Genomic DNA, 57,671 nt, shown 5'->3' with positions numbered 1-57,671 from the left:
GCAGGCGCGCCTCGTGCGTCGCCCGAAGCGCGCCGAGGTTCCCGTCACGTGTGACGTGCAGCTCGTCGTCGAGTACTACGCGGCGCGCTGAGCGCGTTTCGTCTCGCTGCGCTCGCTCAACGACCGAAACCGCGCTCGCTCAACGACCGAAACCGCGCTCGCTCAACGGGCGAGACGGCATACGCAGAGGCGTCGGGGTTCATCCCCGGCGCCTCTCGCCGTTTGCACCTAACATGGAATCCATGAAGAGCGTGTTGTGGTTCGTGCTGGGGATCGCCGGCGGATTCGTCCTGGCCCACCTGGTCGACAAGGATCCACGCGGTCACGAGCTGCTCGCCGAGGTCGACGCCCGCATCTCCGAGTTCACCGACCGCATCGGCGACGCCTACCGCGAGCAGGAGGCGAAGATCGACGGCATCGCCGCCGATGTCGCCGGCGTCACCGCGGATGCCGCCCCGCTCGCCGACTGACCCGTTTCCGGAACGCCCCGCCCGGGGGCGCCCGGCTCCCGCACGCCCGAGGAACCCCACGAATGAAGACCGCCGAGATCGCTCAGCGCTACCTGGACTACTTCGCCCGCAACGGGCACACGATCGTGCCGTCGGCGTCGCTGGTGACCGACGACCCGGCGCTGCTGTTCACGGTCGCGGGCATGGTCCCCTTCATCCCGTACCTGTCGGGGGATGTCCCGGCGCCCTACCCGCGTGCGGCCGACAACCAGAAGTGCATCCGCACGAACGACATCGAAGAGGTCGGCAAGACCCCGCGGCACGGCACGTTCTTCCAGATGCTCGGCAACTGGTCGTTCGGCGACTACTTCAAGGAAGGCGCGATCCGCTTCGCGTGGGAGCTGCTGACCTCTCCCGAGGCGGACGGCGGGCTCGGCTTCGACCCGAAGGATCTGTGGGTCACCGTCTACGAGGAGGACGACGAGGCCTACGACCTCTGGCTGCGCCTGACCGACCTGCCGGAAGAGCGCGTCCAGCGCCTGGGCAAGGACACGAACTACTGGTCGACCGGCCTTCCCGGCCCGGCCGGCCCCTGTTCGGAGATCTTCTTCGACCGCGGCCCCGCGTACGGCCCCGACGGCGGACCGGCCACCGACCACGATCGCTACGTCGAGATCTGGAACCTCGTGTTCATGCAGTACGAGATCACCAACGTGCGCTCGAAGTACGACTTCGACGTCGTCGGCGAACTCCCGAACAAGAACATCGACACCGGCATGGGCCTGGAGCGCATCGCGTTCATCAAGCAGGGCGTCGACAACATGTACGAGACCGACCAGGTGCGGCCGGTGCTGGATGCGGCCGTCGTGCTGTCGGGCAAGACGTACGGCGCGAACCACGACGACGACGTCCGCTTCCGCGTCGTCGCCGACCACGTGCGGTCCTCGCTCATGCTGCTGTCCGACGGCGTGACGCCGTCGAACGAGGGGCGTGGCTACATCCTGCGCCGTCTCATGCGCCGCGCGATCCGCGCCATGCGGCTGCTCGGCGTCGAGCAGCCGACGTTCGCGCGGCTGTTCGCGGCATCCCGCGACGCGATGAAGGATGCCTATCCCGTCGTCGCCGACGACTACGAGCGTCTGTCGGCCTACGCCCTCGCCGAGGAGGCGACGTTCCTGCGCACGCTCGCGGCCGGCTCCGAGAACCTGGACGCGTCGATCGCGCGGGCCAAGGCCACGGGGGCGACGCAGCTGGGCGGCGCCGAGGCGTTCCTGCTGCACGACACCTACGGCTTCCCGATCGACCTGACGCTGGAGATCGTCGAGGAGGCGGGTCTTTCCGTCGACCGCGCCGCGTTCGACACGCTCATGCAGGAGCAGCGGGCCCGCGCCAAGGCCGACGCGCGTTCGCGCAAGCGGCAGCTCGCCGACACGAGCGTGTACCGCGACTTCCGGGCGCACGGCGAGACGGTGTTCACCGGCTACAGCGACCTGGAGACCGCGTCGACGGTGCTGGGCCTGCTCGTGGACGGCCTGCCCGCGCAGCGCGCGACGCAGGGCCAGATCGCCGAGATCATCCTCGTCGAGACCGCCCTCTACGCCGAGAGCGGTGGCCAGGTCGCCGACAAGGGCGTCATCGTCGGCCCGGGGTTCGAGCTCGAGGTGCTCGACGTGCAGAAGCCGGTGCCGGGCCTGGTGAGCCACACGGTCGAGGTCACCAGCGGCGAGGTCGGCGTGGGTCAGCCCGCGACGAGCGTCGTGGATGCCGTCAACCGTCGCGCCGCGCAGCAGGCGCACTCGGCCACCCACCTCGTGCACGCCGCCCTGCGCGACACGCTCGGCAAGACGGCGACGCAGGCCGGCTCGCTCAACCGCGCCGGGTACATGCGGTTCGACTTCTCGTGGGGCCAGACCCTGTCCGACGCGACGAAGACCGAGATCGAGGAGATCGCCAACGGCGCCGTCCGCGACAACCTGCAGGTCACCACGCGCGTGCTGCCGCTGGCCGAGGCCAAACAGCTCGGCGCGATGGCGCTGTTCGGCGAGAAGTACGGCGACACCGTGCGGATGGTCGACATCGGCGGACCGTGGTCGCGTGAGCTGTGCGCGGGCACGCACGTGTCGTCGAGCGCCGAGATCGGGCTCATCAACCTCGTCGGAGAGTCGTCGGTGGGTGCGTCGACGCGCCGGGTCGAAGCCCTCGTCGGTGCCGACGCGTTCCGCGAGCTGGCCGCCGAGCGCGCCATCGTCTCGCAGCTGACGTCGTCGTTGAAGACCCCGAAAGACCAGCTGCCCGCCCGCATCGCGGAGCTCGCGGCGAGCCTGAAGGCGGCCGAGAAGCGCATCGCGCAGTTCGAGGCGAAGGCGCTCGAGTCCCGCCTGCCCGAACTGGCCGGTTCGGCGCAGGCCGCGGGGGCGTTCCGTGTGGTGGCGCAGGCGCTCGGCACCGCGGCCTCGGCCGACGATGTCCGCGCGCTCGCGCTCCAAGTGCGCGAGCGCGTCGGCGCGGGCGCCGTCGTGGCGCTGGGTGCTCTGATCACGCTGGGCGCCGAGGTGAACGGTCGCCCGGTCGTCATCGTCGCGACCGACGACGCGGCGCGCGCCGCCGGCGCGAAGGCGGGTGCGCTGGCGAAGGCCGCGGCATCCGTCCTCGGCGGGGGCGGAGGCGGACGCGACGACGTCGCCCAGGGCGGAGGGACGGATGCCGCGGCGCTGCCCGCGGCCCTGGCCGCCGTCGCCGGCGAGCTGGAGCGTGCGACCGCGTGAGCGGCTTTCGGCCCGGCGTGCGCCTGGGGATCGACGTGGGCACGGCCCGCGTCGGCGTCGCGCGCTGCGATCGGGACGGGCTGCTGGCGGTGCCGGTCGAGACCGTGCCGCGCACGGATGCCGCCGCCGCGCGCGTCGCCGAGCTCGCCGCCGAGTACGACGCGTTCGAGGTTCTCGTGGGCCTGCCGGTGAGCCTGTCGGGCGGGGAGACGGCTTCGACCGCCGACGCACGGGCGTTCGCCGGCCAGGTGGCCGCGGCATCCGCAGTGCCGATCCGGCTCGTCGACGAGCGCCTGTCGACCGTGTCGGCCCACGCCGTGCTGCGCGACGCGGGCCGCTCTCAGAAATCGTCTCGTAGGATTGTCGATCAGGTCGCCGCCGTCGTCCTGCTGCAGCAGGCGATCGACGTCGAGAAGAGCACCGGTTACCCGGCCGGCGCTGCCCTGTCAGACCCTCAGGAGCCCGCCTGATGCCCGAAACACCGCCGGAAGACGATCAGTTCGCGGACCTGTTCAGCAAGCTGCCCGCCCCGCGCGCCGCCGCGCCCGGTGCCGCCGAGGCGCCGCCGAACCCGACTCCGGCCGACACGTCCGCCGACGCCCCCGTGCCGGGCAGCCGCCGGGCGGCGCGCGCCGCGGCCGCCGCGACGGGCGACGTCCCGGTCGCCGCCCCGGCCGACACGTCCGCCGCGGCCGGCGCCCCGGCTGCCGCTCCCGTCGGCGCCGCCCCCGCCGCGCACCAGCTGGACACCCTGTTCGGCGGCGGCCACGACGACACCGCCGAGCGGGCCCGCGACGCCCGCCACGCGCGCGACCGTCGCAAGAGCCGCATCGCGGCGTGGGTGGTCTTCGGTGTCATCCTCGCCGTCGTCGGCGGCCTCGTCGGCGGCGGGTTCTACGTCTGGAACACCTACGAGGACAAGATCCGCGCGTTCATGGGCTGGGAAGAGCCCAACGACTACGAGGAGGGCCTGGCCACGGGCGAGGTCTACGTGACGATCGTGGAGGGTGACACCGGCTCGTCGATCTCGCAGACCCTGTACGAGATGGGGGTCACCAAGACGCGCGAAGCGTTCTACGACTACCTCATCGCCGAGGCGCTGAACCCGACCTTCTACCCGGGCGTCTTCCAGCTGCAGGAGAAGATGTCGGCCGCCGCCGCCCTGGCAGCGCTCGAAGACGAGAACAACCGCGTCGAAAACAGCATCACGATCCCCGAGGGCTACACCTACAAGCAGGCGCTGTCTGCGGTGGCCACGGCGACCGGGCTGAGCGAGGACGAACTGCTGGCCGCCGCGGACGACTACACCCAGTTCGGGGTTCCGGCCGAAGCGCCCAGCATCGAGGGGTATCTCTTCCCCGCGACCTACACGTTCGATCCGGGCGCGACGGCGACGGAGGTCATCCAGCGGATGGTCGACGAGACCTTCTCACGACTGGACGCGCTGGGCGTCGCGGAAGAGGACCGCTTCAGGGTGCTGACCCTCGCGGGACTGGTCCAGAAGGAGTCCGGCCCCGACTACGAGGACATGCGCAAAATCGCCCGCGTGTTCCTGAACCGGATCGCGGACGGCATGCTGCTGCAGTCCGACGCGACGGTCGCCTACGGCGCCGGGATCACCGGCACCGTCTGGACCACCGAAGAGGAGCGCGCCGACGAATCCAACCTCTACAACACGTACGTGCACGAGGGCCTGCCGATCGGACCGATCTCCCTGCCCGGCGAGGACGCCATCAAAGCCGCCATCGATCCGGCCGAAGGCGACTGGCTGTACTTCGTCGCGGTCGATCTGCGCACCGGGGAGACGGTCTTCTCCCACACGTACGAGGAGCATCTCGCCGCCGTCGAGCAGCTCGATGCGTGGTGCCGGGAGTCCGGCAACGAGTCGTACTGTGAGTGAGTGCCTCCTGGAGGTCTGGGGCGACCCGGTCGCACACAGCCTCTCCCCGCGGATGCACGCCGCAGCCTACGCCCACCTGGGCTGGGACTGGTCGTACGGCAGGCGCCGGGTGGATGCCGCCGGGTTCGCCGCCGAGCTGGCGAGCCTCGGCGCCCGATACCGGGGTCTGTCACTCACGCACCCGCTGAAGGCCGAGGCGTTCCGGGCATCGGCCGACCACGACCGCAACGCCGAGCTGACCGGCGCCGTCAATACCCTCGTGATCGCAGACGGCCGTCTCGGCGGGTTCAACACGGATGTGGGCGGCATCGTCGCCGATCTGCGGGCGCTGGAGGCGTCTCCGCTCGATCGTGCCCGCATCATCGGCGCCGGGGCGACGGCGATGTCGGCACTGGTCGCCCTGGGCGAGCTCGGCACGCGCGAGGTGGAGATCCTGGCCCGTCGACCCGAGGCTGCCGCCGTGCTCGTTGCGCTGGGGGCGCGCATCGGGGTCACGGTGACGGTGGCCGATGCGACCGCCGTGCCGGCATCCGTGTCCTCCTCGGCGCCGCTGACGATCTCGACCCTGCCCGGAGGTGCGGCGCTGCCCGAACCCGTCACCGACATGCTCGCGGCCGGCGGCGGACTGCTCTACGACGTCGTGTACGGCCACTGGCCGACGCCGCTGGCGACGGCGTGGCAGGATGCCGGTGCGCGGGCCGTGAACGGGCTCGGGATGCTGCTGCACCAGGCCGTGCTGCAGATCCGCGCGTTCGCCACGGGCGGGGTGACCGAACCCCTCCCCGACGAAGACGCCGTCGTGGACGTCATGCGCGCGGCTCTCGTGGAAGACTAGACGAATGCTCCGCGTGCTCACGGCCGGCGAATCGCACGGCCCCGAACTCGTCGCCTTCATGGAGGGACTGCCGTCCGGCGTCCCCGTCTCGCGCGCCGCGATCCAGGCCGACCTCGCGCGCCGCAAGCTCGGCTACGGCCGCGGCTCGCGCATGAAGTTCGAAGAGGACGAACTGACCATCTCGGCCGGCGTCCGCCACGGCTACACGATCGGCAGCCCCATCGCGCTGCGCGTCGGCAACACCGAGTGGCCGAAGTGGACCGAGGTCATGAGCGCCGAGCCGGTCGAGCTGACCGAGAAGTCCCGCGGTCGCGGTGCGGCCCTGACCCGGCCGCGCCCCGGTCACGCCGACCTCGTCGGCATGCAGAAGTACGGCTTCGACGAGGCGCGCCCGATCCTCGAGCGGGCGAGCGCCCGCGAGACGGCGGCGCGCGTCGCCCTCGGGGCGATCGCGCGGGCGTTCCTGGGCGAGCTCGGCATCCGCCTGGTCAGCCACACGCTGTCGATCGGCCCGGTGCGCGCGCCCGAGGGCGCGGCGCTGCCGACGCCCGACGACGTCGATTTCCTGGATGCCGATCCGCTGCGCTGCTTCGACCCGGCGACATCGGCCGCGATGGTCGCCGAGGTCGATGCCGCGAAGAAGGACGGCGACACGCTGGGCGGCATCGTCGAGGTGCTCGCCTACGGGCTGCCGCCGGGGCTCGGTTCGCACGTGCAGTGGGATCGGCGCCTGGACGGCCGGCTCGCGCAGGCGCTGATGAGCATCCAGGCGATCAAGGGCGTCGAGGTCGGCGACGGGTTCGAGACCACGCGCCGGCGGGGTTCGGCCGCGCACGACGAGCTGTTCGCGGCATCCGGCGGGATCACGCGCGCCTCCGACAAGGCGGGCGGCACCGAGGGCGGCATGTCCACCGGCACCGTGCTGCGCGTGCGCGCCGGGATGAAGCCCATCGCCACCGTGCCGCATTCGCTGCGCACGATCGACGTGGCAACCGGCGAGGCCGCGACCGCGCACCATCAGCGCTCCGACGTCTGCGCCGTGCCCGCGGCGGGTGTCGTCGCCGAGGCGATGGTCGCGATCGTGCTCGCCGAGGCCGTGCTGGAGAAGTTCGGCGGCGACGCGGTCGCCGAGACGCGCCGCAACCTCGAGGGCTACCTCGCCGCGATCCCGGAGGGGCTGCACACGGCCGCCGGCAGCGACGACACGCTCGGATGACCGGGCGGGCGATCGTCCTGATCGGACCGATGGGGGCCGGCAAGACGAGCATCGGGAAGCGGGCCGCCTCGCGGCTCGGCGTGCCGTTCACCGACACGGATGCCCTCGTCGTGCGCGACCACGGCCCGATCGATGCGATCTTCGCCTCCCACGGGGAGACGCACTTCCGCTCGTTGGAGCGGGCGGCGGTCGCGTCGGCGCTGTCGGACGGCGGCGTCGTGGCGCTGGGGGGCGGAGCGGTGCTGGATGCCGACACGCAGCGCGACCTCGCGGGCCACCGCGTCGTGCTGCTGACCGTCGGGCCGCAGACCATCGCCTCCCGCATCCGCGGCGCCCGGCGGCCGCTGCTGGCCTCTGCCGACGGCTCCGACGCCGTGGCACGGTGGCAGGAGATCTACGCGGCGCGCCGCCCCGTCTACGAGCGGCTCGCGGACGTCACGTTCGACACATCGAGCGGGCCCCTGTCGCAGATCGTCGACGCGGTGGTCGAGTGGGTTCAGGGCGCGGAGCAGGCCGGCGACGCGGACGAGAGCACGGGAGCATCCTCATGAGCGACACCGACGAGACCACCGTCATCGGCGTGACCGGCGATCAGCCCTACGACGTCGTGATCGGGCGCGGCATCCTGCCCCTCGTCGGCGAAGCGCTGCCCGCGGAGGCGCGCAAGGTGCTCGTGGTGCACCCGCCGACGCTCGCCGCGCAGGCGGCCGAGCTGCGCGAGCTGCTGATGTCGGGCGCGTCGGGGCAGCGCCAGGTTCTGCTGGCCGAGGTGCCGGATGCCGAGCAGGGCAAGCGCGTCGAGGTCGCCGCCTTCTGCTGGCAGGTCATGGGGCAGGCCGACTTCACCCGCACGGATGCCGTCGTCGGCTTCGGCGGGGGAGCGGTGACCGACTTGGCCGGCTTCGTCGCGGCGACGTGGCTGCGCGGTGTCGCCGTCGTGCAGGTGCCCACGACGGTGCTCGGCATGGTGGATGCCGCCGTCGGTGGAAAGACCGGCATCAACACGGCCGAGGGCAAGAACCTCGTGGGCGCGTTCTGGCCGCCGCGTGCCGTGATCTGCGACCTGGCGATGCTCGACTCGCTGAGCCGCAACGAGCGCGTCGCCGGGTTCGCCGAGGTCGTCAAGGCGGGGTTCATCCGGTATCCGGAGATCCTCGACCTCATCGAGGCCGACCCCGAGGGCGTCGTCGACCCGCATTCGCCGGCGTTCCGGCGGTGCATCGAGCTGGCGATCCGGATGAAGGCCGACGTCGTCGGCGAGGACCTGCGCGAGGCGGGGCTGCGCGAGATCCTGAACTACGGCCACACCCTCGGGCACGCGATCGAGCACGCCGAGCGCTACCAGTGGCGGCACGGCGCGGCGATCTCGGTGGGCATGCTGTTCGCGGCCGAGCTCTCGCGCCTGGCCGGACGGCTCTCGGATGCCGGTGCCGCGCGGCACCGGTCGATCCTGGAGACGCTCGGGCTGCCGACGTCGTACCGGGCGGGCGCCTTCAGCCAGCTGCTCGCAACGATGCAGCGCGACAAGAAGACCCGCGGCGCGATGCTGCGCTTCATCGTGCTCGATGACATCGGCAAGCCCACGGTGCTGCAGGCTCCCGACGAGTCGCTGCTGTTCGCGGCGTATCAGGAGATCGCCGCGTGAGCACACTCGTGCGGCGCGTGCGCCCCGACGAGTGGCGCGAGGTGCGGGGCCTGCGCATCGAAGCGCTGCGCGACCCGGTCGCCGCCATCGCCTTCCTCGGCACCGCGGCGGGTGCCGAGCGCCAGCCGGACGAGTTCTGGCAGACGCGCACCCGCGATGCCGCATCCGGCGACGCCGCCGCGCAGTTCGTCGCCCGGTCGGCCGACGGACGCTGGCTCGGCACCGCCACCGTGCTGCGCCGAGCCGCGGGTGAGGTGGATCCCCTGGGTCGGACGCTGGATGCCGCCCGTTCGGACGTGGTCGGCGTCTACGTGCAGCCCGACGCCCGCGGCACGGGGGTGATCGCCGACCTCTTCGAGGCGTGTGCAGACTGGGCACGGGGCCTCGGCGACTCGGCCCTGACGCTCGACGTGCACGTCGACAACGCCCGCGCGCGTCGCGCCTACGAACGCTGCGGCTTCGTCGAGACCGGCGTCACGATGACGGGTTCGATCGGCCCCGAACTGGAGATGCGCCGCTCGCTCTGAGGCGGCCGCCGTGCGGCGGCGTCGCTCCATCCGTCGCACGGCGTCATCCCCCGCACGGCGTCATCCCCCCGCACGGCGTCATCCGTCGCATATCGCGGCTATCGCGGGGTTTAGCCATGATTTGCGCCGGATGAACACCGGGGCATGCCACTCATCCGTCATATATCGCGGCCATCGCGGGGTTTAACCATGATTTGCGCCGGATGAATACCGGGGCGGGGCGCTCATCCGTCACGAATCGCGGCTGTCCGGCGGTTTGGCCATGGTTTGCGCCGGACGAAGGCGGGGCGCACGAGATGAACACCGAGGCGCACGAGTCACCGGGACGCACCACTCATCCGTCACGAATCGCGGCCATCGCGGGCTTTGGCCGCAGTTTGCGCCGGATGAATACCGGGGCGGGGCGCTCATCCGTCGCGAATCGCGGCTGTTCGGCGGTTTGGCCATGGTTTGCGTCGGACGAAGGCGGGGGCGTACGAGATGAATGCCAGGGCGCACGGGTCACCGGGGCGCACGAGTCACCGGGGCGCACGACTCATCCGTCGCGAATCGCGGCTATCGCGGGGTTTAGCCATGATTTGCGCCGGATGAACACCGGGGCATGCCACTCATCCGTCACGAATCGCGGCCAACCGGCGGTTTGGCCATGATTTACGACGGACGAAGGCGGGGTACGAGATGACTGCCGGGGCGCACGGGTCACCGCGGCGCGCGACTCATCCGTCACGAATCGCGGCTATCGCGGGGTTTGGCCGTGATTTGCGCCGGATGAACACCGGGGCGGGGCGCTCATCCGTCACGAATCGCGGCCAACCGGCGGTTTGGCCGTGATTTGCGCCGGACGAAGGCGGAGGTACGAGATGAATGCTGGGGCGCGGCGCTTGTCCGTCGCGAATCGCGGCTATCCGGCGGTTTGGCCGCGTTTTGCGCCGGATGCCGGGACGGGCGCAGGCCGGGCCGGGCGGGGCGCGGGACGGGCGGGCGGGGCGCGGGACGGGCGGGGCGGATGGCGCGGCGGGAGCGGGTCGCCATCGGGCCGCCACCGGGCCGCCAGCGGGCCGCCAGCGGGCGGGAGCGGTAGGGTGCGAGGGTGACCACCCGCCGCCTGCTGCTCGTGAACGGGCCGAACCTCAACCTGCTCGGCACCCGCGAGCCCGAGATCTACGGGCACGAGACGCTCACCGATGTCGAGCGGATCGTGACGGATGCCGCTGCCGCCCGCGGATTCGAGGTCAGCGCCGTGCAGAGCAACCACGAGGGCGTGCTGATCGACGCGATCCACGCCGCGCGCGCCGACTGCGCCGGCATCGTCATCAACCCGGGCGGGCTCACGCACACCTCGGTGGTGCTGCGCGACGCGCTGTCGGGGGTGGCGCTGCCGGTCGCCGAGGTGCACATCTCCGACGTGTACGCACGGGAGGAGTTCCGCCACCATTCCTACGTGCGCGATGTCGCCGTCGTGCACGTCATCGGCGAGGGCGTCTGCGGCTATGCGCGCGCGACGAGCCTGCTGATCGACGTCATCGTGGGTGCGGCCGAGGGCCGAGGTCGCGGCATCCCGTAGAATCGACTGTCGGCGTCTGGACAGGCTCGACGACCGGCACTGACACCTCACGAACGGAACTCCGCACTCATGGCATCCACTGCAGACATCAAGAACGGCGTCGTCCTCAACATCGACGGGCAGCTGTGGAGCGTCGTGGAGTTCCAGCATGTCAAGCCCGGCAAGGGCGGCGCGTTCGTCCGCACGAAGCTGAAGAACGTCATGAGCGGCAAGGTCGTCGACAAGACGTTCAACGCGGGCGCGAAGATCGAGACCGAGAACGTCGACCGCCGCGACTTCACGTATCTCTACAACGACGGCGAGGGCTTCGTCTTCATGGACGTCGCCGACTACGACCAGATCACGGTCGGAGCCGCGACGGTGGGCGACGCCGCCAACTTCCTGCTGGAGAACCAGCAGGTCCAGATCGCGCTCAACAACGGCAACCCGCTCTACATCGAGCTGCCCGCATCCGTCGTCCTCGAGATCACGTACACCGAGCCGGGCCTGCAGGGCGACCGCTCCTCGGCGGGCACGAAGGCCGCGACGGTCGAGACCGGTTACGAGATCCAGGTGCCGCTGTTCCTGGAGACCGGCACGAAGGTCAAGGTCGACACCCGCACGGGCGACTACCTCGGCCGCGTGAACTGACCCGCGCCGTTTCATGAGCGCACGCTCCAAGGCGCGCAAGCGCGCCCTCGACATCCTGTACCAGTCCGACGTACGCGGCGACGATCTCGCCGTGACCCTCGCCGCCGAGGCGAAGCGCGCCGCGAGCGAGCCCGCCCGCGAAGCCTCGTGGCTGTATGCCCGCGAGATCGTCGACGGTGTCATCGACAATCGCGACGAGATCGACGAGCAGATCGTCACGCACGCGCGCGATTGGAAGCTCGAGCGGATGCCGGCCGTCGATCGTGCGGTGCTGCGCATCGGCGTGTGGGAGCTCCTCTTCAACGACCAGGTGCCGGCCGCCGTCGCGATCGACGAGGCCGTGGAGCTCGCGAAGGAGTTCTCCACCGACGACTCCGGGGCGTTCGTGCACGGAGTGCTCGCCCGCATCGCCCGCGCCGGCTGAGCATCGTTCAGGGTGGGACACCAGTGGTACACTGAGGCATGCCCACCACCCTTCAGCGGATCCAGGTGACACGAACCCCCGAGGTCAACCACGCCCTCGAGGTCGCCGAGCGTCTGTGGCCGGAGTTGCGCATGAGCGAGCGCCTGGCGCGCCTGGCGGCGCTGGGAGCGGAGGCGGCATCGGGGGCCGAGTCGGCCGCTCGGGCTCGTGCGGATCGGCTCCGGGTCTTGGAGAAGCATCGGGGTGCATTCGCCGACGCTTACCCGCAGGGATATCTCGAGAGCCTGCGCGCGGACTGGCCCCAGTGACCGTCCTCGACGCGAGCGTATTGATTGCCTACCTCGGCTCGGACGATCATTCCCCGGCGGCGACGGCGATTCTCCGTGACCAAGAGCGTCCCAGCATCCACGCGGTCACGCTGGCAGAGGTGCTCGTCGGTCCTGCCGGTCGCGGCACAGAAGAGGCCGCACTGGCAGCGGTCGACGAACTGGGAATCCGGACGTTGGCGCACGATCCCGACGAGCCGCTGCTCGTGGCCCGGCTGAGAGCGTCGACACGGTTGCTGCTGCCCGACTGCTTTCCGCTCGCCGCCGCGCTGCGGGGCGGCGTGACGCTCGCGACGTTCGACAAGCGACTCGCCGCCGCCGCGCGTGCCCTCGAAGTGACGGTCGTCGGCGCGTAGCGCCGGCTGAACCGCGCCGGGTGTCGGCGGCCCCTGCGAGGATGGATGCCGTGACCTGGCGCTCGGTGCTCTTCCCGCAGCGTGGCGTGGGCACCGTGCCGCTCGCGCTCGGGGTCGAGTTGCGGCAGCGCGAGGCGGCTTCGGCGGCGCACTGGTCGTCGCGCCGCATGCACGCGGTCTCGGCCCGCGACCTGGAGCGCGACCCGCGCGATGTGAGCGTGGGCCTGCGTCCGCTGGTGCGCAGCGACGCGACGGGAGCGTGGATCCAGGGCGACGTGCACTGGGATGCGCTCCGGCGCGGCGGCGGCCGTTTCGTGGCGGCGCACCTGCAGTGGTTCACCGAGCTGTTCGGCATCGCGCGCGACGTGCGGGTGCTCGGCGGCTACCGCGACGACTCCGACTGGGTGACCCTCGACACGGTCGACTCCGCGCTGCTGTGGCCGCACCTGGCGCGGGCCGGGGCCATCGGCATCCCGCTCGTGCCGACGAAGAAGCACCTCGACGTCGCCCTGGCCCCCGCTGCGGCCGTGGAGGTGGAGGTGTCGCGCACGGGCGACGGTGACCTGCGGCTGTCGCCACGCGTGGAGATCGGCGGGAGCCGGGTCGCCGCGGCGTCGGTGCGTCCCGTCGCGCACACCGGCGTGTATGCGTTCGAGACCCGAGGCCGGCGCATCGCCCTGACCCTCGCCCCGGCGGCGCTCACCGACACGGCGCGCACCCTCCTGGGCCGCGCGGAACCGCTCCTCGTGCCGGCGACGGATGCCGACGAGTTCCTGCACGACGCCTATCCGCGCCTCGCCCGCGGCGGCGGTTTCGTCGCGGCGCCGGGGATCACGCTGCCCGCTCTCGAAGCGCAAGGCGCCGCCGACCGGCACCGCGAGCTCACCGGCGATCCGCGCATCACGGTCACGACGGTCGAAAGCCCCGACCCCGACTGGTTCGAGCTCGGCATCCTCGTCGAGATCGACGGGCGCACGATCCCGTTCGCCCCGCTGTTCGCGGCGCTGTCGCAGCGCAAGAAGAAGCTCCTGCTCGCCGACGGCCGGTACTTCTCCCTGTCGCATCCCGCGCTCGATCGGCTGCGCGAGCTCATCGAAGAGGCCGGGACGCTGAGCGAATGGGAGGCCGGCCCTCGCATCAGCCGTCACCAGCTCGCCCTGTGGGCCGACTTCGAGGACCTCGCCGACGAGGCCGTGCCCGCCGTCGCGTGGCGTGAGCTCGTCCGGGGGCTGCGCGACGCCGACGGCGTGCCGCCCACCGTGGTGCCCGGCGCGGTGCAGGCCGAACTGCGGCCATACCAGCGCGACGGCCTGTCGTGGCTGGCGTTTCTGTGGCGGCATCGGCTGGGCCGCATCCTCGCCGACGACATGGGCCTCGGCAAGACCCTCCAGCTGCTCGCCCTCGTCGCCCACGCCCGCGCGGCGGGGGAGCGGCGGCCCGTCCTCGTCGTGGCCCCGACCTCGGTGCTTGGGACGTGGGCCGCCGAGGCCGCGCGATTCGTCCCGGGTCTGCGGGTGCGGGTCGTGGATGCCACCGCCGGAAAGCGCGGCCAGAGCGTCGCCGCCACCGCAGCCGGCGCCGACCTCGTGATCACGTCGTACACCCTGCTGCGGCTCGACGACACGGAGTTCGCCGGCATCCACTGGGCCTTCGCCATCCTCGACGAGGCACAGTTCGTGAAGAACCCCGCGACGCGGCTGCACCGCGCGGTGCGCGATCTCACCGCGGATGCCGTCTACGCCGCAACCGGGACGCCGCTGGAGAACAGCCTCAACGACCTGTGGGCGCTGCTGTCCCTGACCGCACCGGGGCTGTTCCCCTCGTCGCGGCGGTTCCGCGAGCAGTACGTCAAACCGATCGAGCGCGGCAAGGTGCCGGAGAACGAGGAGGGCGGTGCGTACCGTGCCGCCCGGCTGACCCGGCTGCGCCACCGCATCCGGCCCCTCATGCTGCGGCGCACGAAGGAGGCGGTCGCGCCCGAGCTGCCCGAGAGGGCCGAACAGGAGCTGCGCGTCGCCCTCGGCCCGGCGCACCGCGCGCTGTACGACACGGTGCTGCAGCGCGAGCGGCAGAAGGTGCTGGGCCTGCTCGACGACCTCGACCGCAACCGGTTCATCGTGTTCCGGTCCCTGACGCTGCTGCGGATGCTGAGCCTCGCGCCCGTGCTCGTCGACCCCGAGCACGCGCACCTCGGTTCGAGCAAGCTCGACGCCCTCGTCGAGCGCATCGTCGAAGCCGCCGCCGAGGGGCACCGGGTGCTCGTGTTCAGCCAGTTCACGTCGTTCCTGCGGCTGGCGGGGGAGCGACTGGATGCCGCGGGCATCGCCTACGGCTACCTCGACGGATCGACCCGCCGCCGGGCGGACGTGATCGAGCGATGGCGGACGGGCGCCGAACCCGCGTTCCTCATCAGCCTCAAGGCGGGCGGGTTCGGGCTGACGCTCACCGAGGCCGACTACGTCTTCGTGCTCGACCCGTGGTGGAACCCGGCCGCCGAAGCCCAGGCGGTCGACCGCACGCACCGCATCGGCCAGACGCGCAGCGTGCTCGTCTACCGCCTCATCGCGGAGGGCACGATCGAAGAGAAGGTGCTCGCGCTGCAGCGGCGCAAGGCGCGGCTCTTCCAGGCCGTCGTCGACGATGACGAGCTGTTCTCCCGCGCGCTGACCGCCGACGACATCCGGGGGCTCCTGTACTGACCGGCATCCGTGTCGTGATTTGTCCGGCCGTGCTCCGGCATCCATCGAGGCAGCCCGCGTAGACTCGGAAGCCGTTCGACCAGGAGGATCCCATGCGCATCACCGGCCTCGGCCACGCGGGCATGTTCATCGAGACGACCGGCGGCAGCATCCTCTGCGACCCGGTGATCGGGCCGAGCTTCTTCGGCTCGTGGTTCCCCTTCCCCGACAACCGTGGCCTCGACTGGGAGCGCTTCGGCAAGGCCGACTTCCTCTACATCTCGCACCGCCATCGCGACCACTTCGACCCGGCGCTGCTGGAGCGCTACGTGCCCAAGGACATCACGGTGCTCCTGCCCGCCTACCCGACCGACGACCTCGAGGTCGACCTGCGCGCGCTCGGCTACGAGAACCTCGTCTACACCCAGCCCGGTGTGCCGATCGCCTACGACAACGGCCTGCGCATCATGGTGACGCCGCTGCGCGCGCCGAGCGACGGACCGATCGGCGACTCGTCGCTGAGCGTCGACGACGGCACCGCCAGCATCCTGAACCAGAACGACTCGCATCCGCTCGATCTGGAGAGGCTCTTCGACTTCGGCAAGCCCGACGCGTACTTCACCCAGGTCTCCGGGGCGATCTGGTGGCCGATGGTCTACGACCTGCCGCAGGACGCGAAGCAGAACTTCGCGCAGCTCAAGCGCGACGCGCAGAACAAGCGCGCGATGTACTACATCGAGAAGGTCGATGCCGAGCACGTCTTCCCGATGGCCGGCCCGCCGATGTTCCTGCGGGAGGAGCTGTTCCGCTACAACGGCTATGGCCTGGACAACGACGCGATCTTCACCGACCAGCGGCAGTTCCTCGCGCACATGCGCGCGCAGCGCCCCGAGCAGAAGGGCTACGAGTTCCTGCCCGGCACGCAGGTCGACCTGGTCTGCGGCGAGATCGAGGTGACGCAGACCCTGTACACGCAGGCCGAGATCGACCGCGTCTTCGATGACAAGTGGGACTACCTCGCCGAGCAGCGCGACAGCCGTCAGGCCGAGGTCGACGCCGAGGTCGCGCGGCGCGCCCCCGTCCTGCCGCCGGATGAGATGCTCGCCGCGATCAAGGAGTGGTGGGAGCCGCTGCTGCGCCGTGCGCGCACGATCCGGCTCGGCGTGGGCGGCAACGTGCGCTTCCGCATCGGGGACCTCGACATGGTCGTCGACTTCCCCAAGGCCAAGGTGCGCGCGTACGCGGGGGAGGAGTGCATCTACTGGTACACGATCCCCGCCGACCTCGTCTCGACGAACATCGCCGACCACGAGATCGACTGGTCGAACTCGATCTTCCTGTCGATGCAGTTCGAGGTGGGCCGCAGCGGCAAGTTCAACGAGTTCCTCACGACGTTCCTGAAGTGCCTCTCGCGCGACCGCATCGAGTACGTCGAGAACTGGTATTCGGAGCAGTCCGATCAGACCGAGGATGCCGAGATCGGCGGTTGGGTCGTGCAGCGCCGCTGCCCGCATCTGCGCGCCGACCTGACCAAGACCGGCCGGATCGAAGACGGCGTGCTCACGTGCGCCCTGCACGACTGGAAGTGGGACCTCGCCAGCGGCGCGTGCCTCACGACGCCCGGTCACCCGATCCGCGCCGGGCGCATCGTCGAGACGGCATCCGCTTCGGCCTGAGCGGCGGCGGTTTCAGTTCGCGGCGTAGCGGCGGGCGCGACCGCGGATGCCGGCGAACCGGAACGGCCCGCGCGAGTCCACCGGCGTGTCGACGTCGAATCGCGAGTCCAGCGCCGCGCCGGCGTGCAGCTCGCGGTAGCGGGCCACGTCGACCGGCGTGCGGGCGGCCAGCAGCGCCTCGGTCTCGGCGCCGCGCAGCGCCGACCGGTACCCGGGCTGCACGACGAGCGAGAAGAACTCGCTGACCGCCCCCGAGCCGTAGCTGAACATCCCCACGCGCGCGCCGTCCAGGTCGTCGGCGCCGTCCAGCAGCGCCGCCAGCGCGAGGTACAGCGACGCGGTGTACGAATTGCCGATGCGGCGGTTGTAGCCGGTCGTGACGTCGATGAGCCCCTCGTCGAGGGCGACGCCGACGTGCTCGGCGAGGCGCCGGTGGGCCTTCACTGCCATGCGCGTGAACGGCTGGTGGTGGCAGAACCGGTCGATCTGGTCGATGGGGCTGCCGCCGTGGGCGCGATAGTCGTCCCAGGCGCGGACGATGCCGTCGAGATACGCCTCGACCGACAGCTTCCCGTCGACCACCGCCGTCGGGCTGTCGTTGGGACGCCAGAAGTCGTCGACGTCGGCGGTGTGGATGCCGGTGGCGTGCTCGAGGACGGCGATGGCGGGGTCGGCGGTCACGAGCATCGCGACGGCGCCGGCGCCCTGAGTCGCCTCGGCGGCCGAATCGAGCTCGTAGCGGGCGACGTCGGCGGCGATGACGAGCACGCGCTCCGACCGGTCGCGCGCGATGAGCCCCGCCGCCGCCTGCAGCGCGGCCGTGGCCGAGTAGCACGCCTGTTTGAACTCGACGACGCGGCATGTCGACGGCAGCCCCAGCAGCGCGTGCACCGGAACCCCGGCGGCCTTGGACTGATCGACCCCCGACTCGGTGGCCAGCAGCAGGGTGCGGATGCCGTCGGCGCCGTGCCGGTCGAGGACGGCGCGCGCCGCGGCGGCGCCCATCGTGACGATGTCCTCGTCGGGGCCGGGGACGCTCATCTGGTCCTGGCCGAGGCCGACACGATACTTGCCCGGGTCGGTGCCGTTGTACGCGGCCAGCGCATCGAGGGCGAGCGTGTGCCCCGCGGTGGCGACCGCCAGGTCGTGGATGCCGACGGTGACGCTCATCGCGTGGCCTCGCCTTCGCCCGTCGCGCCTGTGCCTGTCGCGCCGGTGCGCTCCAGCAGCAGATGCGACCGCATGAGCTCGCCCGGGTTGGTCTGCGCCGCCAGCAGCGACAGCTCGCCGCACAGCACTGTCGCCGCGATCAGCGCGGCGAGGCGCCGCGCGTTCTCGCCCGGCTCACGCTCGTCGCGGCATCCCAGGCGCTGCAGGGCCGCCTCGACGACCGGCTGGTCCTTGCCGTTGCCGACCGTGCCGACGATGAGGTGGGGGAGCGTGCACGAGAAGTACAGATCGCCCGCGCCGCGCCGCTCGGCGTAGCTGATGCCCTGCGAGCCCTCGACGATGTTGGCCGCATCCTGGCCGGTGGCGAGGTAGAACGCGAGCAGCATGTTGGCGTAGTGCGCGTTCGCCGATCGCAGCGCGCCGGCGACGACGGAGCCGACGAGGTTCTTGCGCGTGTTCAGTTCGACGATGCGGTCGGCGCTGGAGCGCAGCTGCTCGGCGACGAGAGCCTCGGGCACGAGGATCTCGGCGACGGCACGGCGCCCCCGCCCGAGGATGCCGTTGACGGCGGTGGCCTTCTTGTCCGAGCAGTAGTTGCCCGAGATCGACCCGTAGCGCAGCTCGGGATGCCAGGCGAGCACCCGCTCCATGAGGCTCTCGGCCGCGAGGGTGACCATGTTGTGACCCGACGCGTCGCCGGTGGTCAGCGCGAACCGCACGAACAGCAGGTTGCCGACGACCTCGGTGTCGATGTCGATGAGCCGCGCGTGGCGGCTCCCCGCCGCGACGATCTCGGCGAGCTGGTCGGTGCGCGCAGTGATCGCGCGGGCCGCGGCGACGGCGGTGGCGGCATCGTCGGCGACGAACAGCGTGGAGCGCGTCATGCGCTCGTCGACGATCGTGACCCGGATGCCGTCGTCCACGAGCCGCGACAGCCGCGCGCCGCGGCCCACCGAGGGCCACAGCGGCGACTCGAACGTCGCCAGGGGCACCTCTTGCAGCGTCTCGACCGTTCCGGTGATGCGGAGCGGACCGACCCAGCGGGTCGGGACGGGGGTGTGGTCGCCGGTCACTGCGGATTCCTTTCGGCGCGGGTCAAAACACGGGTCGAATCACGGGTCGAATCGTCGTGCACAGGCCGCAGCGCCTCCGAGCGGCGCGCGAGGGCGGGCAGGTCGATGCCCCGCGCGTGCGCGAACGCGGCGGTGGCGCCGTCGACGATCAGGTCGGTGCGGACGAGGTCGGCGGGGGTGGCGGCGCCGAGGAGCGCCAGCAGCGCCGTCAGGTGTCCGCGCCAGCGGCCGAGGCGCTCGATGAGCGCTTCGGCGCCGCCGTCGAGCACCGTTGAGAGGAATCCGCCCGAGACGCCCGCGGCGGCCGCACCGAGGGCGAGGGTCTTGACGACGTCGAGCGGAGTGCGCACGCCGCCCGAGGCCAGCAGCACGGGCCGCTCGGCGGGGGCGTCGAGCAGGCACGCAACGGCGGACTGGCCCCAGCCGACGAGGTAGTCGTAGTCACCGTCGGGGCGCCGGCTGTTCTCGATGCGCACGAAGTCGGTGCCGCCGGTGCCGGACACATCGGCGTAGGCGACGCCGAGGTCGCGCAGCCGCGTCAGGGTGCGCGCACTGAGGCCGAAGCCGACCTCCTTGACGATGACGGGCACGTCGCTGGCCGCGACGATCGCCTCGAGCGAGGCGGGCCAGCGCGAGAAGGCGCGGCTGCCCTCGGGCATGACGGTCTCCTGCACGCTGTTGACATGCACTTGGAGCGCGTCGGCGCGCAGCGCCTCGACGGCCCGACGGGCGTCGTCGGGCGAGCGCTCGATCCCGACGTTGGCGAGCACGAACCCGTCGGGGTTCTCGTCGCGGATGACGCGGAACGACCCCAGCAGGCTCGGATTGTCGAGGGCGACGCTCATCGAGCCCGACGCGATCGCCACCCCGGTCTCGCGCGCGGCGATGGCGAGCTGCCGGTTGATGCGGCCGGTCGACGCGGAGCCGCCGGTCATGGCGTTGATGTAGATCGGCAGCGGCCACGCGGCGCCGGCGATGTGGACGCCGAGCTCGACGGCGTCGGCGTCGATGCCGTCGAGCGCGTGGTGCAGGAACGTCACGTCGTCGAACCCGTTGCCGAGGGTGCCGGCATCCGCGGCGCCCTGCTGCTGCGCGGCCAGCCGGACGTGGTCGTCTTTGCGCGTGCTCGCGACCTCAGCCGACATGGACGCCCCCTTCCGGCGGATGCACCGCGACCGTGAGATGGCGGATGTCGTGCGCTTCCCAATCCCGCAGCATCGCGGCGACGTCGGCGTCCGGCGGGGCCAGCACGATGCCGCAGTCGCCCCCGCCGGCACCGGAGGGCTTGCCGGCGGCACCGATCGCCTCGGCCGAGTCGCACAGCGCGGCGAGGGCGTCGGTCTCGATCCGGATGCCGGCCTCGTCGCCCAGACGCTGCAGCAGTCGGCGTGCGCGGCGCAGCAGGTCGAGCACCCGATCGTCGTCGCCGTCCGTCAGCGCCCGCCACAGCTCGTCGACGCAGACCCGCGAGTCGAGCACGAACTCGGTGTGGTCGACGGTGCCCGCGCGCCGCCGGACGTCGCCGACGAGCCGCGCCGTCGATGCCGGGGCTCCCGTCCAGCCGACCAGCAGCCGCAGCGCCGCCGGCGGTGCCAGGCGCTCGATGCGCAAGTCCTGCCAGGCGTCGCCGCCGGCCCGCACGAGACCCAGGATGCCGTCTGCCGCGCGCGCCGCGAGCACCGCGCGGTCGGGGGCGCTGTAGCCGATCCAGCCGCCGAACACGCTGGCCGCGACATCGCCGCCCGACGCGGCCGGCGACACCTCGATCGTCGCCAGCAGCGCGAGCCGGAACAGTTCGCTGCGGTCGAGGCCGAAGCCGTAGAACTCGTCGATGGCGCGCGCCGTCGCGACCGTGACGGCCGCCGACGACCCCAGTCCGAACTTTCGTCCGCTGACGTCGTCGAGACCGCTGTCCAGGCGCAGGTCGAACAGGCGCGGCGCCAGGCCCAGCTCGGCACGCAGCCGCTCGGCGACCCGGATCGTGGCGAGCACGTAGTCGTAGGGGTGGTGCTCGCGGTCGATGGCCAGGCCGTTCTCCGAGCGCGTCCACCGCAGCGGGACGTGGCCGTACTCGGGCGAGTGGATGCTGCCGGCATCCGCGCTCTCGGTCAGGTGCGCCGTCAGGTAGCGATCGACGGCGATCAGCACGGCCGGCTCGCCCGGGGTGACGACCGCGTACTCGCCGGCGACGAACAGCTTGCCGGGAGCGCGGGCGGTGACCTGCGCGGCGCTCACGCGGGCTCCGCCCCGTCGAGGCGCTCCGTGTCGATGCGCTCCGTGTCGATACGCTCCGTGTCGTCCAGCAGCCGCACGCCCGGGCCGACTCCGGCGACGACCACCTCGGTGACGTCGGCGAGCACCGCGGCCACGGCCGCCGCGTCGTGCGGCCGGCATACGGCGACCACGTTCGGCCCGGCATCCGCGGTGCCGTACGCCTCGACGCCGTCGGCGCGCAGGCGCGCGATGCGGTCGAACAGCTCGACGCTCGCGGGCGTCAGGTAGCGGATGGGCGGATCGCACGCCTGGATCGCGGCGTGCATGCGCAGGGCGTTGGTCTCGGCGATGCGGCCGAGACGGGTGACGTCGCCGTCGCGGCAGGCCTCGCAGGCCGCCTCGAGCGTCTCGGCCGTCGAGGTCACCCAGGCCGGATAGTACGGCGAGGTGAGCGCCGTGCGGTTCATGGCCTCGCGGCTGGAGACCGGCTTCTCGGCGCGGTCGACGATGCCGATGACCATCGCCAGTTCCGGTGCCGCGATGCGCTCGGCGACGGAGTGCTCGTCGTCGCCCGCGTGCCACAGCGCGAACCCGCCCGGCACCGATCGCGCCGCCGACCCCGAGCCGCGCCGCGCGAGCCGGCTGAGGCCCCGTTCGTCGAGGTCGAGGCCGTACGCGGCGGCCGCAGCGGCCGCGAGCGCGGCGAAGCCCGACGCCGACGAGGCCAGGCCCGCCGCCGAGGGCACCGTGTTGTGCGAGGTCACGACCGCGGCGGCCGTGCTGCCCGCGGCCGCGCGGACGACGTCGAGCAGCCGGGTGACGCGCGTCGCCGGGATGCCGGTGCGCACCACCCCGTCGAGCGTGAAGACGTCGGCGTCGCGCTCGGGCGCGAGGGTCACCGTCGTCGTGGTCGGGAAGACGTCGAGCGTCATCGAGAGGCTGCCCGTGGCCGGCAGGTTGAAGCCGGTGTCGCTCTTTCCCCAGTACTTCACCAGCGCGATGTTGGGGTGGGCGCGCGCGGTCGCCGTCATCGGGCCGGCGCCTCTCCGCGCGGGTCGGTGGCGGCCACCATCGTGGTCCAGACCGCCGCGGCCCCCGCCTCGTGCAGCGCGCCGCTGAGCGTCGCGGCGTGGTCGGCGTCGGCCGCGAGGATCAGTGCGCACCCGCCCCGGCCGCCGCCGGTGAGCTTGGCGCCCAGCGCCTCGTGCGCTGCGGCCACCGACACCAGGTGATCGAGCGCAGGGTCCCCGACGCCGAGTGCGTTCAGCAGCGCATGCGCCTCGGTCATGGCGGCGCCCACCGTGGCGGTGTCGCCCTCGGCGAGCGCGTCGACGGCGAGGTCGCACAGCTCTCCGAGCGCGCCGACGATGCGGTCGATGCCGTCGCGATCGGCCTCACGGCGCTCGCGCACACCCTGCACGGCCTCGCGCGTGCGCCCGCGCACGCCGCTGTCGGCGATCACGAGGTGCAGGGGAGCCGCGACCAGCAGGGGGACCGCCGCGCCGTCCTGAAAGCGGATGGGGCCCGCGGCGCGCACGGCGCGGGCATCGAGCCCGCTCGGCGTGCCGTGGGCGGCGCGCTCGGCGGTCTGCACGGCGTCGTGCCGCTCCCCGCCTGTGAGCGTGACGCCGGTGAGCGCGGCCACGGCATCCACGATCGCCGCCGCCACCGCGGCGCTCGAGCCGAGCCCGCGCTCGGCGGGGATCCTGCTGCGCACGCGGACCTGCAGGGGCCGCTGCGCCGCACCCGTCGTCGTACCCGCTGTCGCACCCACGGCCGCGCGCGCCGCCGTGATCGCGGTGACGGTGGGGAGGGTGCGCTCGGGCGCCCGGTCGAGGCGGCCGTTGTAGAGGGCGCTGTAGAGGCGATCGACGCCGTCGGCGGCGAACGAGGCCTCGGCCTCGGCCGGCAGCGCGGCCACCGGCACCGCGAGCGCCGGGGCGCCGTAGACCACCGAGTGCTCGCCGAACAGGATGGCCTTGGCCTGCGCCCGCCCGGTGCCGACGGCGAGGCCCGCGGCGGGATCGTCCGCGGCGGGAGTGCCGGCGGAGGGGACGGGCCGTTCGAGAGCGGAGGTGATCGTGTTCATAGCGGGGCTGAGGGGAGCCTAACATCGCCGGTGCGTTCGTGAGCCGGCTCGCAGCTCACGAGGGCGCCGATCCGGTGAGGTGCAACCCCACGCGCACGCCGCAGCCGACGCAGGATCCCCGCGGGCGGCATCGACGGCAAGACCGTCGTGCTCGTAGACGACGTGCTCCTCTCGGGTCGACCCCGACACGGCCGGCGACGCGCTCAGCCCCCCTACACCCTCGATCGTGAAGAGCCGGTTCCCGCTGGGCAGCGGAAGGCGGCCCGACCCTACCCACCCGTAGCGAAGCCGAGACTCTTGGAGAAGTCCACCACCCACATGATTGAGAGCGCGGCACTGACACCCAGCGCGACGTAAAGGTTGGTCCCGCGCACGTGGCGACGATGGAGCACGGCGATCCACACGCACACGAGCGCCGTTCCCACGACGGAGGTCGAGGCGCAGACGCCGTACTTCCAGAGCTGTTCGGCTACTTCTTCCGGCGTGGCACGCTCACCGAAGAGACCCAACAGGTTGACCGAAGCCGAAAGCCAGGCGAAGACGGGAACGAACAGATTGAAGACCGGGAGGATGGCCGTCCAGGTCGTGACGGTCGCGACGACACGGAGTCGTTCGGTGCGCCGACTCACATTCACCACCATGCGGGCGCTCCGTCGTATGCGGCTGATTCCACGACAGGTGTCGACACTGTGGACGATACGTCATACACCCAAACGTCCACGTTGGTCCCACCTGTGCTGGTGTAAGCAATCATTTTGGCATTCGGCGACCAGGCTGGGGACCCCGCGTCTGCGGTTCCTGTCGTGAGCTGCGTGAGTGCGCCGCCTGCCACGGGAGACTGGAACAGCTGAAGTCGACCGTCGTCGTCCGGCTTGACGAAGACGAACGACACCCCGTCTGGTGCCCACTCGGGGGAGGTGTATCCCACCCCACCAACGAGCACCGTGGGACTGGCACCAGTCGCATCGACTGTCAGAACCTCGACTTCTCCGGTTGTCGTTGTCCTTGCGTACATGAGTTGATCTCCGGACGGGTTCCAGCTGGGGGAATCACTCCCGGACGGGTCGCTGGTGATTCGTGTCGGCGCAGTCTCGCCATCGACCGCAGCAATGAAGATGCCTGGACCGTCGGCATCGGTGGCGGCGTATGCCACGGATTCACCGTCGGGAGATAGCGCCGGCGACGTGATGACAGCCGCCGTCGTCAGCGTCGAGTATTCCCCGTAGCCGTCGGGGACACGCAACGCATCGTCGTTGCCATCGTCGGTCACAAAGAGGACGCCGTTTGAGCCAGCCTCAGGCTGGCGCTGGTCCCCTCCCGGTGCAGGGTCAAAGTACGGGTCGTCAAACGCTGCAGCGTCATCGGTGATGCGAATTTCCGAGCTGGCGGCTGCGTCGGACCGATGTTCGTAGACGAGCGTCCCCGAAACGTGCACCGGCGTGATCGCGACGACGCCCATCGCGCCTTGACTGTCGCGAACGCTGAGAGTGGGGTAGAACGTGCCAGGGCCACTGTAGGTGTGCGTTGCGGATGGCCCTGTAGCGGTCTCGCCGTCCCCGAAGTCCCAGAAGTAGTCCACGATCCACCCATCCGGGTCAGCGCTGCCTGAAGACGTGAACTCGATTTGCGCGGGATCCCACGTCGCCACGCCTGTGGCCGCCGCTGTTGGTGCCACGTTCGGCTTCGGAGTCGCGTGAGAGATGACCTCGACATCTGATCCGGCGGTCGTCGCGGCCGAGACAGCGATAGCGATCTTCCAGACGCCCGCTTCCGGCTGCTCGACGGTGAAGCGCTGCAGCCCGGCAAGCTGCTCGATCTGAACCTCTGCGCTCGATGTACTCGCGTCAATGACTGTGCCGTTCGGAGAAGTCAAGGTGACAGCGCTCGTTCCTGCTGTGTCAGTGATCGTAAAGGTCGCCATCGGTGAACCCGACGGCACTCGGAACCGAAGGTCTGCGTTCTCGCCGCTCGACAACGAGACCTTTTCGGGGGTGCTGGTCGTCGGGCTGGCCAACTGTCCTTCCACCGCGTCGGCAATCAACCTGTGCCCGTACTGGGTTGGGTGGTAGGACTCCGCCCAGACGCGGGAACCATCGCCAATATTCGGGATGATGCCGTGCATGAATCGTTCATCGCCCGGTCCGACACACATTTCGTGGCCCGAAGGGACGTCGTAGATGTCGATGAACTGAAAGCCGACCCCAGTCGCCGCGTCTTCAATGGTGTCGTTCAGCAGCTTGATCAGATTGTTCACCCAGATCTGATCCGACCTACGAAGAGCCGCATCCACGCAGACCGGAGCCACGGCCTCGTCGGTGAAGAATCGCGGGTAGCCCAGCACTGCGACATGCGCCCCTGGCGCGGCAGCATGGAGTTTGGCGAAGAGCGTGCTCCACGTGCCCGCATCACGAATCTCCACTATTTTCTGCCTGGTGACCTCGTTGAGGTCCGACGCGCAACCCTTCTCCAAGAAGGCCTCAACGCATTCCCTTAGCAGACTTACAAAGCCCAGGTCATTGCCGCCGATGCCGATGGTGATGAGCTCTGGGTTCTCCGCGGCGATTCGGTCAAGAGATGATTTGCCGACGGCCAGCACGGGCTCGCCGTCGGGCATACCCAGGAGCGGATCATTCCAGGGCGCCTCGCCAACTTCCACTTCCGTCGCGACGAGATCCTCAGCGAGCGCTCCGCTGCAAGCCCACGACCTGCCCACGCCCGTGACAAAACCATCAGCAATGAGCAGTTCGGGGTAAGCGTTGACGGAGCGATGGCACCTGTTCGCAGGGTTATCTGTCGACGGAAAGTAGAAGCCCTCGTCTGTTGGTTGCCCGAACTTGCGGGGATTGGCGCCTTCGCCTGACTGGTAGGAGTCCCCCAGTGCGATGTAACTCGCGGCTTGCGTGATGCCCTCCGCGGTTGACGGTTCGGCCTTCAACGTCGCGTCAATGCCGGAGACCGTGCCGCCGACGGTCCCCAAACGAACGCTGGGCGAGGTGTCATACGAGGGGCGGTCGTTCGACCACTGGTTATGCAGCCCGCCTACTGCTGGCCTGAGGCCCAAATTGTTGACTGCCGACTGCCCGTTCGTGAAACCGACTTTGTACGACCCAAGCGGGAGCGCGAGCGACCATTCGCCTTCGGCATTCGTTCTTGTGCTGATAGCAAATGAGGAGTTCACGTATCCCGTGCCCGCCGTCCAAACTCCTATCTTGCCGTTCGCTACGGGGCTCCCGTCTGTGAGCGTCATCTTGCCCGACATCCTTGCGCCACGCTCTACCGTCATCGAAACTGAGCGATGCTCGCCAGCGGCAAGGTGCATGACGTCTGCGGCCCCTATAGATGCAACACCGCCGAGATATACCGACGACGGCCACCACTCGTCCCCGAAATACACACTCACGCGCAGCGTGACGTCGTACCCGGGGCGCAGGTTTGAGATCGAAAAGGCGCCAGACCCGCTCTTCGTGACAACTGCACCTGGCGGCGCGACACCACCGTCAAAGCCCTCGCCCCAATATTCGAGCGCGTCGATCGTCCATGAGACCCCGTTGGCAGGCGCGCCGACAAATGTCACCGTCCCACTGATCGAAGCCGTGGCTTGTGTTGCCTGGGCAGGTAGGGGAAGCAAGACCGATGCCATCACGATGAGCGCGATGAGCAGGTGGGTGCGCGAGCTTTTCAAGGTACTCCAGAGCCGGGGGGAGGAGGTCGTCGCTCCAAGTTAGCCGTTGCTCGCTGGCGCGTCTGTAGACCGAAAGGGGGACAGCCTATTACACCCTCAATCTCGAACAGCCAATGACGTCTCGCGGTCGGGCGGAGAGCCGCGACGCGGTAGGATGACGACGTACCACAGCAACCTTTAACACCGTCCTGTGAGGCGGAGAAGGGAGCGGCGGATGAGTACACGCACCGTGTTACACGAAGCCGACATCGCGCGAGCGCTGACTCGGATCTCCCACGAGATCCTGGAGTCGAACAGAGGCCCCGACGACCTGGTGCTCCTCGGCATCCCGACCCGCGGCGTGACGCTCGCACAGCGCATCGCGACGCTCCTCGCGGAGATCTCCGGCCAGTCGGTGCCGGTCGGCGGGCTCGACGTCACGATGTACCGCGACGACCTGCATCGCAACCCCACGCGCACGCCGCAGCCGACGCAGATCCCCGCCGGCGGCATCGACGGCAAGACCGTCGTGCTCGTCGACGACGTGCTCTTCTCGGGCCGCAGCATCCGCGCCGCCCTCGACGCGCTGAACGACATCGGGCGGCCGGCCGCGGTGCGCCTGGCGATCCTCGTCGACCGCGGTCACCGCGAGCTGCCGATCCGCCCCGACTTCGTCGGCAAGAACCTGCCGAGCTCCCGCGCCGAACGCGTCAACGTGCGCCTGGCCGAGACCGACGGCGTCGAAGAGGTGACGATCGCATCATGAGGCATCTGCTCGACACGCAGTCGCTGAGCCGCGACGACGCCATCCGCATCCTCGACGTGGCCGAGGACATGCGCGACACGCAGTCGCGCGAGGTCCGCAAGCTCCCGACCCTGCGCGGCAAGACCGTCGTCAACCTCTTCTTCGAAGACTCCACGCGCACCCGCATCTCGTTCGAGGCGGCCGCCAAGCGCCTGTCGGCCGACGTCATCAACTTCTCCGCGAAGGGGTCGAGCGTCAGCAAGGGCGAGTCGCTGCAGGACACGGCGCAGACCCTGCAGGCGATGGGGGCGGATGCCGTCGTCATCCGCCACGGCGCCTCCGGCGCGCCGCAGACCCTCGCGACGAGCGGCTGGATCACCGCCGGCGTCGTCAACGCCGGCGACGGCACGCACGAGCACCCCACGCAGGCGCTGCTGGACGCGTTCACGATCCGCAAGCGGTTCTTCGGCGACGACAGCCGGGGGCGCGACCTGCGGGGCCTGCGGGTCGCGATCGTCGGCGACATCCTGCACTCGCGGGTCGCCCGCTCGAACGTGTGGCTGCTGTCTACGCTCGGCGCGTTCGTCACGCTCGTCGCGCCGCCCACCCTGCTGCCGCAGAACTTCGCCGCGTGGCCGATCTCGCACGCCGCCCACGACCTCGACGAGGCGATCGCGCTCGAACCCGACGCGATCATGATGCTGCGCATCCAGATGGAGCGCATGAACGCCGCGTTCTTCCCCAGCGAGCGCGAGTATTCCCGGCGCTGGGGGCTGGATGCGGCGCGCCTGGCGCGGCTGCCGGAAGGTAGCATCGTGATGCACCCCGGCCCCATGAACAGGGGACTGGAGATCTCCGCCGACGCCGCCGATTCCCCGCGGTCGACCGTGCTCGAACAGGTCGCGAACGGCGTCTCGGTGCGCATGGCGGTGCTCTACCTGCTGCTGGCCGGCACGAACACCGAGGAGGAGGCCGAATGAGCCGCACGATCCTGATCCGCGGGGCGCGCCTGACCGGCGGCGAGGCCGCCGACCTGCTGCTCGCCGGCGGCCGCATCGCCGAGGCCGGCACGGGGCTCAGCCACGCCGGCGCCGAGATCGTGGACGCCGACGGGCTCATCGCACTGCCGGGGCTCGTGGACCTGCACACGCACCTGCGCGAGCCCGGATACGAGGCGTCGGAGACGATCCTCAGCGGGTCGCGCGCGGCCGCCGCCGGCGGCTACACGACCGTGTTCGCCATGCCGAACACGTCGCCCGTCGCCGACACCGCGGGCGTCGTCGAGCAGGAGCTGGCCCTCGGCGAGGCGGCCGGCTACGTGCACGTGCAGCCGATCGGCGCCGTCACGGTCGGGCAGAAGGGCGAGCGACTCGCGGAGCTCGGCGCCATGGCCGACTCGCGGGCCCGGGTGCGCGTCTTCAGCGACGACGGCTTCTGCGTCTTCGACCCGCTCATCATGCGGCGCGCCCTGGAGTACGTGAAGGCCTTCGACGGCGTCGTCGCGCAGCACGCGCAGGATCCGCGGCTGACCGAGGGCGCCCAGATGAACGAGGGCGCCGTCTCGGCCGACCTGGGTCTGGCCGGCTGGCCCGCCGTCGCGGAGGAGTCGATCATCGCCCGCGACGTGCTGCTGGCCCAGCACGTCGGCTCGCGCCTGCACGTGTGCCACCTGTCCACGGCAGGGTCGGTCGACATCATCCGCTGGGCCAAGAGGCGCGGCGTGAACGTCACCGCCGAGGTCACCCCGCACCACCTGCTGCTGACCGACGAGCTCGTGCGCGGCTACGACGCCCGGTTCAAGGTCAACCCGCCGCTGCGCCGCGACGAAGACGTGCGGGCCGTGCGCGAGGGCCTCGCCGACGGCACGATCGACATCGTCGCGACCGACCATGCGCCGCACCCCGACGAGGCGAAGTCGTGCGAGTGGCAGGCCGCCGCCAACGGCATGGTGGGTCTCGAGTCGGCGCTGCGCGTCGTGCAGCAGGCCATGGTCGACACCGGGATGCTGACGTGGGACGACGTCGCGCGGGTCATGTCGGCGGCGCCCGCCCGCATCGGCCGGCTCGATGACGCCGGCACGCCGCTCGTCGTCGGTGCCCCCGCCTCGCTGACGCTGTACGACCCGGCGCCGGTGCGCACCTTCGCGCGCGACGATCTGCGCGGCCGCAGCGTCAACTCGCCGTACCTCGGGCGGGAGCTGCCGGGCGAGGTGCGCTGGACCTTCTTCCGCGGCGCCGTGACGGTCGAAGGCGGCGTCGTCGCACCCGAGATGCCCGCGGCGGGCCGCGCATGACCCGCGAAGGCGCCCTGCTGGTGATGATCGCCGTCGCCCTCGCGCTGCTCGCGATCGGCGTGATCGCCTGGCGGCGTCGCACACGGCGGGATGCCGAGATCGCCGCGCCGTTCGGAGAGCTGCCGGAGGGCGCCGTCGCCTACGCCCGCAGTTCGGGCCTGTACGTCGCCACGACACGGCACGGCGAGCCGCTGGAGCGCCTCGCCATCCGCGGGCTCGGCTTCCGCTCGCGCGTCGAGGTGACCGTCACCGACCGCGGCGTGGCGCTGGATCTCACCGGCCAGCCGCGCATGTTCCTGCCGGTCGAACGCATCGCCGGCACCGCGCTGGCGACCGTCGCGATCGACCGCGTCGTCGAGCCCGGCGGGCTCGCCCGCGTCACGTGGCGCGCCGGCGACCAGCTCGTCGACAGCTACTTCCGCCCGCAGGACAGCTCGGCGCGCGCCCTGCGCGACGACATCGCCGCCGTCCTGCCGACCACCCCGACCACTCCCACAGGAGCCGACGTATGAGCTTCAGCCTCGACCCCGCCGTCCTCGTCCTCGAAGACGGCACCCGCCACCCCGGTCGCGCGTACGGCGCGCGCGGCACGACCCTCGGCGAGGTCGTCTTCGCGACCGGCATGACGGGGTACCAGGAGACCCTCACCGACCCGTCGTACGCGGGCCAGATCGTGCTGCAGACCGCGCCGCACATCGGCAACACCGGCATGAACTCCGAAGACGTCGAATCGCGCCGCATCTGGGTGTCGGGCTACATCGTGCGCGACCCCTCGCGCGTCGTGTCGAACTGGCGCGCCGAGCAGTCGCTCGACGACGCGCTGATCGCCGACGGCATCGTCGGCATCAGCGGCATCGACACCCGCGCGATCACCCGCGTGCTGCGCTCGGCCGGGTCGATGCGCGGCGGCATCTTCTCCGGCGAGGCCGCCACGATGGATGCCGGCGAGCAGCTGCGCATCGTCCGCGAGGCGCCGCAGATGGCCGGGCAGAACCTGTCGGCGCAGGTGTCGGTGGATGCCGCGGAGATCACCCCGGCGACCGGCGAACGCCTCGGCACCCTGGCCGTGCTCGACCTCGGCATCAAGCAGGCGACGGTGAACAGCCTCGCCGCGCACGGCTTCGACGTGCACGTGCTGCCGCAGTCGGCGACGATCGACGACATCCGCGCGATCGACGCCGTCGCGGTGTTCTACTCGAACGGGCCGGGCGACCCGGCGGCATCCGACGGGCACGTCGCCCTGCTGCGCGAGGTCCTCGACGACGGCCTGCCGTTCTTCGGCATCTGCTTCGGCAACCAGCTGCTCGGCCGCGCCCTCGGGTTCGGCACGTACAAGCTGCCGTTCGGTCACCGGGGCATCAACCAGCCCGTGCTCGACAAGCAGACCGGGCGCGTGGAGATCACGGCGCACAACCACGGCTTCGCGGTCGACGCGCCGCTGGAGGGCGCCGTCGACAGTCCGAACGGCTACGGCCGCGTCGAGGTGAGCCACATCGGCCTCAACGACAACGTCGTCGAGGGTCTGCGGGCGCTCGACATCCCGGCGTTCAGCGTGCAGTACCACCCCGAAGCCGCCGCCGGCCCGCACGACGCGGGCTACCTCTTCGCCCGGTTCCACGACCTGGTCCGCACGACCCTGGAGAACAAGAAGTAATGCCCAAGCGCGAAGACATCCACAGCGTCCTCGTCATCGGCTCCGGGCCGATCGTCATCGGCCAGGCGTGCGAGTTCGACTACTCGGGCACGCAGGCCTGCCGCGTGCTGCGCGACGAGGGGGTGCGCGTCATCCTCGTCAACTCGAACCCGGCGACGATCATGACCGATCCCGACTTCGCCGACGCGACCTACATCGAGCCGATCACCCCCGAGGTGATCGAGACGATCATCGCGAAGGAGAAGCCCGACGCGATCCTGCCGACCCTGGGCGGCCAGACGGCGCTGAACGCGGCGATGGCGCTGCACGAGCAGGGCATTTTGCAGAAGTACGGCGTCGAGCTCATCGGCGCGAAGGTCGACGCCATCCGCAAGGGCGAAGACCGGCAGATCTTCAAGCAGCTCGTGCTCGACGCCGGCGCCGACGTCGCCCGGTCGGTCATCTGTCACTCGATGGACGACCTGCTCTCCGGGGCCGAAGAGCTCGGCTACCCGCTCGTCGTGCGCCCGTCGTTCACGATGGGCGGCCTCGGCTCGGGCTTCGCCTACGACGAGGAGGATCTCCGCCGCATCGGCGGCGCCGGCCTGCGCGACTCGCCGACGACCGAGGTGCTGCTGGAGGAGTCGATCCTCGGCTGGAAGGAGTACGAGCTCGAGCTCATGCGCGACACCGCCGACAACACGGTCGTCGTCTGCTCGATCGAGAACGTCGACCCCGTCGGCGTGCACACCGGCGACTCGATCACGGTCGCCCCGGCGCTCACCCTCACCGACCGCGAGTTCCAGAAGCTGCGCGACATCGGCATCGACATCATCCGCGCCGTGGGCGTCGACACCGGCGGCTGCAACATCCAGTTCGCGGTCGACCCCGCCACCGGACGCATCATCGTCATCGAGATGAACCCGCGCGTGTCGCGCTCGTCGGCGCTCGCGAGCAAGGCCACCGGGTTCCCGATCGCCAAGCTCGCCGCCAAGCTCGCGATCGGCTACCGCCTCGACGAGGTGCCCAACGACATCACGCAGGCGACCCCGGCGAGCTTCGAGCCGACGCTCGACTACATCGTCGTGAAGGTACCGCGCTTCAACTTCGAGAAGTTCCCGAACGCCGACGCCACGCTGACGACGACCATGAAGTCGGTCGGCGAGGCGATGGCGATCGGCCGCAACTACACGACCGCGCTGCAGAAGGCGCTGCGGTCGCTGGAAAAGCGCGGGTCGAGCTTCCACTGGGGCGAGGAGCCCCGCTCGGTCGACGAGCTGCTCGAGGTCGCGAAGACGCCCACCGACGGCCGCATCGTCGTCGTGCAGCAGGCGCTGCGCCTCGGCGCGACGATCGAGCAGCTGTTCGAGGCGACGAAGATCGACCCGTGGTTCCTCGACCAGATCGTGCTCATCAACGAGGTCGCAGACTTCGTGCGCGAAGCCGGCGAACTGGATGCCGCCACCCTCCGCCTCGCGAAGGAGCACGGGTTCAGCGACGCACAGCTCGCCCAGCTGCGCGGGGCGAGCGAAGCCGAGATCCGGGGCGTGCGACACGGCCTCGGCATCCGTCCCGTGTACAAGACGGTGGACACCTGCGCGGGGGAGTTCCCCGCGCTGACGCCGTACCACTACTCCAGCTACGACTGGGAGAGCGAGGTCACCCCGAGCCCGCGGCAGAAGGTCGTCATCATCGGCTCGGGACCCAACCGCATCGGTCAGGGCGTCGAGTTCGACTACTCGTGCGTGCACGCGTCGTTCGCCCTGGCGGATGCCGGCTACGAGACGGTCATGGTCAACTGCAACCCCGAGACGGTCTCCACCGACTACGACACGAGCGACCGGCTGTACTTCGAGCCGCTGACGCTAGAGGACGTGCTCGAGGTGCTGTACGCCGAGAGCCGGTCGGGCGAGATCCTCGGCGTCATCTGCCAGCTCGGCGGCCAGACGCCGCTCGGGCTCGCGAAGGGCATCGAGCAGGCCGGCTACACGATCCTCGGCACGAAGCCCGCCGCGATCGACATCGCCGAGGAGCGCGAGCTGTTCTCGCAGCTGCTTCACCGCGCCGCCCTCGCCGCCCCCCGCCACGGCACGGCGATCGACGAGGCCGGAGCCGTCGCGATCGCCGAGGAGATCGGCTACCCCGTGCTCGTGCGGCCGTCGTTCGTGCTGGGCGGGCGCGGCATGGAGATCGTCTACGACACCCCGAGCCTGCGCGACTACTTCGTGCGCACGGCGGGGGAGGTCGTCATCGAGGAGGGCAAGCCCCTACTCGTCGACCGCTTCCTCGACGACGCCGTCGAGATCGACGTCGACGCCCTCTACGACGGGCACGAGCTGTATATCGGCGGCGTCATGGAGCACCTCGAGGAGGCCGGCATCCATTCCGGCGACTCGTCGTGCACGCTGCCGCCGGTCTCGCTCGGGCGCACCGAGATCGACCGCGTGCGCACCGCGACGCTCGCGATCGCGGAGGGCGTCGGCGTGCGGGGCCTGCTGAACGTGCAGTTCGCCGTCTCGGCGGGCGTGCTCTACGTCATCGAGGCGAACCCGCGCGCGTCGCGCACGGTGCCGTTCGTGTCGAAGGCGCTCGGCATCCCGCTCGCGAAGGCCGCCGCACGGATCATGGCCGCAGCGACCATCGCCGAGCTGAAGGCCGAGGGGATGCTGCCCGCGCAGGACGGCTCCCGCGTGCCGCTGGATGCCCCCGTGTCGGTCAAGGAGGCGGTGCTGCCGTTCAAACGGTTCCGCACCGCCGACGGGCACACCGTCGACTCGGTGCTCGGCCCGGAGATGCGCTCGACGGGCGAGGTCATGGGCATCGACCGCGACTTCCCGACCGCGTTCGCGAAGAGCCAGGCGGCCGCGTACGGCGGCATGCCGGCCGGCGGCACGGTGTTCCTCTCCGTCGCCGACGACGACAAGCGCGCCGTCATCCTGCCCGCGCACCGCCTGCAGGAGCTGGGCTTCCGGCTCATCGCGACCGAGGGCACCGCCGAGATCCTGGCGCGCAACGGCATCCGGGTCGAGGTCATCGGCAAGTACTCCGACACGCACGAGTCCGGCCAGCGCAACGTCGTCGACCTCATCAACGCCGGCGAGATCGACATCGTCGTGAACACGCCGTCGGGCGGCATCGCCCGCGCCGACGGGTACGAGATCCGTGCCGCGGCCGTGGCCGCCGACAAGGCCCTGTTCACGACGATGGCCGTGCTCGGCGCCGCCGTCAGCGCGCTGCCGGTGCTGCGCGAGGGCTTCGCCGTGCGAAGCCTGCAGGAGTACGCACAGGATCGGGCGCGCGCCGCCGGTCGTTGAGCGACGAGCGTAACGAGGAGTCGACACGTGGCACCCACCAGCACATCCTTCGGCCGGCGCCTGCGCGCCGCGTCCGACGCGCACGGCCCGCTGTGCGTGGGGATCGACCCGCATGAGGCGCTGCTGCGCGACTGGGGGCTGCCGCTCGACGCCGCCGGCGTGCGCGAGTTCGGGCTGCGCACGGTGGATGCCGCCGCCTCCCGCGTCGGCGTCGTGAAGCCGCAGGTGTCGTTCTTCGAGCGCTGGGGGAGCGCCGGCCTCGCCGCGCTGGAGGAGGTGCTGGCCGCCGCGCGCGCGGCGGGCCTGGTCGTCATCGCCGACGCCAAGCGCGGCGACATCGGCACGACGATGGATGCCTACGCCGCCGCCTGGCTCACGCCGGGCTCGCCGCTGGAGGCCGACGCCGTCACGGTGAGCCCCTACCTCGGGGTCGGCGCACTGACCTCGACCTTCCAGCTCGCGCTGGAGCACGGCAAGGGCGTCTTCGTGCTGGCCGCGACGAGCAATCCCGAGGCGCGCGCGTTGCAGCGTGCGATCGTGCACGCCGGGGCGCCCGTCCCGCCCTTCCCGTCCGACGGGCCCGCCGACCCGAGCGCCCTGCCGCAGACCGTGGCGCACCACGTGATTCAGGAGACGTCCGCGTGGGCGCGCCCGCGCACGGCCGCGGGCGACTGGTCGTCGCTCGGATTCGTCATCGGCGCGACGGTCGACCGGCACGAGCGGGGGCTCCCCGACGTGTTGTGGCCGCCCGCGCCGATCCTCGCGCCGGGGTTCGGTGCGCAGGGCGCCGAACCCGCCGATCTCGACCGCGTCTTCGGCCGGCTCGCGGCGACGGTGATCGCCAGCGAGAGCCGCAGCATCCTGTCCGCCGGCCCCGACGGGCTCGCCGCGCGCATCGGGGAGCGCGCGGGGCTGTACCGTGGAAAGTCCCATGGCTGAAAATCACACACTGCCCGACGTCGACCGCATCGCCGCATCGCAGGCGGCCGTCGCCGCCCGTCGCGAGCGGGCCGCGATCAAGCGCGACCTCACGATGCGCGTCATCACTCCGCAAGAGGTCATGGAGCGGGCCTTCGCTGCGCCCGGCTCTCCCGTGGCGATGATGCGCATCACCGAGTTCCTCACGGCGCTGCCGGCGATCGGCAAGAGCAAGCGCGACAGCATCCTCGAAGAGTTGCAGATCTCGCCGATCAAGCACATCGGCGGCCTCGGTGTGCGCCAGCGACCCATCTTCATGGACTGGCTCGACTGGCGCTTCCCACGCGTCACGCCGCGCCCGCGCCGCAGCCGCCTGCTCGTGCTCGCCGGCCCCACCGCGGTCGGCAAGGGCACCGTCGCGGCGCAGATCAAGGCGACGCACCCCGAGATCGTGCTGTCGGTCTCGGCGACGACCCGGCCGCCGCGTCCGGGCGAGGTCGACGGCGAGCACTACTTCTTCGTCGACGACGCCGAGTTCGACCGCATGATCGACGCGGGGGAGTTCCTCGAGCACGCGACCGTGCACAACAAGTACCGCTACGGCACGCCGCGCGGCCCGGTCGACGCCGCACTCGCCGCCGGCCGCACGGTGCTGCTGGAGATCGATCTGCAGGGCGCGCGCCGCGTGCACTACCGCAACCGGTCGGCGGCGCTCATCTTCCTGCTGCCGCCCAGCTGGGAGGAGCTCGTGAACCGCCTCGAGGGCCGCGGCACCGAGGATGCCGAGGAGCGCAGCCGACGCCTGAAGACCGCGAAGAAGGAGCTCGCCGCGCAGCGCGAGTTCGACTTCCTCGTCGTCAACGACGACGTCGCCCGCGCCGCCGACGAGATCGCCGCCCTCGTCCGCTAGCCCGGCACCCGCCGGCTGATAGAATGGACGGATGCCGCGGCATCCTGAGTTCTCAGGTGCGCGCCCTCGTCTTCCCACACCATCCGATCCAGGAGGTCCGCTATGACCGCTCGCCGTGACCAGGGCATCATCGACCCGCCCATCGACGCGCTGCTCGACAAGGTCGACTCGAAGTACCAGCTCGTGATCTACGCCGCCAAGCGCGCGCGTCAGATCAACGACTACTACTCCGACCTGCACGAGGGGAACCTCTTCGACAACGTCGGGCCGCTCGTGGACTCGAGCGTCGAGGACAAGCCGCTGACGATCGCCCTGCACGAGATCCACGAGGACAAGCTGCGCCTGCGCGCGGCCGAGTGACTTCGCCGCACAGATGACGCCGTGTGGCGTCGCCATGCCCGCGCCATCCGCGATGTCGGAGCCCGCGGGCATGATTGTGTGAGCACCCCACCCACCTGGAGTTTCGAATGACCGCGCTGCGTCTGTTCACGTCCGAGTCCGTCACCGAGGGCCACCCCGACAAGATCTGCGACCAGATCTCCGACGCGATCCTCGACGCGATCCTCGCGGCCGACCCGAACGGCCGCGTCGCCGTGGAGACCCTCGTGACGACGGGGCTCGTGCACGTCGCCGGCGAGGTCTCCACGAGCGCGTACGTCGAGATCCCCGCGATCGTCCGGGGCGTCGTCAACCGCATCGGCTACACGTCGTCCGACACCGGCTTCGACGGGGGATCGTGCGGCGTGAGCGTCTCGATCGGGGCGCAGTCGTCCGACATCGCCGCCGGCGTCGACAAGGCGTTCGAGCGCCGCGAAGACGGCTCGGAGGATCCGCACGACCTGCAGGGGGCGGGCGACCAGGGCATCATGTTCGGCTACGCGACCGACGAGACGCCCGAGCTCATGCCGATGGCGATCTGGACGGCGCACCGCATCGCCGAGCGCCTCGCCGAAGTGCGCCGCGACGGCAGCCTGCCGTTCCTGCGACCCGACGGCAAGACGCAGGTGACGCTCGGCTATGACGGGGCCGTGCCGAAGACCGTCGAATCGGTCGTGCTGTCGACGCAGCACCACCCCGACATCTCGCAGAAGGCGCTGCGCGCGGCGGTGAAGGCCGAGGTCATCGACCCCGTCCTGGAGCGCACCGGGCTCGAGCTGCCCGACGTGGACTACTACATCAACCCCGCGGGGCCGTTCGTCATCGGCGGCCCGAAGGGCGATGCCGGGCTCACCGGTCGCAAGATCATCATCGACACCTACGGCGGCGCCGCGCGGCACGGCGGCGGCGCCTTCAGCGGCAAGGATCCGTCGAAGGTCGACCGCTCGGCGGCCTACGCGATGCGCTGGGTCGCCAAGAACGCCGTCGCGGCCGGCCTCGCCGACCGCCTCGAAGTGCAGGTCGCGTACGCGATCGGCAAGGCGAAGCCCGTCGGCCTCTACGTCGAGACCTTCGGCACGGGACACGTGCCCGACGAGGCGATCACGGCGGCGATCCGCGACGTGTTCGACCTGCGGCCGAAGGCGATCATCGAACAGCTCGATCTGCTGCGGCCGATCTATGCGGCCACCGCCGCGTACGGTCACTTCGGCCGCGAACTGCCCGACTTCACGTGGGAGCGCACCGACCGCGTCGAGGAGCTGCGCGCCGCCGCGGGGGTCTGAGGCGGCCATGACCACCGTCGCGCGGGTGCTCATCGACTCGCCGCTGCCGCAGCTCGACCGGCTCTTCGACTACGCGATCCCCGCGGCGCTCACGGCGGACGCCGTCGCCGGCGTGCGGGTGAAGGTGCCGCTGCGCACGGCCGGGCGGGTCGTCGAGGGCTACCTCGTCGAGCTCGGCGCGGCCGAGGCCACGGCGCGGCCGCTGTCGGAGCTCGACGCCGTCGTGTCGTCGGTGCCCGTCCTCACCCCGACGCTGTACGCGCTCGCCCGGCGCGCCGCCGACCGCGCCGCCGGGTCGGCGAGCGACATCCTGCGGCTCGCGATCCCCAAGCGCATGGTGCGCGCCGAGAAGGCATGGCTAGCGGCGGCGGCGCCCGAACCGCCCACCGTGCCGGCGGATGCCGCGGCGTGGGCGGCCGGCATCCTGTCGGCGTTCCCGTCGCTCGCCGCGTCCATCGACGCGGGGGAGCGCCTGGCGGTGGACGCACCGCCGCGCCCGGCGGCCGACCGGCCGATCGGCGCCTGGGCGGAACTGCTCGCCGCGGTCGCCCTGCACACCCTCGCGCACGGGCGCAGCGCGCTGCTCGTCGTGCCCGACCAGCGCGACCAGGATCAGGTGCTCGCCGCGCTCGAGGGCCGGGCTCCAGCCGAGGCCGTCGTCCGCGACGACGCCCGCCGGTCCGGTCCCGAGCGCTATGCGTCGTATCTGCGACTGCTCTCGCCCGTCCCAGGCATCGTCGTCGGCAACCGTTCGACCGTGTACGCACCGGCGCACGATGTCGGCTGCGTCGTGGTGTGGGACGACGGCGACCCGCTGCTGGCCGAACCGCTCAGCCCCGGCGTGCACGCCCGCGACGCGGCGCTGATCCGGCAGGAGCTGGAGGGTTCGGCGCTCGTGCTCGCCGGCCACACGCGCACGACCGACGTCGAGCGGCTCGTCCAGCTCGGGTGGGTGCGCGACGCGCCGGCGCGACGCCGCGAGAGCCCGGCCGTGGTGCTGTCGGCCACCCGCGAGGGCGAGTCGCACGGCGCGCGGGTGCCATCGAGCGCGTTCGCGGCGGCGCGCGATGCGCTGGCGCACGGTCCGGTGCTCGTGCAGGTCGCACGGCCCGGATACTCGCCGGTGCTCGTGTGCGCGCAGTGCCGCACGCCGGCGCGCTGCGCGCACTGCGCCGGGCCGCTGCGCGCGAGCCGTCCCGGCGCCACCCCCGATTGCGGCTGGTGCGGACGCGCGGCGCCGCGCTGGACCTGCGCGCACTGCTCGTCCGACCGGCTGCGCATGGCCTCCAGCGGCAGCGAGCGCACCGCCGACGAACTGGGCCGGGCGTTCCCGAACACGCGCGTCATCATCGCCGACGGCGCCCATCCGGTGACCGCGGTCGACGCACGCCCGGCGCTGGTGGTGGCCACGCGCGGCGCCGAACCGCAGGCGGCGGGTGGCTACCGCGCCGTCATCCTGCTCGACGGCGACCGGATGCTCCTCGCGGAGCAGCTGCGCATCGGCGAGTCGTCCCTGCGCTGGTGGTCGAACGCCGCGGCACTGGCCGCCCCCGGCGCACCGGTGCATCTGGTCGGCGTCGCCGGCCCCGTCGCACGTACCCTCGCCACGTGGACGCAGCCCGCCTACGCCCGCGCCGAGCTGATCGACCGCACGCCGCTGTCGATGCCGCCCGTCGTGCGGGTGGCCGCCGTGGAGGGCACCGCGGCGGCGGTCGGCACCGCGCTGACCGCACTGCGCGAAACCGTCCCCGCGGTCGGGGCGGCCGGCATCCTCGGCCCTGTTCCCCTCGCCGCCGGTCACAACGCGGACGACAGCGGACTCGTGCGTGCCCTCGTGCGCTTCGACTACGGGCACGGCAAGGCCGTGGCGGAGCAGTTGCGCGCGGCCGTCGTCGCCGAGGCGCTGCGCGGGCGACGCGCGGCGAAGGGGCGCACGGCGCCGCGTACTACGCTCAGGGTGCGGCTCGACGTCCCCGAGCTCGACCTGTGACGTCCGACCTCCGGAAATGAGATCCATGCGCATCGTGTTCGCCGGCACCCCCGATCCGGCCGTCGCTTCGCTGCGCGCGGTGGCGGCATCCGGGCACGACCTCGTCGGAGTGGTCACCCGCACCGACGCGCCACTCGGGCGCAAGCGCGTGCTGACGCCGTCACCGGTCGCCGCCGTCGCGGCGACCCTCGGCGCGCCGGTGATCAAGGCCGACCGGCTCGATGACGCGGCGACGACGGAGATCGCCGCACTGGCGCCCGACCTCGGCGTCATCGTGGCCTACGGCGGACTCGTGCGCGAGCCGCTGCTGTCGACGCCGCGACTCGGCTGGATCAACCTGCACTTCTCGCTGCTGCCGCGGTGGCGCGGCGCCGCCCCCGTGCAGCACGCCCTCATCGCCGGCGACCGGGCGAGCGGGGCGAGCGTGTTCCAGCTCGTTCCCGCCCTGGATGCCGGGGACGTCTACGGCGAGGTGCGTTACGACGTGCCGCGCGGGGCGACCTCGGGCGACGTGCTCACGGCGCTGTCGTCGCTCGGCGCCGGGCTTCTCCTGGAGGTCATCGACGCCCTGGCGGCGGGGACGGCGCGAGCGACACCGCAAACCGGTGCCCCGACGCTGGCGCCCAAGCTCTCCATCGCCGACGGTGCCCTCGATCTGCGACAGCACGCCGACACCGTGATCGACCGGTTCCGCGGTACGACGCCCGAACCGGGGGCGCACGTGACGGTCGGCGGGCAGCGGCTCAAGGTGCTCGCGGCGCTGCGCGGACCCGACCTGCACCTCGCGCCGGGCGCCCTGGCACTCGTCGGACGCGACGTGCTCATCGGCGCCGGCACGGGCACCGTGCTGCTGAAGACCGTGCAACCCGCGGGCAAGGGTGCGATGGCGGCCGCCGACTGGTGGCGCGGGCTGCGCCTGGACGATCCGCGCGTGGACGTGCCCGCGGACGCGCCCGGGGCATCCGCATGACCGCCTCCGGCCGCTCGCCGCGGTGGGTCGCCTACGACGTGCTGCGTGCCGTGCACGACGACGACGCGTACGCCAACCTGCTGCTGCCGCGGGCTCTGACGCGGGCCGCGCTCACCGGCCCCGATGCGGCACTGGCCACCGAACTGACCTATGGCACGCTCCGCCGCGAGGGCACCTACGACGCGATCATCGCGGATGCCGCCGGACGCCCCGTCGCGGACATCGACCCGCCGGTGCTCGACGCCCTGCGGCTCGGCGTGCACCAGCTTGTATCGATGCGCACGCCCGCGCACGCCGCCGTCAACGAGACGGTGCGACAGGTGCGGCAGGCCGTCGGCAAGCCCGCCGCGGGCTTCGCCAACGCCGTCCTGCGCCGCGTGTCGGAGCGCACGGCACAGGAGTGGGACGCGCGCCTGGCCGCCGCCGCGCGCTCGGACGACGAGCGGCTCGCGGTGCGATTCGCGCACCCGGTGTGGGTGATCCGGGCGTTCCGCCGGGCCCTTGCGGCCGAGGGGCGCGCAGCCGAGTTGGAAGAGCTGCTGGCCGCCGACAATGCGGCGCCGGCCGTGACGCTGGCCGCGCTGCCGGGGCTGGCTGCGCCACAGGATCTGCCACCGGGCGCCGAGCCGACACCGCTCTCGCCGATCGGGTTCCGTTCGGCCGGCGGCGACCCGGGTGCGGCGGTCGCGGCATCCGGGGGACGCGTGCGCGTGCAGGACGAGGGCTCGCAGCTCGCCGCGCTCGCCCTGACCCGGGCGCTGCCCGTGCGCGCGGGGGAGCGCTGGCTCGATCTGTGCGCCGCGCCGGGCGGCAAGACCGCGGTGCTGGCCGCCGAGGCGCTCGCCCACGGCGCGTCGCTGGAGGCCAACGAGATCTCACCCGCCCGCGCCGGGCTCGTGCGCGACTCCGTCGCCGGAGTGCCGCTGCCGGTCCCGGTGTCCGAGGAGGACGGTCGCACGCGCGCGGGCCGCGGGCGGTACGACCGCATCCTCGTCGACGCCCCGTGCACGGGCCTCGGCGCCCTGCGGCGCCGCCCCGAGGCGCGGTGGCGCAAGCAGCCGTCGGATGTCCCCGAACTGGCGGCGCTGCAGGGCGAGCTGCTCGACGCCGCGATCGAGGCCCTCGCGCCGGGCGGGGTCGTCGCCTACGTGACGTGCTCGCCGCATCTGGCCGAGACGGCGGCGGTCGTGGCGGATGCGAAGCGCCGGCATCCGTTGGTCTCCGAGCTGGATGCCCGTGCCGTCATCGCCGGCCTCGCCGCCGCGCCGCTCGATCTCGCCGCGCCGCTCGACCTCGCCGCGCCGCTCGACGGCTCCGGCCGCGCCCAGCTGTGGCCGCACCGCCACCAGACCGACGCGATGTCGATCACCCTCCTGCGCCGGGCGTGATCGGCGCAGGCCGCGACCGAACGCGACGGCACACCGCGCCGGGGCATCGCCCGCGCTCGGTCGCGGCAATCTGCGCGTCGGCACGCACCACACCCGCAATACGCCGCGACTGAAAGGCGGAGGTCGCCGAAACCCGCGTTCGCGGACCTGGCGAGTTTCGGCCTCATCTGCCGTCGTGAGCCCGGATGCCGCCAACTTCAGACGCTGTCGACGCACAGAACTGGCAGCATCCGGGCTGACCGGGCGGGATGAACCCGAATGCCGCCAAGTACGCACCCGCACGCCACACAAAGGTGGCAGCATCCGCGGCGACCTGCGGGTCGGCCGCACCACACCCACAAAACGCCGCGACCGAACGTGACAGGGTGTCACCCGCGCTCGGTCGCGGCAATCTGCGGGTCGGCACGCACCACACCGCAATACGCCGCGACCGAACGTGACGGCACGCCGCGACCAAACGCGACGGCACGCCGCGACCGAACGCGCCGACGCGCCGACGGCGACGTGCTGGCGCGGATCAGTCCCAGCGCACCGTCGGCGGGTCGGTCGTGAAGTCGACGAGCGGTGAACCGAGCGTCGGCATGAACACGAACGTGCAGCCCGTGTAGAGCTGCCCGTCCGACTCGCAATCGGCCGTGATGTCGACGGAGCCGATGTACGGGCCGTCGACCCACATCGGATCGCTGTAGAGGGTGTCGGGCGTCAGGTTCGCCATCACGGCCTGGGCGCTCGCGTCGAGCGTGCGGGTGACGGTGCCGTCGATGATTCTCGTGCCGTCGCTGATCGTCTCAGGGAGATCGATGCCGCAGCCGGCGACCAAGCTCTTCGAGGCCAGGCAGGTGTTCACCGCATCCGTGATCGACTTCTGGAACATCGCCAGGCCGTCGTCGTTCAACTCGACGGTCACGTCGTCGAAGTTGGTCGAGTAGTCGTTCGGATCGCTGATGGTCACCGTCGTGGTGCCCGCGAGCGTGTGGTACGGCGAGTCTGTCGCCAGTTCGTACGTTCCCGGGAACACCGTGACCGAGTCGGCGTCGACGGCCTCGCCGTTGACCGTCAGACTCAGCCCCTCGAAGCCGTAGCTGAGGTACAGGTCGCTCGTGCCGCTCTCGACCTCCCACTTGTGATCACCGTCATAATCGACCGCGCGGAAGGTCGCCGTGACGGGATCGCCGCCGATCGTGTAGTTCACGTCGAACTCTTGCAGGTACTCGTCGTCGTCTGCCCCGGTCGCGGTCACCTCGATGTCGTCGATGGGAGCGAGCGCGTTTGACGCCTCGAGCACCTCGTCGGTGAGGAGCGGATTGCCCGTGCCCGGGTTCGCCGCCAGCAACGACAGTGCTGTCTTCGCATCGGATGCCGCCACCGCCTCAAGGTACGCCGTGACGACATCGGCGGGTGACGACGCCGCGGTGGCACCGCCGCGCGGGGCCACCAGCATCGCGATGACCACTCCGATGATCGCGATCAGCGCGACGCCACCGGCGGCGATGCCGATGATCGCCCCGGTACCGAGACCCTTCTTGGCCGGGCCAGACTGGCCGGGCAGCGGCGGCTGAGCACCGGGCTGGGGAGCGGCGGGCCAGCCCGCGGCCTGCGCGCCCGTCGGGGCGGGGTAGGTCTGCGGGGGATACTGCTGCGCGGCGAACGGGGCCGGTGCCGCCGCGGCGGGCACCTCCGACGACGACGCTGCGGCGGCCGCGGCATCCATCGCCGGAACGACGGGAACGGCCGGCGCCTCGGCAACGGCAGGCACCTCGGCAACGACGGGCACTTCGGGAACAACGGGCGCCTCGGGAACAACGGCCACCTCGGGAACAGCCGCCACCTCGGGAACAACGGCCACCTCGGGAACAACGGCCGCCTCGGGAACAGCCGCCACCTCGGGAACAACGGGCACCATCGGCGCCGTCGCCTCGAGCGGCACCCACTGCTGCGCCTGGGCGTCCCAGCGGTGCCCCGCCGCGACCCATTGCTGGGTCTGCGGATCCCAGGTGGGTTCGTTCCCCTGCGCGTTCCGCCCCGCCGTGTCGTCCGTGCTCATGTGCCCCACTCTCGATGCGCGATATATCGGACCTCGACGCTATCAAATGGCGAGGCGTCGCGACGGGACAAGAACAGATCTGTGGATAACTCGCGACCAGTGCGCCCCGGATAGGGTGGTGCCGTGAGCGACGCCCGCATCAACCCCAGCATCCTCGCCGCCGACTTCGTGAACATGCAGGCGGATCTCGCGCGCATCGCGAACGCCGATTTCGTGCACGTCGACGTGATGGACAACCACTTCGTCCCGAACCTGACATTCGGGCCGCAGATGGTGCAGCGCATCCAGGAGACGAGTCCCGTGCCCCTGGACGTGCACCTCATGATCACGGATGCCGACCGTTGGGCGCCCGGCTATGCCGAACTCGGGGCCGCCTCGGTGACGTTCCACCTCGAGGCGGCGGAGCATCCGGTCGCCCTCGCGCGGCGGCTGCGGCAGATCGGTTCGCGCGCCGGTGTCGCGGTCAAGCCCACGACCGCGGTGGAACCGCTGTTCGACGTGCTCGACGAGTTCGACCAGATTCTCGTGATGACCGTCGAGCCCGGGTTCGGCGGCCAGTCGTTCCTGGCCGATCAGCTGCCCAAACTCACCCGCCTGTACGACGAGGCGCGACGGCGCGGGTCGCAGGTGTGGTTGCAGGTCGACGGTGGAATCTCGGAGTCGACCATCGCGCGGGCCGCCGCCGCCGGGGCCGACACGTTCGTCGCCGGCTCCGCGGTGTTCGGCGCCGCCGACCCTGACGCGGCGATCGCGGCGCTGCGCGCACGGGCGGCATCCGCCCATCGCCACTGACGAGGCCTCGGATGCCGCGGCATCCTCATCCGTCGCCCGCCATCCTCTTCCGTCGCCCGCGCCTTCACCCGTCACAAACCACGCCGAAACCCCCGGATACCCACGATTCGCGCCGGATCAACCCGCGACCCCCACCTTCACCCGTCACAAACCACGCCGAAACCCCCGGATACCCGCGATTCGCGCCGGATCAACCGGCCGCCCCCTGGCTTCACCCGTCACCACCGCCGCGGATGCGGTCCGCGCGACGACCGGCGCCGCGCCGGACCGGTAGCCTGGAGGGGTGAAGACCTTCGACGCCCTGTTCGCCGAGCTCACCGTCACCGCCGCGGAACGTCCCGAGGGTTCCGGCACGGTCGCGCAGCTCGACGCGGGCGTGCACGCGATCGGCAAGAAGATCGTCGAGGAGGCCGCCGAGGTCTGGATGGCGGCCGAGTTCCAATCCGATGACGAGGCCGCCGAGGAGATCTCGCAGCTGCTGTACCACCTGCAGGTGCTGATGCTCGCGAAGGGTCTCACCCTCGAAGACGTCTACCGACATCTCTGAGCGCGCACCCACCACCCGCTCACCGCTAGACCGAAAGCGCGACATGCTGCGAATCGCCGTGCCGAACAAGGGGTCGCTCGCCGACACCGCCGCCGAGATGCTCGCCGAAGCCGGATACACCGGCCGCCGCGACCCGAAGGGACCTCCACGTCATCGACCCCGTGAACGAGGTCGAGTTCTTCTACCTGCGCCCCAAGGACATCGCGACGTACGTCGGCTCCGGCGCGCTCGATGTCGGCATCACGGGCCGCGACCTGCTGCTGGATGCCCGGATGCCGGGTGCCCGCGAGATCGAGGCTCTCGGGTTCGGAGCATCGACGTTCCGCTTCGCGGGCCCGCCCGGACGCTTCCACGAGGTGGCCGACCTGGAGGGCGTGCGCGTCGCGACGGCCTACCCGGGCCTCGTCGACGGCTACCTCGACGACCACGGCATCGCCGTCGACCTCGTGCCGCTCGACGGCGCCGTCGAGTCGGCGGTGCAGCTGGGCGTCGCCGACGCCGTCGCCGACGTCGTCTCGACCGGCACGACGCTGAAGCAGGCGGGGCTGGAGATCTTCGGCCCGGTGCTGCTGCAGTCCGAGGCGGTGCTGATCGGCGCCCCGACCGAGGCCGACGGCACCGAGACGCTGCTGCGGCGCCTGCGCGGCGTCATGGTGGCGCGGCAGTACGTGCTGATCGACTACGACCTGCCGGCATCCCTCGTCGACGAGGCGGTCGCGATCGCCCCGGGCATCGAGTCGCCGACGATCTCGCCGCTGCGCGACCCGGGCTGGGTCGCCGTGCGGGTGATGAGCCCGCGCAAGAGCCTCAACCAGGTGATGGATGCCCTCTACGCCATCGGCGCCCGCGCGATCCTCGTGACGGCGATCCACAACGCGAGGCTGTGACGTGTCGCTGGCCGTCCGGGTGATCCCGTGCCTCGACGTCGCCGCGGGGCGCGTCGTGAAGGGCGTCAACTTCGAGAACCTGCGCGACATGGGCGACCCGGTCGAGCTCGCCGCGCTGTACTTCGCGCAGGGCGCCGACGAGCTGACGTTCCTCGACGTGACCGCGACGGTGGATGACCGCGCCACCACGTACGACGTCGTGCGCCGCACGGCGGAGGAGGTCTTCATCCCGCTCACGGTCGGCGGGGGAGTCCGCAGCGCCGACGACGTCGCGCGGCTGCTCGGCGTCGGCGCCGACAAGGTGGGCGTCAACTCCGCCGCGATCGCCCGGCCCGAGCTGATCGGCGAGATCGCCGACCGGTTCGGGTCGCAGGTGCTCGTGCTGAGCCTCGACGTCAAGCGCGCGCCGGGCACCCGGTCGGGCTTCGTCGTGACGACCCACGGCGGGCGCACCGAGACCGCGCTCGACGCCCTCGACTGGGCCCGCGAGGCGATCGACCGCGGCGCGGGGGAGCTGCTCGTCAACTCCATCGACGCCGACGGCACGAAGGACGGCTTCGACCTGGAGCTGGTCGGCCTCATGCGCGAGCTGTCGTCGGTGCCGGTGATCGCGTCGGGCGGCGCCGGCCGGGCGACGGACTTCGCCCCCACCGTGCACGCGGGCGCCGATGCCGTGCTCGCGGCATCCGTCTTCCACTCCGGCCAGCTCACGATCGGCGATGTCAAGAGCGCCCTCGCCGCGGACGGCATCGAGGTGCGCGCGTGACCGACCTCGACCCCCGCATCGCCCGCGTCGCCTTCAACGCCGACGGCCTGGTCCCCGCCATCATCCAGCAGCACGACACCGGCGAGGTGCTCATGCTGGGCTGGATGGATGCCGAGGCTCTCCGCCGCACCCTCACCGAGGGACGGGTCACGTTCTGGTCGCGCTCGCGCCAGGAGTACTGGCGCAAGGGCGACACGTCCGGGCACGCGCAGTACGTCACCGGCGCACGGCTCGACTGCGACGGCGACACGCTGCTGATCCGGGTCGAGCAGGTGGGTGCGGCGTGCCACACCGGCGATCGCACGTGCTTCGACGCCGACGACCTGGCACCCGCGACCGCAGAGGCTCCTCCGACTGAGGCCGCGGAGGCTCCGTGATCGCCCGCGGCCGCACCCTCGCGGTGCTCGCGGCCATCGTCGGCGGAGCCGTCTCGATCGTGTCGTCCACCCAGACCTGGCTCGACGTCGCTCTCTCGGACGGCGCCGGGACGACGCTGGCGGTGGCGGGTGCGCACGCGTTCAGCGTGCTCGCGCCGCTCAGCCTCGCGGCTCTCGCGCTCGGCCTCGCGCTGACGGTGGTGGGCCGGATCCTGCGCTACGTGTTCGGCGTGCTGGCCGTGACGATCGGCGTGACGCTGGTGTGGGGTGCGGCGCGGATCGGGTTCGGCCATCCCCTGGATGCCGTCGCCTCCGCCGTCACCGAGGCCACGGGTCTCGCCGGCGGTGACGCGCTCGCGCAGCTGATCGTGTCGATCCAGGCGACGGCGTGGCCGTTCGTGACCGTCGCGGCCGGGATGCTCGTCGCCGCGGGCGGCGCGCTGACGCTCGCGACGACCCACGCCTGGGGCGCCTCGGGCCGCCGCTACCGCACCGACACCCGCACGCCCGCACCCTCCGATGTCGCTGCCGCGACGACCGCCGCGGCCGGGCCGCGACCGCACGACGCCGCCCGCGACCGGGCGATCGACTCGTGGGACGACCTGTCGCACGGCGAAGATCCCACCGCAGACCGGCGATGAGAAACCCTGTGGTGCTCAAACGCACCGCCGTGGGGGCGGCAATCAGCGTAGCGGTCGCGGTCGTCGCGGTGGGGCTCTCCTCGTGGTTGCTTCTGCCCGGCGCCTTCGGCGACGGCGTCTGGGCCGTGGTGGTGGGGCTGCTCGTGATCCCGGTCGCGGCAGCGGGAGGGGCCGTCACGGGCCTCGTCATTCACGTCATCCTCACCGCCCGCTCTCGGCGGCAGGGCGGAACCGCGGCGGCGAGTGCTCTCCTGACGCGCGTTCTCATCGGCGCGGTCGTCGGCCTTGCCGCGGCAGGCATGGGTGTCGCGGTGTACGGCTTCGGCATCTACCTGCCTTACCTCCAGGCCTATGCCAGCGGCGGCTACTCGCCGGCCGACGACAGCGAGCGGCTTGCCCGAGCATTCGGCGACATCGCAGTGAGTTTCATCGCGGTCTGGGGGCCGGTCGGGATCGTTGCCGGATGCGTCGGGGGAGCTGTCGTCTCCTTCGGTTTCCACCGACGAGCGACTGTCGCCTCCCCGGATCGATCAGGCGTTGACGGAGCGGCGAGCGACAGCACCGAGCCGAAGGCCTCGTCCCTCCGCCGTCTTGCCGGCGCGGGTGCCGGTGTCGGCCTCGTCGTGGCCGCGGTTCCCTTCGTCGGATACCTGTACTACCTGTTCCTTCCCGGGGTCGTGCGGGCGGCGACGCACGCACCGGCCGCCCTCGGCAGCGTCCTGGAGGACATGCCTCCGTTCGTCCTCTTCATCTACGGCATGCTGCTGGCGCCCATCGGTGCCGTGGTCGGCGCGATCATCGGTACCGTCATCTGGCTGGTCCGCGGCATCCGAGCTCCCGCCCCGGCGGATGACACGCGGGTGACCTCGACCGGCCCGTCGCTGGTGCGGCACCTCACGGGTGGTGCACTCGCTGCACTCGTGATGGTCTGGACGATGCTCGCGGTGTACGGCCTCGGGCGCTTCCTGCCGCAGGCGTTCGGTCATCGGACGGAGAGCTGGCTGATCAGGGCCGAGTGGATGGGCCAGGTCTTCCGGCACCTCGTCCTCCTGTACGTCCTTTTCGGCGTCCCGAGTGCGATCATCGCGGGCTCGCTCGTGGGCCTGCTGGTCTTCCTGGCGCGGCGCGCATCTCGCAGGCGGCGCGCGCAGCGCCGGTACCCGTCGGCAGTCCCCTCCGATCGCGACGTGTCCGGCGATGCCCGGCTGGAGGGCGCACATCCTCTAGACTGACCTCGAACCGCAGCGCCCCCGAAGGAGCATCATGAGCGACAGCATCGAAGACCCCGGCCACGGACACTCGCCGGCGGCCTGGACGGCCATCATCATCATGCTCGTCGCCATCGCGGCAGGAACCCTGTTCTACGTCATCGACGTGCCGATCGCGGTGTGGGCGTGCGTCGCCCTGCTGGTGGTCGGCCTCATCGCGGGCTGGGCGCTGTCCAAGGCCGGCTACGGCGTCAACGGCCCGAAGTACACCCCGAAGCAGCACTGACATGCTCGCCGACCTGACGGCCGGCGCGGTGGACGATGCCGAGGCGCGCAGCGCCGACCGGCCGCTCGAGGTCGTGGAGCGGCTCGCCCTCGCCCAGCCTCCCGCCCGCGACGCCCTGGCCGCACTCGCTCCCGCCGAGCGCGTCAAGATCATCGCCGAGGTCAAGCGTGCGAGCCCCTCGCGCGGCGACCTCGCCGCCATCCCCGACCCGGCGCTCCAGGCCGCCCGCTACGAGCAGGGCGGCGCCTCCGCCATCTCCGTGCTCACCGAGGGCCGCCGTTTCAAGGGCAGCCTCGCCGACCTCGAAGCGGTCAAGGCGCGCGTGACGCTCCCGGTGCTGCGCAAAGACTTCATCGCAACCCCGTACCAGGTGCTCGAAGCCCGCGCATCCGGCGCCGACCTCGTGCTGCTCATCGTCGCCGCCCTCGAACAGCCGCTGCTGCGGCAGCTGCACGAGCTCGTCGTGCAGCTCGGCATGACCCCGCTCGTCGAAACGCACTCCCGCGACGAGCTCGACCGCGCCGCCGACCTCGGCGCGAAGCTCATCGGGGTCAACGCCCGCAACCTCTCCACCTTCGCACTCGACCGCGACCTGTTCGGCTCGCTCGCCGAGCACTTCCCGGCGGATGCCGTCAAGATCGCCGAATCGGCCGTCCTCGCCCCCGCCGACGTCGCGCACTACCGCGCCGCGGGCGCCGATGTCGTGCTCGTCGGCGAGGCGCTCGTGACGAACGATCCGGTCGACACCCTGCACGCCTTCCTGGAGGCCGGCTCATGACCACCACGCATCTCCGTGACGCGCACGGACCCTTCTTCGGCGAGTTCGGCGGGCGCTACATGCCCGAATCGCTCATCGCCGCCATCGACGAGCTGACGGCCGTGTACGAGGCCGCCACGGTCGACCCGGCGTTCCAGGCCGAGTTCGAGAGCCTGCTGCACTCCTACGCCGGCCGGCCCTCCGCCCTCACCGAGGTGCCGCGGTTCGCCGCGCACGCCGGGGGAGCGCGCATCTTCCTCAAGCGCGAGGACCTCAACCACACCGGCTCGCACAAGATCAACAACGTCATCGGGCAGGCTCTGCTCACCCAGCGCCTCGGCAAGACGCGCGTCATCGCCGAGACCGGCGCCGGCCAGCACGGCGTCGCCACCGCCACCGCGGCGGCGCTGTTCGGCTTCGACTGCACCGTGTACATGGGCGAGGTCGACACGCAGCGCCAGGCCCTCAACGTCGCCCGGATGCGGCTGCTCGGCGCCGAGGTCGTGCCGGTGACGACGGGCTCGCGCACGCTGAAAGACGCCATCAACGACGCCTACCGCGACTGGGTCGCGACGGTGGAGACGACGAACTACATCTTCGGCACGGCGGCCGGCCCGCACCCGTTCCCGGCGATGGTGCGCGACTTCCAGAAGATCATCTCCGAGGAGGCCCGCGCGCAGCTGCTCGCCGAGACCGGCCGCCTGCCCGACGCCGTCGTGGCATGCGTCGGCGGCGGCTCGAACGCGATCGGCATGTTCGACGCGTTCCTCGACGACCCCGGCGTCGCCCTGTACGGCGTGGAGGCGGCCGGCGACGGCGTCGACACCGACAAGCACGCGGCATCCATCGAACGCGGGCGGCCCGGCATCCTGCACGGCGCGAAGACCTACGTCCTGCAGGACGAAGACGGCCAGACGATCGAGTCGCACTCCATCTCGGCGGGTCTGGACTACCCCGGCGTCGGCCCCGAGCACGCGTGGCTCAGCGACATCGGGCGCGCGAGCTACATCCCGGCGACCGACACCGAGGCGATGGACGCCCTGCGACTGCTGAGCCGCACCGAGGGCATCATCCCCGCGATCGAGTCGGCGCACGCCCTCGCCGGCGCGCTGCGCCTCGGCCGCGAACTCGGCCCCGACGCGATCATCGCCGTGAGCTTGTCGGGCCGCGGCGACAAGGACATGGACACCGCCGCGCAGTGGTTCGGGCTGTATGACGAAGGAGCCCTCGCATGAGCCGTGTCGCCGCCGCCATCGACGCCGCCCAGGCCGCCGGACGCGGCGCCTTCGTCGGCTACCTGCCGCTGGGCTACCCCGACCTGCAGACGAGCATCGACGCCGCCGTGGCCCTGGCAGACGCCGGCGCCGACATCCTCGAGCTCGGCCCGCCCTACTCCGACCCGGTGATGGACGGCACCGTCATCCAGGAGGCGACCCAGGCGGCCCTGGCCGCCGGCTTCCGCGTGCGCGACACGTTCACCGCGATCCGCGAGATCAGCGCCCGCACCGACGTGCCGATCCTCGTCATGACGTACTGGAACCCCGTGTTCCAGTACGGGGTCGACCGCTACGCCGACGACCTCCTGGCCGCCGGGGGAGCGGGCCTGATCACGCCCGACATCACCCCGGATGCCGCCGCCGACTGGATCGCCGCCTCGCGCCGCACGGGCCTGGACCGCGTCTTCCTCGCCGCGCCCACCTCGACCGACGAGCGCCTCGCGATGATCGTCCGCGCGTCCACCGGATTCGTGTACACGGTGTCGACGATGGGCATCACGGGTGAGCGCACCGAACTGGATGCCGCCGCCCGCACTCTCGTCGCCCGCCTGCGCGAGCACGGAGTCCCGCACGCGTGCGTCGGCATCGGCATCTCGACGCCGGAGCAGGTGGCGGGAGTGCTGGAGTACGCCGACGGCGCGATCGTGGGCACGGCGCTCGTGCGCGCCCTGCGCGACGGCGGGGTCGCGGGCCTCGCCGCCGAAGCACGCGCCCTCGTGTCCGGCAAGTAGACTGCCGTTCGTGCTTTCTCACGCTTCGGCCGTCGTCGCCAGCATCCCGAGCCCGCCGAGCAACGGGTTCACCCTGTGGCCCGGCGGACCCCACATCTACTACTACGCGCTGTGCATCCTCGCCGGCATGGTGGTCGCGGCGTTCCTCACGAACCGCCGTCTCACGCGGCGCGGCGCCGAGCCGTGGGTCGTGGTCGACATCGCACTGCTGGCCGTGCCGCTGGCGATCATCGGCGCGCGCCTGTTCCACGTCTTCACGCACTGGGACTTCTACTTCTCCGAGGACCAGGAGTGGTGGAACCCCTTCGTCAAAGACGCGATCTGGAACGTCTGGGACGGCGGCATCGCGATCTACGGCGCGCTGATCGGCGGTGCCCTCGGAGCATGGCTGGGCTGCCGGTGGACCGGCATCCGGTTCTGGACCTTCGCCGACGCGCTCGCTCCGGGTCTGCTGCTCGCACAGGCGATGGGCCGGTTCGGCAACTGGTTCAACCAGGAGCTGTTCGGCCTGCCCACCGACCTGCCGTGGGGGCTGGAGATCGCCTACCCGAACGCGGCCTGGCCGGTGGGGCTGCCCGAAGGCACCCTGTTCCACCCGACCTTCCTCTACGAGGTGATCTGGAACGGCCTCGGCGTGCTCTTCCTGCTGTGGGCCGGCTCGCGCTTCACGCTGCAGTGGGGGCGCCTGTTCGCCCTCTACCTGATCTGGTACAGCGCGGGCCGCATCGTGTGGGAGAACCTCCGCATCGACCCGAGCGAGGTCTTCTTCGGGCTGCGCACGAACGTGTGGTCGGCGATCTTCGGCGTGCTCGTCGGCCTCGTCGTCTTCGTCGTGCAGACGCGGCGCCACCCGGGTCTGGAGCCGTCACCGTACCGGCGCGGACGCGAGTGGTCCGGTGACGGGGCTGTACAATCGCAGGACACCGATGAGTTCGTGGACGTGAGCGCACCCCCGACGGCCGAATCCATCACTGACACCGCCACAAGCGTCGTCGCCGTGAAGTAAGACCCGAACGAGACTCCAGGGCCGACGCCGTCCCGATCAGCTTGACCATGAGGACGGTAGGTATGGCTTCGAGCCCCCGTCGTGACGACACCCGCACCGCTGCGCTCCCCGGTTTCCCGGCGAAGCAGGGGATGTACAACCCTGCCTTCGAGAAGGATGCCTGTGGCCTGGCCATGGTCGCCACCCTGCGCGGCACCCCCGGGCACGACATCGTCGAGCTCGCGCTGACCGCGCTGCGCAATCTCGAGCACCGCGGCGCGATCGGGTCGGATGCGGGAACCGGCGACGGGGCCGGCATCCTCACGCAGATGCCCGACGACTTCCTCCGCGCCGTGGCCGGCTTCGAGCTGCCGCCGGTGGGGGAGTACGCCGCGGGGCTCGCGTTCCTGCCGACCGACGACGCCGAACGCGCCGCGCAGAAGGCCGGCATCGAGCAGGTCGCCCACTCCGAGGGGCTCACGGTGCTCGGCTGGCGCACGGTGCCCGTCGACGACCAGCACCTCGGCAAGCTCGCCTACGCGGCACGTCCGGCGTTCGAGCAGCTGTTCGTCTCGCGGCCCGCGCACGGCGGGATGCCGGCGCTGCGCGGCATCGACCTCGACCGCCGCGTGTACCGGCTGCGCCGGCGCGCCCAGCACGAGCACGGCGCCTACTTCGTCTCGCTCAGCTCGCGTACCCTCGGCTACAAGGGCATGGTCACGACCCTGCAGCTCGAGCCGTTCTACCCCGACCTGCAAGACGAGCGCTTCACCTCGGAGCTCGCGGTCGTCCACTCGCGCTACTCGACCAACACCTTCCCGTCGTGGCCGCTCGCGCAGCCGCTGCGCATGCTCGCGCACAACGGCGAGATCAACACGGTCGGCGGCAACCGCAACTGGATGCGCGCCCGCCAGTCGCAGCTCGAGTCGGAGCTCATCGGCGACATCCGCCCGCTGCTGCCGATCTGCACCGAGGGCGCGAGCGACTCGGCCTCGTTCGACGAGGTGCTCGAACTGCTGACGCTCACGGGCCGGAGCCTGCCGCACGCCATCATGATGATGGTTCCCGAGGCGTACGAGAAGCAGGCCGACGTCGACCCGAAGCTGCGCGCGTTCTACGAGTACCACGCGACGCAGATGGAGCCGTGGGACGGCCCGGCGGCGCTGATCTTCACCGACGGCACGCTCGTGGGCGCGACCCTCGACCGCAACGGCCTGCGTCCCGGCCGCTGGACCGAGACCACCGACGGCCTCGTGGTCATCGGCAGCGAGACGGGCGTGCTCGACTTCGCCCCCGAGCGCATCAAGCGACGCGGGCGCCTGCGCCCCGGCCGCATGTTCGTCGTCGACACGGCGCAGCGGCGCATCGTCGAGGACGACGAGGTCAAGGCCGAGCTGGCCGGCCTGCACCCGTGGGATCTGTGGCTGCGTCAGCGCCTGCAGCTGGCCGAGCTGCCCGAACGCGAGCACATCGTGCATCCGCTCGCCTCGATCACGCGCCGCCAGCGCACCTTCGGCTACACCGAGGAAGAGGTGCGCATCCTCCTCACCCCGATGGGCCAGACCGGTGCCGAACCGCTCGGGGCGATGGGCAGCGACACGCCCGTCGCGGTGCTCAGCGACCGCCCGCGGCTGCTGTTCGACTACTTCACGCAGCAGTTCGCCCAGGTGACGAACCCGCCGCTGGACTCCATCCGGGAAGAGGTCGTCACGAGCCTCGGCACGAGCCTCGGCCCCGAGCGCAACCTGTTGTCGTGGGGTCCCGACCACGCGCGGCAGATCTCGCTCGATTTCCCGGTGATCGACAACGACGAGCTCGCCAAGCTGCAGAACATCGAGCGGCTTCTGCCCGGCCGCCGTTCGGTGACGATCCGCGGTCTCTACCACTTCGACGCCGGCCCCGGGACGCTGCGGGCCCGGGTCGCGGAGATCTGCGCCGAGGTCGACCAGGCCATCGACGACGGCGCGGAGTTCATCATCCTGAGCGACCGCGACTCGAACAAGGAACTCGTGCCGGTCCCGTCGCTGCTCATGCTGTCGGCGGTGCATCACCACCTCATCCGCCGCGAGAACCGCATGAAGGTCGCTCTCGTGGTCGAGGCCGGCGACGTGCGCGAGGTGCACCACGTCGCGACGCTCATCGGCTACGGCGCGTCGGCGGTCAACCCGTACCTGGCGATGGAGACCGTGGAGTACCTCGTGCGTGCCGGGTTCATCACCGGGATCACGCCCGAGAAGGCCGTCAAGAACGTCATCTACGCGCTCGGCAAGGGCGTGCTGAAGATCATGTCGAAGATGGGCATCTCGACGGTGTCCTCGTACGCGGGCGCCCAGGTGTTCGAGGCGATCGGCCTGTCGCAGGAGTTCGTCGACGACTACTTCACCGGCACCGAGACCAAGCTCGGCGGCATCGGGATCGAAGAGGTCGAGATCGAGAACCGGGCGCGTCACGACTACGCCTATCCCGAGGATGCCGCCGTCCGCGCGCACGAGCGACTGTGGACCGGCGGGGAGTACCAGTGGCGACGCGACGGCGCTCCGCACCTGTTCAACCCCGACACCGTCTTCCGCCTGCAGCACTCCACGCGCGAGCGCCGGTACGACATCTTCCGCGAGTACACGAAGCTCGTCGACGACCAGGCCGAGGAGCTGAAGACCCTGCGGGGCCTGTTCCGCCTGCGCACCGGCATCCGTCGTCCCGTGCCGATCGACGAGGTCGAGCCGGTGTCGTCGATCGTCAAGCGCTTCTCGACCGGCGCGATGAGCTACGGCTCGATCTCGAAAGAGGCGCACGAGACCCTCGCGATCGCGATGAACAGCATCGGCGCGAAGTCGAACACCGGTGAGGGCGGTGAGGATCTCGAGCGCCTGCTCGATCCCGAGCGCCGCAGCGCCATCAAGCAGGTCGCCTCGGGCCGATTCGGCGTCACGAGCATGTACCTGACGCACGCCGACGACATCCAGATCAAGCTCGCCCAGGGCGCCAAGCCCGGCGAGGGCGGGCAGCTGCCGCCGGCGAAGGTCTACCCGTGGATCGCCCGCACCCGCGGGGGCACGCCCGGCGTCGGGCTCATCTCGCCGCCGCCGCACCACGACATCTACTCCATCGAAGACCTCAAGCAGCTGATCTTCGACCTCAAGCGCGCCAACCCGGCCGCCCGCGTGCACGTCAAGCTCGTGAGCCAGTCGGGCATCGGCGCGGTCGCGGCCGGCACCGCGAAGGCTCTCGCCGACGTCATCCTCGTCTCGGGGCACGACGGCGGCACCGGCGCGAGCCCGCTGAACTCGCTCAAGCACGCCGGCACCCCGTGGGAGCTGGGGCTCGCCGAGACGCAGCAGACCCTCATGCTCAAC

The 57,671-nt window shown here is 71.3% G+C and carries 51 protein-coding genes and 2 pseudogenes (2 of these 53 only partly in view); 44 read left to right on the top strand and 9 right to left on the bottom strand.

Annotation, left to right across the window (positions count from 1 at the left end; translation table 11 throughout):
• The 17 genes from rpsD to QM720_RS11545 all read left to right on the top strand — a co-directional run.
• Positions 1-91, top strand: partial view of a 30S ribosomal protein S4 gene (rpsD, locus tag QM720_RS11625; protein ID WP_415126689.1) — the final stretch only. Its footprint begins 539 nt before the window's first position; 91 of the gene's 630 nt are visible here — the last part of the coding sequence; the start codon falls outside the window, past its left edge; it ends in the stop codon at positions 89-91.
• Positions 92-242: 151 nt separating this feature from the next.
• Positions 243-470, top strand: coding sequence for an ATPase (locus QM720_RS11620; RefSeq protein ID WP_415126687.1), 228 nt, complete (start codon positions 243-245; stop codon positions 468-470).
• 62 nt (positions 471-532) lie between these two features.
• Positions 533-3,214 carry an alanine--tRNA ligase gene (alaS, locus tag QM720_RS11615; protein ID WP_415126685.1) on the top strand — a complete coding sequence of 894 codons (2,682 nt, stop codon included), beginning with the start codon at positions 533-535 and terminating at the stop codon, positions 3,212-3,214.
• Entirely contained in the window at positions 3,211-3,684 is a 474-nt protein-coding gene (ruvX, locus tag QM720_RS11610) for a Holliday junction resolvase RuvX (protein WP_415126683.1), read from the top strand. Before alaS ends, ruvX begins: the two co-directional genes overlap by 4 nt.
• Entirely contained in the window at positions 3,684-5,114 is a 1,431-nt protein-coding gene (mltG, locus tag QM720_RS11605; protein WP_415126681.1) for an endolytic transglycosylase MltG, read from the top strand. Before ruvX ends, mltG begins: the two co-directional genes overlap by 1 nt.
• Entirely contained in the window at positions 5,107-5,949 is an 843-nt protein-coding gene (locus QM720_RS11600; protein WP_415126679.1) for a shikimate dehydrogenase family protein, read from the top strand. Before mltG ends, QM720_RS11600 begins: the two co-directional genes overlap by 8 nt.
• 4 nt (positions 5,950-5,953) lie before the next feature.
• Complete coding sequence (gene aroC, locus QM720_RS11595) at positions 5,954-7,165, top strand: chorismate synthase (RefSeq protein ID WP_415126677.1); 1,212 nt, start codon at positions 5,954-5,956, stop codon at positions 7,163-7,165.
• Positions 7,162-7,716: a shikimate kinase gene (locus QM720_RS11590; protein ID WP_415126675.1), complete on the top strand. Its 555-nt coding sequence runs from the start codon at positions 7,162-7,164 to the stop codon at positions 7,714-7,716. Before aroC ends, QM720_RS11590 begins: the two co-directional genes overlap by 4 nt.
• Complete coding sequence (gene aroB / locus QM720_RS11585) at positions 7,713-8,810, top strand: 3-dehydroquinate synthase (RefSeq protein WP_415126673.1); 1,098 nt, start codon at positions 7,713-7,715, stop codon at positions 8,808-8,810. The genes QM720_RS11590 and aroB overlap by 4 nt, the downstream gene beginning before the upstream one ends.
• Positions 8,807-9,337 (top strand): GNAT family N-acetyltransferase, encoded by a 531-nt coding sequence (locus QM720_RS11580; RefSeq protein ID WP_415126671.1) that lies wholly within the window; start codon positions 8,807-8,809, stop codon positions 9,335-9,337. The genes aroB and QM720_RS11580 overlap by 4 nt, the downstream gene beginning before the upstream one ends.
• Before the next feature lie 1,090 nt (positions 9,338-10,427).
• The gene (aroQ, locus tag QM720_RS11575; protein ID WP_415126669.1) at positions 10,428-10,901 is read left to right on the top strand and encodes a type II 3-dehydroquinate dehydratase; all 474 of its coding nucleotides are present in this window, start codon (positions 10,428-10,430) and stop codon (positions 10,899-10,901) included.
• A gap of 69 nt (positions 10,902-10,970) precedes the next feature.
• Positions 10,971-11,531, top strand: a complete 561-nt coding sequence (efp, locus tag QM720_RS11570; protein WP_415126667.1) for an elongation factor P — start codon at positions 10,971-10,973, stop codon at positions 11,529-11,531.
• 13 nt (positions 11,532-11,544) lie between these two features.
• Positions 11,545-11,955, top strand: coding sequence for a transcription antitermination factor NusB (gene nusB / locus QM720_RS11565; protein ID WP_415126665.1), 411 nt, complete (start codon positions 11,545-11,547; stop codon positions 11,953-11,955).
• Positions 11,956-11,993: 38 nt separating this feature from the next.
• Complete coding sequence (locus tag QM720_RS11560; RefSeq protein WP_415126663.1) at positions 11,994-12,263, top strand: hypothetical protein; 270 nt, start codon at positions 11,994-11,996, stop codon at positions 12,261-12,263.
• On the top strand, positions 12,260-12,637 hold the full coding sequence (locus QM720_RS11555; protein ID WP_415126661.1) for a type II toxin-antitoxin system VapC family toxin: 378 nt from the start codon (positions 12,260-12,262) through the stop codon (positions 12,635-12,637). The genes QM720_RS11560 and QM720_RS11555 overlap by 4 nt, the downstream gene beginning before the upstream one ends.
• A gap of 50 nt (positions 12,638-12,687) precedes the next feature.
• Entirely contained in the window at positions 12,688-15,336 is a 2,649-nt protein-coding gene (locus QM720_RS11550) for a DEAD/DEAH box helicase (RefSeq protein ID WP_415126659.1), read from the top strand.
• 92 nt (positions 15,337-15,428) lie between these two features.
• Positions 15,429-16,991, top strand: a complete 1,563-nt coding sequence (locus QM720_RS11545; protein WP_415126657.1) for a Rieske 2Fe-2S domain-containing protein — start codon at positions 15,429-15,431, stop codon at positions 16,989-16,991.
• A gap of 12 nt (positions 16,992-17,003) precedes the next feature.
• Here QM720_RS11545 and QM720_RS11540 read toward each other — a convergent pair whose 3' ends face one another.
• Genes QM720_RS11540 through mvk form a run of 6 tightly spaced genes read right to left on the bottom strand, consistent with a single transcriptional unit; the run spans position 17,004 to position 23,537 of the window.
• The gene (locus QM720_RS11540) at positions 17,004-18,161 is read right to left on the bottom strand and encodes a hydroxymethylglutaryl-CoA synthase (RefSeq protein WP_415126655.1); all 1,158 of its coding nucleotides are present in this window, start codon (positions 18,159-18,161) and stop codon (positions 17,004-17,006) included.
• The gene (locus tag QM720_RS11535) at positions 18,158-19,234 is read right to left on the bottom strand and encodes a hydroxymethylglutaryl-CoA reductase (RefSeq protein WP_415126653.1); all 1,077 of its coding nucleotides are present in this window, start codon (positions 19,232-19,234) and stop codon (positions 18,158-18,160) included. Before QM720_RS11535 ends, QM720_RS11540 begins: the two co-directional genes overlap by 4 nt.
• Positions 19,231-20,379, bottom strand: coding sequence for a type 2 isopentenyl-diphosphate Delta-isomerase (gene fni / locus QM720_RS11530; protein ID WP_415126651.1), 1,149 nt, complete (start codon positions 20,377-20,379; stop codon positions 19,231-19,233). Before fni ends, QM720_RS11535 begins: the two co-directional genes overlap by 4 nt.
• Positions 20,369-21,469, bottom strand: coding sequence for a phosphomevalonate kinase (locus QM720_RS11525; RefSeq protein WP_415126649.1), 1,101 nt, complete (start codon positions 21,467-21,469; stop codon positions 20,369-20,371). Before QM720_RS11525 ends, fni begins: the two co-directional genes overlap by 11 nt.
• On the bottom strand, positions 21,466-22,479 hold the full coding sequence (gene mvaD / locus QM720_RS11520) for a diphosphomevalonate decarboxylase (protein ID WP_415126647.1): 1,014 nt from the start codon (positions 22,477-22,479) through the stop codon (positions 21,466-21,468). Before mvaD ends, QM720_RS11525 begins: the two co-directional genes overlap by 4 nt.
• Positions 22,476-23,537: a mevalonate kinase gene (gene mvk / locus QM720_RS11515; protein ID WP_415126645.1), complete on the bottom strand. Its 1,062-nt coding sequence runs from the start codon at positions 23,535-23,537 to the stop codon at positions 22,476-22,478. The genes mvaD and mvk overlap by 4 nt, the downstream gene beginning before the upstream one ends.
• Before the next feature lie 68 nt (positions 23,538-23,605).
• Here mvk and QM720_RS11510 point away from each other — a divergent pair.
• A pseudogene (locus tag QM720_RS11510) lies at positions 23,606-23,717 on the top strand (bifunctional pyr operon transcriptional regulator/uracil phosphoribosyltransferase); the annotation flags it as partial.
• Positions 23,718-23,806: 89 nt separating this feature from the next.
• On the opposite strand, the gene QM720_RS11505 reads toward QM720_RS11510, so the two are convergent.
• Both QM720_RS11505 and QM720_RS11500 read right to left on the bottom strand, forming a co-directional pair.
• On the bottom strand, positions 23,807-24,178 hold the full coding sequence (locus QM720_RS11505; RefSeq protein ID WP_415127971.1) for a hypothetical protein: 372 nt from the start codon (positions 24,176-24,178) through the stop codon (positions 23,807-23,809).
• On the bottom strand, positions 24,169-27,219 hold the full coding sequence (locus QM720_RS11500; RefSeq protein ID WP_415126643.1) for a PKD domain-containing protein: 3,051 nt from the start codon (positions 27,217-27,219) through the stop codon (positions 24,169-24,171). Before QM720_RS11500 ends, QM720_RS11505 begins: the two co-directional genes overlap by 10 nt.
• A 214-nt stretch (positions 27,220-27,433) precedes the next feature.
• Between QM720_RS11500 and pyrR the strand changes: the two genes are divergently transcribed.
• The 13 genes from pyrR to QM720_RS11435 all read left to right on the top strand — a co-directional run bounded on the left by pyrR (position 27,434) and on the right by QM720_RS11435 (position 43,020).
• Entirely contained in the window at positions 27,434-27,964 is a 531-nt protein-coding gene (gene pyrR / locus QM720_RS11495) for a bifunctional pyr operon transcriptional regulator/uracil phosphoribosyltransferase PyrR (protein ID WP_415126641.1), read from the top strand.
• Positions 27,961-28,923, top strand: coding sequence for an aspartate carbamoyltransferase catalytic subunit (locus tag QM720_RS11490; RefSeq protein WP_415126639.1), 963 nt, complete (start codon positions 27,961-27,963; stop codon positions 28,921-28,923). Before pyrR ends, QM720_RS11490 begins: the two co-directional genes overlap by 4 nt.
• Entirely contained in the window at positions 28,920-30,236 is a 1,317-nt protein-coding gene (locus tag QM720_RS11485) for a dihydroorotase (RefSeq protein WP_415126637.1), read from the top strand. The genes QM720_RS11490 and QM720_RS11485 overlap by 4 nt, the downstream gene beginning before the upstream one ends.
• Positions 30,233-30,748 carry a hypothetical protein gene (locus QM720_RS11480; protein ID WP_415126635.1) on the top strand — a complete coding sequence of 172 codons (516 nt, stop codon included), beginning with the start codon at positions 30,233-30,235 and terminating at the stop codon, positions 30,746-30,748. The genes QM720_RS11485 and QM720_RS11480 overlap by 4 nt, the downstream gene beginning before the upstream one ends.
• Positions 30,745-31,890 carry a glutamine-hydrolyzing carbamoyl-phosphate synthase small subunit gene (gene carA / locus QM720_RS11475; protein WP_415126633.1) on the top strand — a complete coding sequence of 382 codons (1,146 nt, stop codon included), beginning with the start codon at positions 30,745-30,747 and terminating at the stop codon, positions 31,888-31,890. The genes QM720_RS11480 and carA overlap by 4 nt, the downstream gene beginning before the upstream one ends.
• Positions 31,890-35,183: a carbamoyl-phosphate synthase large subunit gene (gene carB, locus QM720_RS11470; RefSeq protein WP_415126631.1), complete on the top strand. Its 3,294-nt coding sequence runs from the start codon at positions 31,890-31,892 to the stop codon at positions 35,181-35,183. Before carA ends, carB begins: the two co-directional genes overlap by 1 nt.
• Positions 35,184-35,210: 27 nt before the next feature.
• Positions 35,211-36,122 carry an orotidine-5'-phosphate decarboxylase gene (gene pyrF, locus QM720_RS11465; protein WP_415126629.1) on the top strand — a complete coding sequence of 304 codons (912 nt, stop codon included), beginning with the start codon at positions 35,211-35,213 and terminating at the stop codon, positions 36,120-36,122.
• Positions 36,115-37,011: a guanylate kinase gene (gmk, locus tag QM720_RS11460; RefSeq protein ID WP_415126627.1), complete on the top strand. Its 897-nt coding sequence runs from the start codon at positions 36,115-36,117 to the stop codon at positions 37,009-37,011. The genes pyrF and gmk overlap by 8 nt, the downstream gene beginning before the upstream one ends.
• 102 nt (positions 37,012-37,113) lie before the next feature.
• Positions 37,114-37,371 (top strand): DNA-directed RNA polymerase subunit omega, encoded by a 258-nt coding sequence (gene rpoZ, locus QM720_RS11455; protein WP_415126625.1) that lies wholly within the window; start codon positions 37,114-37,116, stop codon positions 37,369-37,371.
• A gap of 107 nt (positions 37,372-37,478) precedes the next feature.
• Complete coding sequence (gene metK / locus QM720_RS11450) at positions 37,479-38,672, top strand: methionine adenosyltransferase (protein ID WP_415126623.1); 1,194 nt, start codon at positions 37,479-37,481, stop codon at positions 38,670-38,672.
• A 7-nt stretch (positions 38,673-38,679) separates the two neighbouring features.
• Positions 38,680-40,662 carry a primosomal protein N' gene (locus tag QM720_RS11445; protein ID WP_415126621.1) on the top strand — a complete coding sequence of 661 codons (1,983 nt, stop codon included), beginning with the start codon at positions 38,680-38,682 and terminating at the stop codon, positions 40,660-40,662.
• Between the two features lie 25 nt (positions 40,663-40,687).
• Positions 40,688-41,632: a methionyl-tRNA formyltransferase gene (gene fmt, locus QM720_RS11440; RefSeq protein ID WP_415126619.1), complete on the top strand. Its 945-nt coding sequence runs from the start codon at positions 40,688-40,690 to the stop codon at positions 41,630-41,632.
• Positions 41,629-43,020 (top strand): RsmB/NOP family class I SAM-dependent RNA methyltransferase, encoded by a 1,392-nt coding sequence (locus QM720_RS11435; RefSeq protein WP_415126617.1) that lies wholly within the window; start codon positions 41,629-41,631, stop codon positions 43,018-43,020. The genes fmt and QM720_RS11435 overlap by 4 nt, the downstream gene beginning before the upstream one ends.
• A 517-nt stretch (positions 43,021-43,537) precedes the next feature.
• On the opposite strand, the gene QM720_RS11430 is transcribed toward QM720_RS11435, so the two are convergent.
• A complete protein-coding gene (locus tag QM720_RS11430) occupies positions 43,538-45,064 on the bottom strand; it encodes a hypothetical protein (RefSeq protein ID WP_415126615.1) in 1,527 nt (508 codons plus the stop codon).
• A gap of 123 nt (positions 45,065-45,187) precedes the next feature.
• Between QM720_RS11430 and rpe the strand changes: the two genes are divergently transcribed.
• The 13 genes and pseudogenes from rpe to gltB all read left to right on the top strand — a co-directional run.
• Positions 45,188-45,856, top strand: a complete 669-nt coding sequence (gene rpe / locus QM720_RS11425) for a ribulose-phosphate 3-epimerase (RefSeq protein WP_415126613.1) — start codon at positions 45,188-45,190, stop codon at positions 45,854-45,856.
• 283 nt (positions 45,857-46,139) lie between these two features.
• Positions 46,140-46,403 (top strand): phosphoribosyl-ATP diphosphatase, encoded by a 264-nt coding sequence (locus QM720_RS11420; RefSeq protein WP_415126611.1) that lies wholly within the window; start codon positions 46,140-46,142, stop codon positions 46,401-46,403.
• Positions 46,404-46,446: 43 nt separating this feature from the next.
• Positions 46,447-47,290 (top strand): annotated as a pseudogene (gene hisG / locus QM720_RS11415) (ATP phosphoribosyltransferase).
• 1 nt (position 47,291) lies between these two features.
• Positions 47,292-48,056, top strand: a complete 765-nt coding sequence (gene hisF, locus QM720_RS11410) for an imidazole glycerol phosphate synthase subunit HisF (RefSeq protein WP_415126609.1) — start codon at positions 47,292-47,294, stop codon at positions 48,054-48,056.
• Complete coding sequence (gene hisI, locus QM720_RS11405) at positions 48,053-48,433, top strand: phosphoribosyl-AMP cyclohydrolase (RefSeq protein WP_415126607.1); 381 nt, start codon at positions 48,053-48,055, stop codon at positions 48,431-48,433. Before hisF ends, hisI begins: the two co-directional genes overlap by 4 nt.
• On the top strand, positions 48,430-49,074 hold the full coding sequence (locus QM720_RS11400; RefSeq protein ID WP_415126605.1) for a Trp biosynthesis-associated membrane protein: 645 nt from the start codon (positions 48,430-48,432) through the stop codon (positions 49,072-49,074). The genes hisI and QM720_RS11400 overlap by 4 nt, the downstream gene beginning before the upstream one ends.
• A gap of 8 nt (positions 49,075-49,082) precedes the next feature.
• Positions 49,083-50,306, top strand: coding sequence for a hypothetical protein (locus QM720_RS11395; protein ID WP_415126603.1), 1,224 nt, complete (start codon positions 49,083-49,085; stop codon positions 50,304-50,306).
• Positions 50,307-50,337: 31 nt separating this feature from the next.
• Entirely contained in the window at positions 50,338-50,568 is a 231-nt protein-coding gene (locus tag QM720_RS11390; protein WP_415126601.1) for a DUF6704 family protein, read from the top strand.
• A 1-nt stretch (position 50,569) separates the two neighbouring features.
• Positions 50,570-51,346 (top strand): indole-3-glycerol phosphate synthase TrpC, encoded by a 777-nt coding sequence (gene trpC, locus QM720_RS11385; RefSeq protein ID WP_415126599.1) that lies wholly within the window; start codon positions 50,570-50,572, stop codon positions 51,344-51,346.
• A complete protein-coding gene (gene trpB, locus QM720_RS11380) occupies positions 51,343-52,560 on the top strand; it encodes a tryptophan synthase subunit beta (RefSeq protein WP_415126597.1) in 1,218 nt (405 codons plus the stop codon). Before trpC ends, trpB begins: the two co-directional genes overlap by 4 nt.
• The gene (gene trpA, locus QM720_RS11375) at positions 52,557-53,333 is read left to right on the top strand and encodes a tryptophan synthase subunit alpha (RefSeq protein ID WP_415126595.1); all 777 of its coding nucleotides are present in this window, start codon (positions 52,557-52,559) and stop codon (positions 53,331-53,333) included. Before trpB ends, trpA begins: the two co-directional genes overlap by 4 nt.
• Positions 53,334-53,343: 10 nt before the next feature.
• Entirely contained in the window at positions 53,344-54,339 is a 996-nt protein-coding gene (lgt, locus tag QM720_RS11370) for a prolipoprotein diacylglyceryl transferase (protein WP_415126593.1), read from the top strand.
• A gap of 62 nt (positions 54,340-54,401) precedes the next feature.
• Positions 54,402-57,671, top strand: the 5' portion of a protein-coding gene (gene gltB / locus QM720_RS11365) for a glutamate synthase large subunit (protein WP_415126591.1). 1,317 nt of this gene lie beyond the right edge of the window; 3,270 of the gene's 4,587 nt are visible here — the first part of the coding sequence; the start codon lies at positions 54,402-54,404; the stop codon falls past the right edge of the window.

Origin of the sequence: Microbacterium sp. (assembly GCF_047602155.1) — a bacterium.
Lineage (GTDB): Bacteria > Actinomycetota > Actinomycetes > Actinomycetales > Microbacteriaceae > Microbacterium.
This window is presented reverse-complemented; position numbering and strand designations above follow the sequence as displayed.

Coding starts and splice junctions, on each gene's coding strand:
- QM720_RS11620 (WP_415126687.1), top strand. CDS start 243: ATGAAGAGCGTGTTGTGGTTCGTGCTGGGGATCGCCGGCGGATTCGTC.
- alaS (WP_415126685.1), top strand. CDS start 533: ATGAAGACCGCCGAGATCGCTCAGCGCTACCTGGACTACTTCGCCCGC.
- mltG (WP_415126681.1), top strand. CDS start 3,684: ATGCCCGAAACACCGCCGGAAGACGATCAGTTCGCGGACCTGTTCAGC.
- aroC (WP_415126677.1), top strand. CDS start 5,954: ATGCTCCGCGTGCTCACGGCCGGCGAATCGCACGGCCCCGAACTCGTC.
- QM720_RS11590 (WP_415126675.1), top strand. CDS start 7,162: ATGACCGGGCGGGCGATCGTCCTGATCGGACCGATGGGGGCCGGCAAG.
- aroB (WP_415126673.1), top strand. CDS start 7,713: ATGAGCGACACCGACGAGACCACCGTCATCGGCGTGACCGGCGATCAG.
- efp (WP_415126667.1), top strand. CDS start 10,971: ATGGCATCCACTGCAGACATCAAGAACGGCGTCGTCCTCAACATCGAC.
- nusB (WP_415126665.1), top strand. CDS start 11,545: ATGAGCGCACGCTCCAAGGCGCGCAAGCGCGCCCTCGACATCCTGTAC.
- QM720_RS11560 (WP_415126663.1), top strand. CDS start 11,994: ATGCCCACCACCCTTCAGCGGATCCAGGTGACACGAACCCCCGAGGTC.
- QM720_RS11545 (WP_415126657.1), top strand. CDS start 15,429: ATGCGCATCACCGGCCTCGGCCACGCGGGCATGTTCATCGAGACGACC.
- QM720_RS11540 (WP_415126655.1), bottom strand. CDS start 18,161: ATGAGCGTCACCGTCGGCATCCACGACCTGGCGGTCGCCACCGCGGGG.
- fni (WP_415126651.1), bottom strand. CDS start 20,379: ATGTCGGCTGAGGTCGCGAGCACGCGCAAAGACGACCACGTCCGGCTG.
- mvaD (WP_415126647.1), bottom strand. CDS start 22,479: ATGACGGCGACCGCGCGCGCCCACCCCAACATCGCGCTGGTGAAGTAC.
- mvk (WP_415126645.1), bottom strand. CDS start 23,537: ATGAACACGATCACCTCCGCTCTCGAACGGCCCGTCCCCTCCGCCGGC.
- QM720_RS11505 (WP_415127971.1), bottom strand. CDS start 24,178: ATGGTGGTGAATGTGAGTCGGCGCACCGAACGACTCCGTGTCGTCGCG.
- pyrR (WP_415126641.1), top strand. CDS start 27,434: ATGAGTACACGCACCGTGTTACACGAAGCCGACATCGCGCGAGCGCTG.
- QM720_RS11490 (WP_415126639.1), top strand. CDS start 27,961: ATGAGGCATCTGCTCGACACGCAGTCGCTGAGCCGCGACGACGCCATC.
- QM720_RS11485 (WP_415126637.1), top strand. CDS start 28,920: ATGAGCCGCACGATCCTGATCCGCGGGGCGCGCCTGACCGGCGGCGAG.
- QM720_RS11480 (WP_415126635.1), top strand. CDS start 30,233: ATGACCCGCGAAGGCGCCCTGCTGGTGATGATCGCCGTCGCCCTCGCG.
- carA (WP_415126633.1), top strand. CDS start 30,745: ATGAGCTTCAGCCTCGACCCCGCCGTCCTCGTCCTCGAAGACGGCACC.
- carB (WP_415126631.1), top strand. CDS start 31,890: ATGCCCAAGCGCGAAGACATCCACAGCGTCCTCGTCATCGGCTCCGGG.
- gmk (WP_415126627.1), top strand. CDS start 36,115: ATGGCTGAAAATCACACACTGCCCGACGTCGACCGCATCGCCGCATCG.
- rpoZ (WP_415126625.1), top strand. CDS start 37,114: ATGACCGCTCGCCGTGACCAGGGCATCATCGACCCGCCCATCGACGCG.
- metK (WP_415126623.1), top strand. CDS start 37,479: ATGACCGCGCTGCGTCTGTTCACGTCCGAGTCCGTCACCGAGGGCCAC.
- QM720_RS11445 (WP_415126621.1), top strand. CDS start 38,680: ATGACCACCGTCGCGCGGGTGCTCATCGACTCGCCGCTGCCGCAGCTC.
- fmt (WP_415126619.1), top strand. CDS start 40,688: ATGCGCATCGTGTTCGCCGGCACCCCCGATCCGGCCGTCGCTTCGCTG.
- QM720_RS11435 (WP_415126617.1), top strand. CDS start 41,629: ATGACCGCCTCCGGCCGCTCGCCGCGGTGGGTCGCCTACGACGTGCTG.
- QM720_RS11430 (WP_415126615.1), bottom strand. CDS start 45,064: ATGAGCACGGACGACACGGCGGGGCGGAACGCGCAGGGGAACGAACCC.
- QM720_RS11390 (WP_415126601.1), top strand. CDS start 50,338: ATGAGCGACAGCATCGAAGACCCCGGCCACGGACACTCGCCGGCGGCC.
- trpC (WP_415126599.1), top strand. CDS start 50,570: ATGCTCGCCGACCTGACGGCCGGCGCGGTGGACGATGCCGAGGCGCGC.
- trpB (WP_415126597.1), top strand. CDS start 51,343: ATGACCACCACGCATCTCCGTGACGCGCACGGACCCTTCTTCGGCGAG.
- trpA (WP_415126595.1), top strand. CDS start 52,557: ATGAGCCGTGTCGCCGCCGCCATCGACGCCGCCCAGGCCGCCGGACGC.